This window comes from Nocardia halotolerans, assembly GCF_042650145.1.
Classification (GTDB): Bacteria; Actinomycetota; Actinomycetes; order Mycobacteriales; family Mycobacteriaceae; genus Nocardia; species Nocardia halotolerans.
The window spans coordinates 56,747-114,417 of sequence record NZ_JBHSDL010000028.1; the positions used below are offsets into that span (position 1 = coordinate 56,747).

Annotated in this window: 44 protein-coding genes and 1 tRNA gene (2 of these 45 running past the window's edge); 23 read left to right on the plus strand and 22 right to left on the minus strand. The window is 68.0% G+C overall.

What is annotated here, in order from left to right; genetic code table 11:
- The 3 genes from ACFO5K_RS22420 to ACFO5K_RS22430 form a co-directional block, all read left to right on the plus strand.
- Positions 1–413, plus strand: the 3' end of a protein-coding gene (locus ACFO5K_RS22420) for an ATP-binding protein (protein ID WP_378566447.1). It extends 5,047 nt beyond the left edge of the window; only the last 413 of its 5,460 coding nucleotides appear in the window; the start codon falls outside the window, past its left edge; it ends in the stop codon at positions 411–413.
- A gap of 345 nt (positions 414–758) precedes the next feature.
- Entirely contained in the window at positions 759–1,799 is a 1,041-nt protein-coding gene (locus ACFO5K_RS22425; protein ID WP_378566930.1) for an ATP-grasp domain-containing protein, read from the plus strand.
- Between the two features lie 39 nt (positions 1,800–1,838).
- Positions 1,839–3,839 (plus strand): hypothetical protein, encoded by a 2,001-nt coding sequence (locus tag ACFO5K_RS22430; protein ID WP_378566450.1) that lies wholly within the window; start codon positions 1,839–1,841, stop codon positions 3,837–3,839.
- Between the two features lie 7 nt (positions 3,840–3,846).
- On the opposite strand, the gene ACFO5K_RS22435 is transcribed toward ACFO5K_RS22430, so the two are convergent.
- The 7 genes from ACFO5K_RS22435 to ACFO5K_RS22465 all read right to left on the minus strand — a co-directional run bounded on the left by ACFO5K_RS22435 (position 3,847) and on the right by ACFO5K_RS22465 (position 15,480).
- Complete coding sequence (locus tag ACFO5K_RS22435) at positions 3,847–4,557, minus strand: response regulator transcription factor (RefSeq protein WP_378566453.1); 711 nt, start codon at positions 4,555–4,557, stop codon at positions 3,847–3,849.
- Complete coding sequence (locus tag ACFO5K_RS22440; RefSeq protein WP_378566457.1) at positions 4,554–5,816, minus strand: glycosyltransferase family 87 protein; 1,263 nt, start codon at positions 5,814–5,816, stop codon at positions 4,554–4,556. The genes ACFO5K_RS22435 and ACFO5K_RS22440 overlap by 4 nt, the downstream gene beginning before the upstream one ends.
- Positions 5,816–7,126 (minus strand): Na+/H+ antiporter NhaA, encoded by a 1,311-nt coding sequence (gene nhaA / locus ACFO5K_RS22445; RefSeq protein ID WP_378566460.1) that lies wholly within the window; start codon positions 7,124–7,126, stop codon positions 5,816–5,818. Before nhaA ends, ACFO5K_RS22440 begins: the two co-directional genes overlap by 1 nt.
- A 344-nt stretch (positions 7,127–7,470) precedes the next feature.
- Positions 7,471–7,977, minus strand: coding sequence for a hypothetical protein (locus ACFO5K_RS22450; protein ID WP_378566463.1), 507 nt, complete (start codon positions 7,975–7,977; stop codon positions 7,471–7,473).
- Entirely contained in the window at positions 7,974–12,992 is a 5,019-nt protein-coding gene (locus ACFO5K_RS22455) for a DNA repair ATPase (RefSeq protein ID WP_378566466.1), read from the minus strand. The genes ACFO5K_RS22450 and ACFO5K_RS22455 overlap by 4 nt, the downstream gene beginning before the upstream one ends.
- Positions 12,989–14,860, minus strand: a complete 1,872-nt coding sequence (locus ACFO5K_RS22460) for an SPFH domain-containing protein (protein WP_378566469.1) — start codon at positions 14,858–14,860, stop codon at positions 12,989–12,991. The genes ACFO5K_RS22455 and ACFO5K_RS22460 overlap by 4 nt, the downstream gene beginning before the upstream one ends.
- A complete protein-coding gene (locus ACFO5K_RS22465) occupies positions 14,860–15,480 on the minus strand; it encodes a hypothetical protein (RefSeq protein WP_378566472.1) in 621 nt (206 codons plus the stop codon). Before ACFO5K_RS22465 ends, ACFO5K_RS22460 begins: the two co-directional genes overlap by 1 nt.
- Before the next feature lie 285 nt (positions 15,481–15,765).
- On the opposite strand from ACFO5K_RS22465, the gene ACFO5K_RS22470 reads away from it, so the two are divergent.
- On the plus strand, positions 15,766–16,356 hold the full coding sequence (locus ACFO5K_RS22470) for a hypothetical protein (RefSeq protein ID WP_378566475.1): 591 nt from the start codon (positions 15,766–15,768) through the stop codon (positions 16,354–16,356).
- A 124-nt stretch (positions 16,357–16,480) separates the two neighbouring features.
- Here ACFO5K_RS22470 and ACFO5K_RS22475 read toward each other — a convergent pair whose 3' ends face one another.
- Positions 16,481–18,775, minus strand: a complete 2,295-nt coding sequence (locus ACFO5K_RS22475) for an esterase-like activity of phytase family protein (protein WP_378566478.1) — start codon at positions 18,773–18,775, stop codon at positions 16,481–16,483.
- 166 nt (positions 18,776–18,941) lie between these two features.
- Here ACFO5K_RS22475 and ACFO5K_RS22480 point away from each other — a divergent pair, with 166 nt between their 5' ends.
- Positions 18,942–19,121 carry a hypothetical protein gene (locus ACFO5K_RS22480; RefSeq protein WP_378566481.1) on the plus strand — a complete coding sequence of 60 codons (180 nt, stop codon included), beginning with the start codon at positions 18,942–18,944 and terminating at the stop codon, positions 19,119–19,121.
- 61 nt (positions 19,122–19,182) lie between these two features.
- On the opposite strand, the gene ACFO5K_RS22485 is transcribed toward ACFO5K_RS22480, so the two are convergent.
- Positions 19,183–19,659: a deaminase gene (locus ACFO5K_RS22485; RefSeq protein WP_378566484.1), complete on the minus strand. Its 477-nt coding sequence runs from the start codon at positions 19,657–19,659 to the stop codon at positions 19,183–19,185.
- A gap of 251 nt (positions 19,660–19,910) precedes the next feature.
- A complete protein-coding gene (locus ACFO5K_RS22490) occupies positions 19,911–21,488 on the minus strand; it encodes a serine/threonine-protein kinase (protein WP_378566487.1) in 1,578 nt (525 codons plus the stop codon).
- Positions 21,489–21,606: 118 nt separating this feature from the next.
- Here ACFO5K_RS22490 and ACFO5K_RS22495 point away from each other — a divergent pair, with 118 nt between their 5' ends.
- Positions 21,607–22,566 carry an SMP-30/gluconolactonase/LRE family protein gene (locus ACFO5K_RS22495; protein WP_378566490.1) on the plus strand — a complete coding sequence of 320 codons (960 nt, stop codon included), beginning with the start codon at positions 21,607–21,609 and terminating at the stop codon, positions 22,564–22,566.
- A 58-nt stretch (positions 22,567–22,624) separates the two neighbouring features.
- On the opposite strand, the gene ACFO5K_RS22500 is transcribed toward ACFO5K_RS22495, so the two are convergent.
- Complete coding sequence (locus tag ACFO5K_RS22500; RefSeq protein ID WP_378566493.1) at positions 22,625–24,373, minus strand: GMC family oxidoreductase N-terminal domain-containing protein; 1,749 nt, start codon at positions 24,371–24,373, stop codon at positions 22,625–22,627.
- A 114-nt stretch (positions 24,374–24,487) separates the two neighbouring features.
- On the opposite strand from ACFO5K_RS22500, the gene ACFO5K_RS22505 reads away from it, so the two are divergent.
- From ACFO5K_RS22505 to ACFO5K_RS22515, 3 genes are read left to right on the plus strand one after another with little or no spacing between them, the layout of a single operon-like run.
- On the plus strand, positions 24,488–25,387 hold the full coding sequence (locus ACFO5K_RS22505) for an AurF N-oxygenase family protein (RefSeq protein ID WP_378566496.1): 900 nt from the start codon (positions 24,488–24,490) through the stop codon (positions 25,385–25,387).
- A complete protein-coding gene (locus tag ACFO5K_RS22510; RefSeq protein WP_378566499.1) occupies positions 25,384–26,460 on the plus strand; it encodes a DUF4873 domain-containing protein in 1,077 nt (358 codons plus the stop codon). Before ACFO5K_RS22505 ends, ACFO5K_RS22510 begins: the two co-directional genes overlap by 4 nt.
- Position 26,461: 1 nt before the next feature.
- Positions 26,462–28,165, plus strand: a complete 1,704-nt coding sequence (locus ACFO5K_RS22515) for an FAD-dependent oxidoreductase (RefSeq protein ID WP_378566502.1) — start codon at positions 26,462–26,464, stop codon at positions 28,163–28,165.
- 30 nt (positions 28,166–28,195) lie between these two features.
- On the opposite strand, the gene ACFO5K_RS22520 is transcribed toward ACFO5K_RS22515, so the two are convergent.
- A complete protein-coding gene (locus ACFO5K_RS22520) occupies positions 28,196–29,209 on the minus strand; it encodes an AraC family transcriptional regulator (RefSeq protein WP_378566505.1) in 1,014 nt (337 codons plus the stop codon).
- Between the two features lie 141 nt (positions 29,210–29,350).
- On the opposite strand from ACFO5K_RS22520, the gene ACFO5K_RS22525 reads away from it, so the two are divergent.
- The 5 genes from ACFO5K_RS22525 (at position 29,351) to ACFO5K_RS22545 (ending at position 34,202) form a co-directional block, all read left to right on the plus strand.
- Entirely contained in the window at positions 29,351–30,574 is a 1,224-nt protein-coding gene (locus ACFO5K_RS22525) for a lipid-transfer protein (protein WP_378566508.1), read from the plus strand.
- 42 nt (positions 30,575–30,616) lie between these two features.
- Positions 30,617–31,051 carry a type II toxin-antitoxin system Rv0910 family toxin gene (locus ACFO5K_RS22530; RefSeq protein ID WP_378566511.1) on the plus strand — a complete coding sequence of 145 codons (435 nt, stop codon included), beginning with the start codon at positions 30,617–30,619 and terminating at the stop codon, positions 31,049–31,051.
- Between the two features lie 2 nt (positions 31,052–31,053).
- Positions 31,054–31,917, plus strand: a complete 864-nt coding sequence (locus ACFO5K_RS22535) for a MaoC/PaaZ C-terminal domain-containing protein (RefSeq protein WP_378566514.1) — start codon at positions 31,054–31,056, stop codon at positions 31,915–31,917.
- Between the two features lie 116 nt (positions 31,918–32,033).
- Positions 32,034–32,915, plus strand: a complete 882-nt coding sequence (locus tag ACFO5K_RS22540) for an SDR family oxidoreductase (protein WP_378566517.1) — start codon at positions 32,034–32,036, stop codon at positions 32,913–32,915.
- A gap of 24 nt (positions 32,916–32,939) precedes the next feature.
- On the plus strand, positions 32,940–34,202 hold the full coding sequence (locus tag ACFO5K_RS22545) for an acyl-CoA dehydrogenase family protein (protein WP_378566520.1): 1,263 nt from the start codon (positions 32,940–32,942) through the stop codon (positions 34,200–34,202).
- A gap of 39 nt (positions 34,203–34,241) precedes the next feature.
- Here the strand turns inward: ACFO5K_RS22545 and ACFO5K_RS22550 are convergent, their stop codons facing one another.
- A complete protein-coding gene (locus tag ACFO5K_RS22550; protein WP_378566523.1) occupies positions 34,242–34,865 on the minus strand; it encodes a TetR/AcrR family transcriptional regulator in 624 nt (207 codons plus the stop codon).
- A 257-nt stretch (positions 34,866–35,122) separates the two neighbouring features.
- Here ACFO5K_RS22550 and ACFO5K_RS22555 point away from each other — a divergent pair, with 257 nt between their 5' ends.
- On the plus strand, positions 35,123–35,935 hold the full coding sequence (locus ACFO5K_RS22555) for a DUF1963 domain-containing protein (RefSeq protein WP_378566526.1): 813 nt from the start codon (positions 35,123–35,125) through the stop codon (positions 35,933–35,935).
- Positions 35,936–36,004: 69 nt separating this feature from the next.
- Here ACFO5K_RS22555 and ACFO5K_RS22560 read toward each other — a convergent pair whose 3' ends face one another.
- Together ACFO5K_RS22560 and ACFO5K_RS22565 are read right to left on the minus strand one after the other, a co-directional pair.
- Positions 36,005–36,607 (minus strand): HD domain-containing protein, encoded by a 603-nt coding sequence (locus ACFO5K_RS22560; protein ID WP_378566529.1) that lies wholly within the window; start codon positions 36,605–36,607, stop codon positions 36,005–36,007.
- 170 nt (positions 36,608–36,777) lie between these two features.
- Entirely contained in the window at positions 36,778–37,548 is a 771-nt protein-coding gene (locus ACFO5K_RS22565; RefSeq protein WP_378566532.1) for an AraC family transcriptional regulator, read from the minus strand.
- Positions 37,549–37,631: 83 nt separating this feature from the next.
- Between ACFO5K_RS22565 and ACFO5K_RS22570 the strand changes: the two genes are divergently transcribed.
- Positions 37,632–39,086 carry an MFS transporter gene (locus ACFO5K_RS22570; RefSeq protein ID WP_378566535.1) on the plus strand — a complete coding sequence of 485 codons (1,455 nt, stop codon included), beginning with the start codon at positions 37,632–37,634 and terminating at the stop codon, positions 39,084–39,086.
- A 139-nt stretch (positions 39,087–39,225) separates the two neighbouring features.
- Here the strand turns inward: ACFO5K_RS22570 and ACFO5K_RS22575 are convergent.
- Positions 39,226–39,307, minus strand: a tRNA-Leu gene (locus ACFO5K_RS22575).
- Between the two features lie 373 nt (positions 39,308–39,680).
- Between ACFO5K_RS22575 and ACFO5K_RS22580 the strand changes: the two genes are divergently transcribed.
- Positions 39,681–49,007: a fatty acid synthase subunit beta domain-containing protein gene (locus ACFO5K_RS22580; RefSeq protein ID WP_378566538.1), complete on the plus strand. Its 9,327-nt coding sequence runs from the start codon at positions 39,681–39,683 to the stop codon at positions 49,005–49,007.
- Between the two features lie 11 nt (positions 49,008–49,018).
- Positions 49,019–49,456 (plus strand): holo-ACP synthase AcpS, encoded by a 438-nt coding sequence (acpS, locus tag ACFO5K_RS22585; RefSeq protein WP_378566541.1) that lies wholly within the window; start codon positions 49,019–49,021, stop codon positions 49,454–49,456.
- 6 nt (positions 49,457–49,462) lie between these two features.
- Here acpS and ACFO5K_RS22590 read toward each other — a convergent pair whose 3' ends face one another.
- A complete protein-coding gene (locus tag ACFO5K_RS22590) occupies positions 49,463–50,098 on the minus strand; it encodes a TetR family transcriptional regulator (protein ID WP_378566933.1) in 636 nt (211 codons plus the stop codon).
- A gap of 316 nt (positions 50,099–50,414) precedes the next feature.
- Between ACFO5K_RS22590 and ACFO5K_RS22595 the strand changes: the two genes are divergently transcribed.
- Entirely contained in the window at positions 50,415–51,653 is a 1,239-nt protein-coding gene (locus tag ACFO5K_RS22595) for a hypothetical protein (RefSeq protein WP_378566544.1), read from the plus strand.
- Between the two features lie 39 nt (positions 51,654–51,692).
- Here ACFO5K_RS22595 and ACFO5K_RS22600 read toward each other — a convergent pair whose 3' ends face one another.
- Positions 51,693–52,478, minus strand: a complete 786-nt coding sequence (locus ACFO5K_RS22600; RefSeq protein WP_378566547.1) for an ABC transporter permease — start codon at positions 52,476–52,478, stop codon at positions 51,693–51,695.
- Positions 52,475–53,449 carry an ATP-binding cassette domain-containing protein gene (locus ACFO5K_RS22605; RefSeq protein WP_378566550.1) on the minus strand — a complete coding sequence of 325 codons (975 nt, stop codon included), beginning with the start codon at positions 53,447–53,449 and terminating at the stop codon, positions 52,475–52,477. The genes ACFO5K_RS22600 and ACFO5K_RS22605 overlap by 4 nt, the downstream gene beginning before the upstream one ends.
- A 117-nt stretch (positions 53,450–53,566) precedes the next feature.
- Here ACFO5K_RS22605 and ACFO5K_RS22610 point away from each other — a divergent pair, with 117 nt between their 5' ends.
- On the plus strand, positions 53,567–54,292 hold the full coding sequence (locus ACFO5K_RS22610) for a TetR/AcrR family transcriptional regulator (protein ID WP_378566553.1): 726 nt from the start codon (positions 53,567–53,569) through the stop codon (positions 54,290–54,292).
- Here the strand turns inward: ACFO5K_RS22610 and bcp are convergent, their stop codons facing one another.
- Entirely contained in the window at positions 54,293–54,766 is a 474-nt protein-coding gene (gene bcp, locus ACFO5K_RS22615) for a thioredoxin-dependent thiol peroxidase (protein ID WP_378566556.1), read from the minus strand.
- A 74-nt stretch (positions 54,767–54,840) separates the two neighbouring features.
- On the opposite strand from bcp, the gene ACFO5K_RS22620 reads away from it, so the two are divergent.
- The gene (locus ACFO5K_RS22620) at positions 54,841–55,074 is read left to right on the plus strand and encodes a DUF3618 domain-containing protein (RefSeq protein ID WP_378566559.1); all 234 of its coding nucleotides are present in this window, start codon (positions 54,841–54,843) and stop codon (positions 55,072–55,074) included.
- Positions 55,075–55,144: 70 nt separating this feature from the next.
- Here ACFO5K_RS22620 and ACFO5K_RS22625 read toward each other — a convergent pair whose 3' ends face one another.
- Both ACFO5K_RS22625 and ACFO5K_RS22630 read right to left on the minus strand, forming a co-directional pair.
- Positions 55,145–55,441 carry an excalibur calcium-binding domain-containing protein gene (locus ACFO5K_RS22625; RefSeq protein WP_378566562.1) on the minus strand — a complete coding sequence of 99 codons (297 nt, stop codon included), beginning with the start codon at positions 55,439–55,441 and terminating at the stop codon, positions 55,145–55,147.
- Between the two features lie 109 nt (positions 55,442–55,550).
- The gene (locus ACFO5K_RS22630) at positions 55,551–56,528 is read right to left on the minus strand and encodes a pirin family protein (RefSeq protein WP_378566565.1); all 978 of its coding nucleotides are present in this window, start codon (positions 56,526–56,528) and stop codon (positions 55,551–55,553) included.
- A 69-nt stretch (positions 56,529–56,597) separates the two neighbouring features.
- Between ACFO5K_RS22630 and ACFO5K_RS22635 the strand changes: the two genes are divergently transcribed.
- Complete coding sequence (locus ACFO5K_RS22635; protein ID WP_378566568.1) at positions 56,598–57,062, plus strand: MarR family winged helix-turn-helix transcriptional regulator; 465 nt, start codon at positions 56,598–56,600, stop codon at positions 57,060–57,062.
- Between the two features lie 53 nt (positions 57,063–57,115).
- Positions 57,116–57,671 carry the 5' portion of an alpha/beta fold hydrolase gene (locus tag ACFO5K_RS22640; RefSeq protein WP_378566571.1) on the plus strand. Its footprint extends 248 nt past the window's final position, so the window shows 556 of its 804 coding nt (coding positions 1–556); its start codon is at positions 57,116–57,118; its stop codon lies off the right edge, out of view.

A 57,671-nucleotide genomic window follows, 5' to 3' on the forward strand; every position in this document is an offset into this window, starting at 1 on the left:
TGATCTCGCGCTACCACGGCGGTGCCTTCGTGGTGTTCTCGAAGGCGCTGAACCCGAACATGACCGTGCTGGCGCTCGAGGGTTCGTTCGCCTCGGTGCTCGGTGGTGCGCCCGCGGCCGCGGTGGTGTTCGCCGGTGAGGTGAACGCCAGGACAGCCGCCGATGCGCGCATCCGGGAGCTGGAGTCGCGGGTGGCCAATGCCGCCGGCACCGACCGGGCGACGCTGAGCGCCGAACTCGACGAGCTGCGTTCGTCGGTGCGGGCGGAGAAGCTCGGCGATGTGGCCGCCGAATTCGACCGCATCCACAACATCGGGCGTGCGGTGGAAGTGGGTTCGGTCGACGCCATCGTGAGTGTCGCCGAACTGCGGCCGCGGATCATCGAAGCCATCGACAACCGCCTGTCCCGCTAGGGATTTCGACCCCGGCCGCCCATCCCGCCACGCGCGGGGTGGGCGGCCGTCACGGCCCGGTCATGGTTGAAACCCTTCCGATCGGGTACTTCTCACTGATGACGGTCTCTGGGGCCGTCGGACGAGAAGGGATAAGGTTTGTCGATTTCCGCTGACGAATCGAAAAGTCGAAACCCGAACAAAGGTTATGTTGCCCTGTTGGGGTGGAGCCTGAACGCGGTCGAGGCCATCGACCGTTTCGATCGCCGCTATATCGTGGTAGCCCCCGAATGGGCCCGAGATTATTGTACTGAGCACAACATTCCCTATATCCCCTGGAACTTCGAACGGCTCAACGATCGTTCGATGGAGATCGCCGAGACCCTGCAGGACATGGGCGTCGACGTCGCCATCCCGATCTTCGAGGAGACCGTGGAGTGGGCCGGGGCGATCAATTCCGTCCTGCTCAACAATCCGCGCCTGCTCGGCCAGGCCATGTTGCTGCGTGACAAGTCGCTGATGAAGCGGCGCGCGCAACTCGGTGGTATCCGGGTCGGCATCTTCGAAGAGGCGCACGAACGCGACGACGTGATCCGCTTCCTCAAGCGCGTCAACCAGACGCTGCTGAAGCTCGACGGTGATCCCAACGATCCGATCCACCTCAAAGCCTTCGACAAGGCCGGTTGCCTCGGGCACCGCATCATCCGGACCCCCGACGAGGTCGACACGATCCCGCAGGACGAGTTCCCGATGCTCATGGAGTCGCACCTGGACGGGTGGGAGTTCGCGGTCGAGGCCTGGGTGCACAACGGTCAGATCCGCTTCCTGAACATCTCGGAGTACGTGACGCTGGGCTACTCGGTGTTCGTGCCCGCCACCCCGGAGCTCGAGCAGTACCGCCCCGAGATCACCCGGCAGGTGGAAAAGCTGATCAAGACCTTCGACATCGAATTCGGCTTCATCCATCCCGAATACTTCGTCACCAGCGACGGCGAGATGTATTTCGGCGAGGTCGCCTACCGCCCGCCGGGTTTCAAGGTGTTCGAACTGCTGGAACGCACCTACGGCTTCAACGCCTATCACGCCCTGGTGCTGGCGTTCGACCCGAAAACCACCGAGGACGAGATCACGGCGTTCTTCCCGAAGGAAGTGGTGGATGCCACCGGCCACGCGGGATGTTTCGGTGTGTATCCGCGCCGCCGGGTGGTCAGCCAGCTGTCGGTGCCGCCGGAGACCGAAGATCACGATTACTTCGACTCCCACGAGCTCACCGCGCCATTGGCGGAAAAGGTGACCAAGCGCACCGCGTTCGGCAACCACTGGGGTCTGCTGTATTTCTTCGGCGAGGATCCGTACGAGCTGCGGGACCTGCTGAAGCGACAAGAAGAGCTCGATTTCTATATTTGATCAGTTGCGACAGTATCGGTGTACGGGGAGAATCGGCTAGTGAGTCCACAGAGCAACGACGCGACCACGCTCGACAGGCGTCTGGCGACGTTGGATCAAGCCGCCCGGTCCCTCGCGGACACAGGCACTTTCGGCAAGCAGCTGAAGCTGCCCAGGGTGCTCGACGCCCTGCGGCGGGTGCTGCTGCTGCCGGGCGGGTGCGCGGCGGTGCGCGCCCGCGCCGAAAGCCTGGAGAGCGCGGGGCTGTTCCTGGGCACCGACTGGGCCCAACCGCAGATCCTCATCCCGTCGCTGAGCACCGGTTCGCTGCACAGCGCCAATGCCGACACCGTGGTGGTGGAGGCGGTGAGCGATCTGCGGCTGCTCGCGGTCGCCAAGGGCGATTACGCGCATCCGATGATCTCGGCCGAGCAGGCCGGCGAGCATCTGTCGCAGGTGCTCGCGGTCAATCTGACGCTGCTGTTCACCCCGCCCTCCGAGGCCGAGCGGGCCCAGCAGGGCCGGATGGCGCAGGTCTCGCGCGAGTTGCTGCACTATCTCGTGGCCGAGGTCGGCTACGAGAAGGTGCTGGAGAACCTGGTCGACGAGATCTGGCGGATCCTGCGCCAGCGGCCGATCCAGGTCGATTCGGTGAAACGGATGATCACCCAGATCGCGGTCGCGCGGGCGAACCCGGATGTGGATCTGGGCGCCAGCGGGCTCGGCGCCGACCGGTTGATCAGCAGTCTGTACGGCACCACCGAGGGCTGCCGGGAAGATCCCGGCGTCGAGATCTACCGCACCCGGCTGGAATCGATGGACGACAACGCTTTGCAGTACGAGGCAAAGGGTTTCGCGCGGTCGATGCACGACACCGGCCTGGTCTCGCCGTATCACGCGGTGCTGCTGCGTTTTCTGCTCGGCAAGGGTGAGTACCTGCTCGGTGAGGCCATGGGCCTGTCGAGCACCGGCCGCGACAGCCTGCTCTGCTATCACGAACTGGTGCACGCCCTGATCGGCCAAGGTGTGCACGTGGAAACCGCGCAGTGCATCTACGGGCTCACCCTGATGCTCGAGCGCGGCATCCTGTACCAGCCGCCGGTCGCCCCCGCGCTGTGGCGCCAGCTCGCCCTGCGTCTGTCGGAGCACTCCCAGCAGCGGCTGGCGCAGGTCTTCGGACCCGCGCCGGACGCGCGGGCCTGGTTGCTGTCGGGCGTGCTCTCGGTGCTGGGCCAGCCACTGGGGATCGGTCAGGGCGACAACCCCACCTGCCAATCGGCGCGGGCCCTGTCGATGTGGGCTTACAACGACCCCGACTACCTGCTCCAGACGGTGGTGTGGGCGGCGCGCGACGACGAGATCGTCATGCACTTCGAAGGGCAGCCGATTTCCTCCCGCGACAACGGCGACGCCCTCTCGGCCCCCTTGCACCTCGACCTGGACCCGGTGTCGCTGCTGGTGGTCCCGCACCTGGATCGCATCTACGCCGAAATGGGCCGTCACTGTGTGGGGCGCGAGGGCGACCCGCACCGCTGGATCAACCCCGAGTTCCACGGCTGGTGGGCGGGGCGCGGTTTCCGCATCAATGTCGACGTGGCCACCGGCCGGCTCACCGATCTCGACGAGTTCCAGCGCCACTTCTACGCCAGCTACCACCCCTTCTACAACGGCAATCAGCCGGTGATCCACCCGCAGCCGGCCGGGATCGCGGTCACCGACAGCGCGGCCCGCTTCGTCGGCTGGCACGCCATCACCGTGCTGCGGGTGAACCTCGACCCGCAGGCGCAGATGCGGGTGTACTTCTACAACCCCAACAACGACAGCGGCCAGGACTGGGGTGACGGTGTCGTGGTCGGCACCGCCGGGCACGGCGAACGATTCGGCGAGGCGTCGCTACCGTTCGAGCAGTTCGCCTCGCGCCTCTACATCTTCCACTTCGACCCGCTGGAACCGGGTGAGCTGGCGGCCGTGGACAGTGCCGAACTGCAGCGGGTGATCGGCTACGTCCACCGCAGCTGGGGCGCCGACCGCCTGCCGCCGGAAACGGCCGAGAACGGCTGACGCGCGATCAGCGCTGCGCGTCGAGGCGGTAGCCGAGCCCGCGCACGGTGACGATCAGGCGTGGGTCGGCGGGGTCGCGTTCGATCTTGGTGCGCAACCGGCGCACGTGCACGTCGACGATGCGGTCGTCGCCGAAGAATCCGCGGTCCCAGATCCGGTCGAGCAGCACCTGTCGGCTCAGTACCAGGCCGTCGTGCTGGGCGAGTTCGCACAGCAACCGGAATTCGGTGACGGTGAGGTTCACGTCGTCGCCGTCCAGGCGCAGCGCACCACGCTCGGGCGAGAGCACCAGCCGGTGGTGCGCCGCCGCGTCGAGGACGATGTCGGTGCTGCCCTCGCGCTCCACTGTGTGGCGCGACCGTCTGCGCAGCGCCCTGATCCGCGCGCTCAGTTCCTTCACCTCGAACGGCTTGGTGACGAAGTCGTCGGCGCCGGCCTCGAGCGCGGCGACCACGTCGTGGGTGTCGTCGCGCGCGCTCACCACAATGATCGGCACGTCGTGGTCGCGGCGCAGCTCCCGGATACAGCTGAATCCGTCCATCCCGCCGAGCATCAGGTCCACGAGCATCACCGCCGGTGCGCCACGGCTGTGCACCTGATCCAGCGCGCGTTCGCCGGATTCGGCCTCGGCGACGACGTAACCTTCGTCCTCCATCGCCAACCGCAGCGATTCGCGCACCCGGGTGTCGTCCTCGACGATCATCAGCGGTGTGTTCATCCGGTGACTCCAGTAACCCGCGCGGGCTCGGTGCCGAGGGCGTCGCGGTCGCGGGGCGGGAAGTCGGGTGCGAGGCTCGGTGGGTCGATGCCGTCGGCGAGGCGGCCCTGTCGCCGGGCCGCCAGGTACCGGTCGGCCAGCACACAGCACACCACGATCAGCAGCAGCCCCCAGCCGAACGGGGTGCGTGAATACTCCAGGTCACGCCCGATGTCCGGCCAGCGGAACAGCAGCCAGGTCTCGTAGCTGGCGAAGGCGAAGATCGCCAGCCAGGCCGGCCAGTTGCGCAGCACCGAATTCCTGAGCACCACGGTGAACAGGAACGGGAACAGGAACATCGAGTAGTACTGCTGGCCCAGCGAACTCAACGTGAACTCGGCGGTGAGCAGCACCCCGGTGGCGGTGGTGACGAAGAACAGTTCCTGATCGCGGTAGTACCGGTACAGCAACCACAGGCTGACCGCCACCAGCACCGCGAACAGCCCGCGCACCAGCAGCGTCGCGATGGGGGAGATGCCGTGATAGAGGCCCATCCCCGAGATCGAGGAATTGAAGTAGTCGCGCACCTGCAGGCTGTAGGGCAGGTTGTGGACGAAGTAGTGCGCCGGGTCGGCGGCCAGCGGCCACGCGATGGCGGTGGTGACCACCGGCATCGCCACCGCGATCGCCACCGTCGACCACTGTTTGCGCACCGCGGGCAGCAGCAACAGCGGCACCAGGATCGGTTTGATCGCGATCGTCAACCCCAGCACCACACCCGCCGCCACATCCCGCCGGGCCAGCAGCAACGACAGGAACACCACTTCGGCCAGGAAGAACAGCCCGTTGACATTGCCGAAGGTGAGGGTGTTCACCAGCGCCTCGGACAGGAACAGCGCGAAGTAGGCGGCCGGCGCGAGTGGCGACTTCAGGGTGTAGCCGAACATCCGCAGCAGCAGATACACCGCCAGCATCGCCGCGAGCAGGTTCAGGAACAGGAACACCGTGCGCCCGGTCGCCTCGTCGAACAGCCCCAGCGGCGCCAGTAGCAGCGTGCCGCCCGGCGGGTACAGGTAGTGCGGATCCACCGAGGTCAGATTCGCGGTGTACACCGGTTCGTGGCGTAAGAAGGCGTTGATCGCGTTGTAGACGGGCCGGAAGTCGTTGGTGTGGTGGCCCGGCATCGCCTTGTAGAACACCATGTCGAGGGCGGTCACCAGTGCCAACGGCCACAGCACCAGCTTGGCGATCGCACCGGGTGTGCGCGGGCGTTCCCGCATCAGCTGGGAGTCTGCGGGCGTTGATACACGTCGGGGATGCCGTCGCCGTCGTCGTCGCGTTCCTCGGCCTCGGCCAGCACTCGGTAGACCCTGTTGCGGGCGCGCAGCACGACGGTGGCCAGCACCGCCGCGGTGAGCGTGCCGAACAGCACACCGATGCGCACATGGTCGGCCTGGGCGTCGCCGGTGAAGGCCAGTTCACCGACCAGCAGCGACACCGTGAACCCGATGCCGCCGAGTAGGGCGACACCGCTGACATCGATCCAGGACAGTTCCGCGTCGAGTTCGGCGCGGGTGAGTTTCACGGTCAGCCAGGTGGTGGCGGTGATACCGACCAGCTTGCCCACCACCAGGCCCGCCATGATGCCGAGAGTGATGCGGTCACCGAGCGAATCGGTGAGCCCGCTGAGCCCGCCGATGGTGACGCCCGCGGCGAAGAACGCGAACACCGGCACCGCGAATCCGGTCGACAAGGGCCGGATCAGGTGCTCGAACCGTTCGGCGAGGCCGTGCTCGGCATCGGTCTCCCCACGCCCGAGCAGCACCGGGACCGTGAAGCCCAGCAGCACACCGGCGACGGTGGCGTGCACGCCGGAGGAGTGCACCAGCCACCAGGTGACCAGCGCCAGCGGCACCAGCAGCCACGGCGCACTGACCCGCCGCTGCACGGCCAGGGCGAACAGGGCCAGCGGGATGAGCGCGGCGGCCAGGTACGGCAGGTCCAGTTCGCTGGTGTAGAACACCGCGATCACGGTCACCGCGAGCAGATCGTCTACCACGGCGAGGGTGAGCAGGAAGGTGCGCAGCGCGGCGGGCAGGTGGGTGTTGATCACCGCCAGCACGGCCAGCGCGAACGCGATGTCGGTAGCGGTGGGGATGGCCCAGCCGTCCAGGGTGCCGGCCGGACCGCCGCGGTTGATCACCACATAGATCAGTGCGGGCACCACCATGCCGCCCACCGCGGCCACCACGGGCAGCGCGGCGCGGCGCGGGTCACGCAGGTCGCCGGCCACGAACTCGCGTTTGAGTTCCAGACCGACCACGAAGAAGAAGATCGCCAGCAGCCCGTCGGCGGCCCATTCGCTCAACGACAGGTTCAGGTGCAGCGCGGACGGCCCGATGTGCACCTCGCGCAGTGCCTCGTAGGCGTCGGCCCACGGGGTGTTCGCCCAGATCAGTGCGACAGCGGCCGCGATGATCAACAGCACCCCGCCCACGGTCTCGCGCCGCAGCACCGAGGCGATACGCCGCGATTCCGGCCAGCTACCGCGGGTGAGGGCTTGGCGGCGGGGCTGCTGCGATGGCGTCATCGAGTCCCCGCCCCGAATAGTCGGTTGGTCGAGCCTGAACTGTCGGCAGATAGCAAGTGTCGGTACCCGTCACCAATCGAACCCGACCCGACGGGATTCGAGCCGGATTGCCGACCAGACTTCCCGGCGCACCTACTGTAAAGATGCCGTACCACCCACACCCATCGCAAACCGACCGCGCCGACCGCTGCCGAATCGAGTCCGATCACACCGGATCATTTCCGAGGCACGACGTGCTCTACCGCATGGTTTCCGGTGATCGGGGAACTGCACGCCTGTCGGCGCGAATGCTGCGGGCCGGGCGCCCGGACTCGCGGACCCCGGCGCCGCGGCGACCGGGTTCATCACGAACCGGCTGTGCGCTGCGGACACTCGAGCTGGAGTTTCTGGGTTCGGGTGTTGTGGCGCCAGTTCTTCGACAGCTCGGCTTGCCACTCGCCGGTCTTGCTGTGCAACCGCCACGCTGACAAGACGCAGCGCGCGACCACGCCGTCCCGGGTGACCAGGACGGGCTCGTTCTGGAACGGATCGCCGGAGTCCAGCAGTGGGCGGCCGGCGAGGAACGTGTATCCGGACGCTTTCGTGATGGCTTCGGCCTGGAGTTGCTGTCGTGGACCGGATATCTCGGTAGCGGTCGCCGCGATCACGATGATGAGTACCGCGGCGGTGGTCGCGCCGAGGACGTAGGCAACGCCCTGTGCCCACCCCAAGGCGTCGCGCACGTTCGCCACACACAGCGCGGCGATGAGGAGCAGTACGATTCCGGCGGCGATGCGCCAGCGGTTGTCGCCGGCGAATGAGCGGCCACCGAGTTCGACGATCACCTCGTAGACCTCCGGTGACCGGGTCACTGCTGCCGGATCACTCGGTGGGCGGCGTGATGGCCGGTGGGTTGGCTTTCGGCGACGCCGCGGATGGCTGCTTCTACGGCGGTGAGGCGGTCGGCGAGCAGGCCGAGGCCACCGATCGCGCGGATCATGGGGTCGTCTTCGTTGCCGCCGAGGGCTCGGTCGCGGACGTAGGCGGTTTTGACGGCGGTCCAGCGGGTGGTTTGAGTGGGGGTGAGGCGGCCGCGGAGTTCGGCCAATTTGAGCAGGTTGGCTTCGGCGTTGGCGGCGAGGGTTTGGGCTTCGCCGCGGTAGTGGTCGTCGATCAGGGTTTCCAGTTCGGTGTCGTTCATCACCGCCACGATGCGGCCGGTGAGGCCGTTCATGTCGCGGTAGGAACCCTGGAGCTGGAAGGGGGGTTCGGTGCGGGCGGTGTCGGTCATGGCGGCCGAGGCGATGTAGGCCCGGTTGACCGCCAGCACGACGTCGCGCACGTGGAGCAGTTTGGTCAGCACCGAGGTGAGGTCGGACAGTTCGGCGGGGGAGTACGGGTGGGTGAGTTGATCGGTTTGCACGGTGTCGTCGCCGCCGGCCAGGCGCAGCAGCAGTTCCAGGTCGCCGCGTTCGCGGGCCGACAGCGGTGCGAGCACCGGGTTGGTGGTCAGCGCGTTCTCGATGTAGCTGAGCGCGAACAGGTCGTCGCGGCCGGACAGCACATCGCCGAGGTTCCACACATCGGCACGGTTGGCGAGCATGTCCGGGACACGGAAACGTTTGCCCTGTTCGGTGTAGGGGTTGCCGGCCATGCAGACCGCGAAGCGTTTCCCGCGCAGGTCATAGGTGCGGGGCTCGCCTTCCCAGACGCCTTCGATGCGCCGTTGCGCGTCGCACAGCGAGATGAACTTCTGCAGGAGTTCGGGGGAGGTGTGCTGGATGTCGTCGAGGTAGAGCAATGCGTTGTTGCCCAGTTCCAGGGCGAAGTTGATCTTCTCGACTTCGCGGCGGGCCGTCGCGTTCGGCGCGGCGGCCGGGTCCAGGGAGTGCACGGCATTGCCGAGCGCGGGCCCGTCGACCTTGACGAAGATCAGGCCCAGCCGCGCCGCCACGTATTCCATGAGCGTGGTCTTGCCGTAGCCCGGCGGTGAGATCAACAGCAGCAGACCGGACTGGACCGCCCCGCTCGCCTCGCCCGGGGTGCCGAGCTGGCGGGCCAGGTTGTCGCCGATCAACGGCAGATAGACCTCGTCGAGCAGCCGATTGCGGACGAATCCGCTCATGACGGCCGGCTTGTAGTCGTCGAGTCGCAATTGCTGCCGCTGGGCGGCGAGCAGCTCGTTGCGCCGGTGCAGGTGTGTGCGGAACGCCGGAACGGTGTGGGTGCGGAAGTGCTGCGCGCGTGCGGTGAGTTCGGCCAGGCGCACCGGCAGCACCTGCCCGTCGATGCGCGGATGCGCACCGAGCAGCCCAGCGACGCTGGTGGCGAGTTCGGCGTCGCAGTCGTAGCGGGCGGTCTGCTCACCGCCGAGTTCGATCACGACAGCCTCGACCAGGTACTCCGAATGCTCTGCCACACCGGCACGTTCGGTGAACGCCCGCAACCAGGTGGTGACCAGGTGATACCGGCGCGGCAAGTCCGTGTCGAGCGAGCCGATGTCGCGCTGGAAGTCGGCGTAGGCGCCCGGATGTGCCGCCTCGAGATGCCGGCGGAATCCGGCCGTGAGTTCGCGAGCGGCCGCGGCGGTGACGAATCCCGCGGTAGGGTCGGCGATTTCGTGGAAGAGGTAGGTCGCCGCCAAGTGGACGTCGACCTCGGCCAACCCGAGTCGGGCGATGAAGTCGCTTATCGCGCAGGCAATTTCCTGGATCATGTCGGCCCGCGCGGCGGGGTCGGCGAAGAGCTCGGCGGCACGGGCGGTGGAGCTGATGCGGGTGACCCAATGTGCGCGCGTGCCGGGGTCGTGCGGTTGCCAGTCGTCTCCGCCGAACAGCCACCACAGCTGCGCTGCCGCCCGGTCGACCGGACGATAGCGCAGCAGCCCAGCGGCGGCGTGCAATTCGAGCAGCGCCCGCAGGATCAGTGTGGCGTCGTGGTCGTGCACACCGAGCTGGTAGCCCTCGTCATAACGTTGCCGCGCCACTTCGCGCACCACGGCATCGAGTGTTCCCGCCGCCGCGGCCTCGTGCAGTTGCGCGATCTCGGCCGGCGCTCCCTCCACGTCGGCCAGGATCGAGGTCGCGAGGAATTCGGCCCGGTACATCGATGCGGTCTCCGAGACCAGCAACTGCGACCACAGCGCGGCCTCATCGGCACCGAATTCGGCCGCGGGCAGCGGTGCCCGGTAGTCGGTACCGTTGATCGCGAAGATCAGCGAGTCCTCGTGCGGCACCAGCGCGAGCTCGGGTTTCGCCGTGGTGACCGCGAACCGATGCTGCCCGAGCCGGATCGTCTCGCCGCCGTCGGCGTAGAGGTCGCGGCGGTCGCGCAGCACCCGCCCGGCCTCGGAGCGCACCGTTTTGACGCGGCCGTCGAGCTCCTCGGCCGAGACCACTTCGCCCGCGGTGCGCAGGTCGGTGATGGTGCTGCGCAGGCGCAGCACCATCGGGTCGGCGGCGAAGTAGGCGTTCACCTCGTCGAGCGAGGCCAGGGCACTGCTGCGACGTTCGATGCTCGACAGCATGCGTTGCGCGGAGTCGAGCAACCGGCGCGCCCGCTGGGACCGCTCGTCGAGCAGGTTCTGCTTGCGGGCGGCGAAGGCCTCGTAGATGTCGTCGCGGCTGCTCGCGATGCGTTCGGCGAAGTCGTCGAACGCGCCGAAACGGGTTTCGAGCCCCTCGATGCTCAGCAGCAGTTTCGCGACATGGTCGTCGCACGCCTCCGGGGTGTCGGCCATCGCGAGCGCGCTGGTGACCGCCTGCCCGAGCAGCGCGAATTCGGCGGCGAACTCCGCACGCCCCTCGGCCGCCGCCAGTTCGGCACACCGCGCCTGCACGGTCGCCCTGGCCCGGTTGGCCGCGGCCAGCACGGTGGCGACGCGTTCGAGGATCCCGGTGCGCAGCGTCGCGTCACCGATGTCGAGGCCGGTGACCACGTCGATGACGGTCTGCAAGCCATCGGTCTGCTCGGTCAGCCAGTCCTGGATCGGGGCGGCTTCGGCGACGGTGCCGAGCACCGACGCGCGTTCCAGGGTTTCCTCGATCGCACGGGAGTAGTCGTCGAAAGACCCCGGGTCACTGAGGAATTCCACACAGCTGTGGCTGGCGCCGTCGAGCGCGCCGGCGACTGTTTTCGCCAGTTCGTCGAGTCGGCCGGTGTCGACGTAGCGCAGTTCGCGCAGGGTCTCGACCTGTCCCGCCGCGCGGCGCAGGGCGGTGAGCTCATCGACCCAGCCCTGCGCACTCGCGTGCCCGCCGCCGGTGCGTACCAGCGTGGCGATCTGTTCGGCGGCGGCGTTCACCGAGCCGGCGGCCTGAGCCGTCCTGGCCTGGACCTTGGTGAACTCGTCCACGACCTGTTCGGAGGTGGCGCGCAACGCCGTCAGCGACTCGGACAGTTCTCCGAATTCGGGGTCGGTCAGCCAGTGGTGGTGATCGGCGGTGCGCACACACGCGGCGATGATGGCTTCGAACACATCGGTGGTGGCGGCCATGTCGGCGACCATGCGAGTCACCGACAGACAGTCCGACAGCCCGCGCACCAGTTCGGCATTGCCGATCCGGGCCAGCGGTCCGTTGTGCGCGGGCGCGCGCGCCGCGTGGGTGTCGGCGACGAACGGGGTCTGCCACACCTGCATCGTGTGCACCCGCGTCGGTTCCGCCGAGATCGCCCGGAACACCACCATGGTGCCGTCGTCGAACAGCGAATACCCGTGGCAGGTGATCGGCGCGGCGACCTGCTTGCGAATCATGTTGTAGGACAGCAGCAGAGTGCGGCCCTCGTTGCGGGCGTGGAAGACGTAGAGCACGTCCTCCCCGTTGGCGGCGCGCACCGTGCGCTCGTACTCGAGGTCGTCGATCGCGGTGTCGAAGGTCTTGTGGACGCCGGTCTCGAGGTAGTAGCCACCGGGGAAGACGATGCCCTGGTCCTCGGGCAACAACCGGCACGACAGCCCGATCCCGTCGAGCCGCACCACCGTTCGGGTCCTGGTGTTGAAAACCAGGTGCCGCCAGACGGTCTCGTTGTAGGGCCGGATGCGCAACAGGATGAGCGCACCGACCTCGGCGTAGTACACATCGGCGTCGGCCAGGCTCTGCAACGGCTCGTCCACCGGTTCGGCGTAGACGCCCGTGCCGGTCTCGGTGCTGTTCTCCACCTTCACCGTGAGCGTGCCGCCGAGGGTTTCTACGAACACCTTGCCCAGGATCGACAGATGCGGGTGGCGGCCCGACACCTGGTCGTCGCGGGTCGTCTCGGTCCATGCGAACTCGTGGGCGGGCGGGAACACGTGGTCGCGTTCGCCCCGGTTGTCGAGATACCGCACCGCGCCCGCCGGGTCGAGTTGCCAGCGCAGCACCTTGATGTCGTCGGTGCGCTGCCCGGTCTGGAACACCGCCAGCATCCGGCCGTCGAGCCTGCGCAACTGCAGCAGCTTGGTCTGGGTGTAGTACCGGTACAGTTCGGCGAAGTCCCGCTCGAAGCGCGGGTCGTCGAGCAGGCCTGTCGATTCGGCGGCGTGGAAACCGAATTCGTCACCGTCGCGGTGGAAGCGGTGCGCGGCGAACACGTCACCGACCTCGGTCTGCGGCTTCAGCCCGAAGAAGACGTTGTAGCCGAACAACATCCGGCCGTCGTCGATCGCCACGATGTCGCGCGGCACGCAGTTGTGCTCGGTACGGATGTGTTCGGTGCCGACCAGCGCCAGCTCGATGCCACCGAAGTCCGCGATCCGGCGCTCGTTGAGTTCCTCGCAGCGCCTGGCCAGTTCGTTCGCCTGTTCGTGCAGGCGAGTGCGCAGCACCTCGTAGGTGCCGCCGTCGAGGGCGGCACCCTGGGCCGACGAATCGGTCCCGGCCGAGATGTGCCGCGGCTGCGGCGCGCTCACTTGTCCAGCAGGAGGCCGAGCGCGGCAGCCTCATCGGTCTTGTCCGGTTCGGCACCGTTGCGCGCCAGCAGCGAACCGACGACAGCGGTGGCCGCGGTGCCGGTATCGGAGTGCAGCAGCCGGTCCAGACCCTTGCCGAGACCGATCGAACCGACGAGCTTGTCCAGGAACATCGACTCCCCGCCGACGATGTCGATCTTGGCGTTCTGCAGTCCGGCGGTGAGTACGTCGGCCTGGGACTGGGCCACGTCGCGGTGGGCCTGCACGGTGGCCAGCTCCACCTCCTTCTGCAGTTCCAGCCGCAACCGGAATTCCTCGTGCTCGCGGGTCGCGTCGTCGAGGACGGCCATGGCCGCGGCCTTCTCGTGCAGGCCCTCGGCCTCGCCCTTGAGCTTGTCGCGCAGGCCGTCGGCTTCGACCGTGTTGCGTTCGCGCAGCACCGCGGCTTCGGCGCGGCCGACCTTCTCGATCGCGTCGGCGTCGCGTTCGCGCACCTGCGCCTGCGCCAGCCCTTCGGCGGCCGCTTCGGCCTGGGTGGCCTCGGCGAGCCGGATCTTGGCCTTGGCGTGCAGTTCCGAAGCGGCGACCTCGGCTTCGGCCAGCGTCATCGACTCCTTGGCCCGGAACTTCGCCGCGGCCTCCGCGGCTTCGGCGGCCTTGATGTCCTTGACCAGGTGTTCCTGCGCCTCGGCTTCGGCGCGGATGATGATGGCCTGGCGCTCGCGCTCAGCGGCCTCCACCGACCGCAGCCCCTTGATCTTCTCTTCCTGCTCGGCAACGGTCCGGTCGACCGCGACGCGCTCGCGCACCACCTCGGCGACGGTGCGCCGCTCGGTTTCGAGCTCCCGCTCGTTGCCGATCTGGGCCAGCGACACCGCCCGATCGCGGTCGACCACCTCGAGCTGGCGGTCCTTCTCGATGCGCTCGGATTCGATGGCGATCACCCGCTCGCGGTTCTTCTCCGCGACGGCGATCTCCCGATCCTTGTTCTGGGACTGGATGCCCAGCGCTTCGTCGGTGCGCATCGCGGCGGCGTGTGCCTTGAGCCGTTCCTCGGCCTGCACCCGCAGGATCTCGGCTTCCTCACGCGCACGCAGGGTTTCGACCTCACGACGCTGCCGGTTCTCCGCGTCGGCCTGCTGGCGCTCCAGTTCCAGCACGGCGCCGCGGGCCTCCACGTTCTGGCGCGTGATCTCCTTTTCCTCGTGCCGACGGAACTCGTTGGTGCGCACGTGCTCGATGGCGGTGAGCTCGGTGATCTTGCGAATACCCTGCGCGTCGAGGATGTTCTGGGCATCGAGCTGGATCAGCGGCGTCTGCTCGAGGTAGTCGATGGCCGCGTCTTCGATGCTGTAACCGTTGAGGTCGGTGCCGATCACGGCCATGATCCGGTCACGGAACTCGTTGCGGTGGGTGTAGAGGTCGGTGAAGTCCAGGTGCTTGCCGACGGTCTTGAGCGCCTCGGAGAATTTGGCGCTGAACAGTTCCTGCAGCGTGGCCTGGTCGCTGGCGCGGGCGGTGCCGATGGCCTGGGCCACCTTGATCACGTCTTCCACGGTCTTGTTCACCCGCACGAAGAAGGTGATGCGGATATCGGCGCGAATATTGTCCCGGCAGATCAAACCGTCGCGGCCCACCCGGGCGATCTCGATGGTTTTCACCGAGATATCCATGAGTTCAGCCTTGTGCAGCACCGGCAGCACCACCGCGCCGGTGAAAGTCACATCGACTTTGCGCATCTTCGAAACGATCAGAGCATGACCCTGACTGACCTTTTTGAACAGCCGGCTCACGAGGAACACGACGGCGAGTCCGACGAGCAGCAGCAGTGCGATCAGCACGCCGGCTCCGATAGCGATGGTTGACATCAGTTCCCCTCCAGTGCGGCCACCCAGAACGTGTCTGTGGCCGGGTCGTATTCGAAGACGACAGCGGAATCCCCGTATCTCAGGGGAGCGGTCTCGGCGTGCGTGGTGCTGAGCCGGACCTGGATGAGTGCCGACGAACCGTCGGCGGAAGTGAGTTCGGCCTGACCGAACTCGGTGTCTACGCGACCGGTGCGCACCACGCACACCCGGCCGATGAAATCGTCTCGTGACGGTTGCCGGTCGGCACGGAAGAAGCGGCGCAACGGGATCACCACGAGCCGGGTACCGGCGACGGCGGCAACCACCGCCGCGACCAGCACCAACACTCCGGCGAACAGTGCGGCGATCCCGGACAGCCCGATCGCCGTGACCGCGACCGTGCCGACGAGACTGGCGAACCACGACAGGGCGACCAAGCCGGTGATCGCGACCGTCACCGGCACACCACCCAGCCCGAGCGCGTCCAAACCACCCACGGCGGTGCCGGACTCCTCGCCGTCGAGCAGCTCGGTCTCCGCACCGCCGACCAGCACGAGCAGCCAGAAACCGACGACAACGAGCAGCGCGAAGCTGAACAGCGCGGTGGGAAAGCTCAGGGTCGCGGCAAGAAATTCACCCACGCGGCGGCGAAGTGATCACGGGCAGGCATGCCACATGAGAATCGCCGCGATGATCGATATGAAACCCCACGAAGTGCACCGAAATCTCCCCACGTCGAACGAACCTCGAATTCGCATGAATTTCGAGATGCCGACCAGTCTTCCCGGCTCACCTTCGTTCAAGGATGCCGCAAAAGGCCCACGCGCGCAACTCGATTCACGTCGAGTTGCGGTGGTCTCCGGAAAAGTACGGAAACGCGATGGGGCGGTTAGGGTCTGGATGTAGCCGGCACGAAGGGACACCAGATGGACAACACCGAACCGCCGAACCCCGATCAACGCTCCATGATTCACCGCAATCGGTGGATCCTGATCGCGAGCGCGGTCGGCGCGGTGATCGGGCTGACCCTCGCCGGCGGTGGCCTCAACCACTTGAAACCGCTGTTCGGCATCGACAGTGACGCGGTGCGTCTGACCGAACCCGATGTCGTCCAAGGGCTTGCGCGACTCACCGACCCCGAGATCCAGCGCGCCCTCGCGGCCGCCAAGAACAGCTACAGCGCGGACGTCGAGTCGGTGGCCGCCGCCTACGGTGGCACGAGTCGGCACCCCGAGCTCATGGTCCATGTGGTGGCCTCGAAATTGAAGAATCCGGAGACCAACCTCGACCTGCTGTTGGCCGACGCGCTCGGCACCACACCACCGGACGCGACACGGGTCGACGCGGGGTCCTCGGGCGGCATCGCGCAGTGCGGAACGGGTGAACTCGACAGCGGTCCGGCCGCTGTGTGCACCTGGGTGGCCGACGACAGTTTCGGCAAGTTCATCTGGGTAGGCGCTTCGCTGGCGGAGGCGAAAGACCAGTTCACGGCCATTCGGAGTCAGTTCGAGAGCTGAGGACTGCATCCTGCTCAGACCCCGGGAACGCCTGTGTCGCGCACCGGTGGGCCCACGGGGCCGGGGCAGGCTGTGTGGATCGAGGACGGCGCCGACGCATTGTCGGCGCTGCCCTCGGGGTCGATCAGTCCAGTGCGCCCAAACGGAGCAGGACCGTTTCGCCGGTGGCATCGTCGAGGCCGTCGTTGTCGGTGACGGCGAAGAGCTCACCGTTGCCCGCGATGGTCAGGCCCTCGACTTTTTCCTGCACCCAGCCATTGGTGGCCCGCAGGTCGGGGAGCAGGTCGCGGGCCTCGGTCTTGGCGAGGACCGCGGGCGCTGTGGTGCCGGTGACGCCGGGCTCGGTCGGGATCTGCACCCGGGTCACCGATTTCAGTGCCGCGGCCGGGCCGTTGAGCTTGTCGCGTTCGAGCAGCAGCAACGAGTCGCCGTCGACCACGATCTCGGACAGGCCGATCCAATCGCCGTCGACGTCGGTGCGGTCGAGTTGGTAGCCGTACCACTGCCATTCGCCGGTCTTCGCGACGTACTTGCCGATCCGCGCGACACCCTCCGGATCGCCCTTCAGCTCACGCTGCACAGCGACCCACACGGTCTCCTCCTCACCGGAACCCTGGACCGCAACACCTTCGAGGCCCTGCTTGCCCAACCCGGCGGCGATCTCGGCGGGCAACGCGATCCGCTGCTCGATCGCACCGTCACCGGCCACGCGCACCAGCTCGTTGCCCGGCCCGTCCTTGCCTTCCACCGCCAGGTAGAAGCCGCCGTCCTGCCGTGCCGCGAGTCCTTCGATATCGAGGCTGATCGGCTTGCCCTGCTCGGTCACCGGTACTTCGGTGTCGATCACGGCCGGGGCCACCGACACATCCATTCCCAGGATGCGCGCCGGACCGTAGGCGATGTCGGTGGCGGTGAACAGCCGGTCGGCGGCGGCCGGATCGGCGCTCAGCGCACCGAGCGCACCCCAGCCGATCGGAACGCCCTCGGCATCGGCCGAGACCACCGACGGGAATTCCGGTGTCGCCGCGCCCGCATGGTCGGCACCGAAACCGAACATCGAAATCGTGCCGCGCACACCGGCTTCCGCGTCGTCTTCTTCCGAAGAGATCGCCAGCAGGTTGCGCGCGGGGATGGGCACGATGCCTTCGGGACCGACGCCGGTGGCGAGCACCTGCCGGAACACCGGATTCTTCACGTCCGAAACGTCGTACACCGCAACGAAGTTGCTGCGCTCGGAACCCACGAGCACCACCGGCTTGCCGTCCAGTTCGGTGACGGCCAGACCCTCGGGTTCGGTGCCCTTCTTGCCCGCCCGCGAGTCGTTGAACAGGCCGACGCGCACCGCGAGCTGTTCGAAGGAGTTGCCCGCGTCCCAGACCACCTCGCCGGTCTTCACGTCGAAGATGGTCCAGCCGCGGGTGCCGCCCTTCCAGTCGCCCTCGTTCGCGGTGGCCACATGATCGTCACCGATCCAGGCGATCGTGTCCGGTTCGCGGGGCTGTTCGTCGACCGAACCGGTCTGATCGATGCGCCCGTCCTTCTGCACGTCGACACCGTCGACTGCGGTGCTACCCGCGGAGAAGATCGTGCGCACCGCGCCCGTGGCGGCGTCGATGATCGCGATCCCATTGTTCTCCTGCAGCGACAGGGCCACCTCGCCGCGGGAATTGAAGCTCACGTACTCGGGCTCGAGGTCCTCCGGCGCGGCCAGACCGGCAGTTCGTGCGGCATTCTCGTCGAGGCGCACCTGCGCGGCCGACCACTTGTCCGGCGCACCCGAGAGATCGAGCAATTGCACGAACCCGGTGGGCGCCTGCGGCAGATCGCCCTCCTCGCCGTCGGGCGGGGTGTGTGACTCGTCGCGCTGGTTCTCCATGGCGATGGCGGCGTGCTCGCCGTCCTCGCTCACCGCGATCGAGTCCGGCTGACCACCGAGATCGATGCTGTGCACCTTGGTGCGGTCGCTGATACGCACCACATCCACGCGCCCGGACGGCGCGGCGAAGTCGCCGCCGCTGCTGTCCACGACGACCAGCACATACTCGCCCACCACGGCCACCGAGGTCGGCTGATCGTCGTCGTGCCCCAGCTGCGCCAGCGAGACCGTGCCCGCGCCCTTGGGCTGCCGCGGGTCGCTCAGGTCGAGGAAACCGATCCGCTTGCCACCGGCGTCGGTGTAGATCAGCGTCCGGCCGTCGTCGGTGACCGCCGAGATCTCCGCCGAGGTCTGCGCCTCGGCATCGCTGCCATCCGGCCGGTTCTCGAAAATCGGGTAGGTGGCCAGCCGGTGGTAACTGGTCGCGGCATCGCGCTCCCACCCCGGCGCGGCCGCCGGACCACCGGTCGAATCGTCGGCCCCGCAGGCCACGGCCAGCACCGCCACCGTCGCGACCGCCGCACCCAGACGCCATTTTCTCATTCCGGCCAACATCCAACTCCTAGCAAACGCACTCGTCCCCACAGGCGGGGGAACCCGGCGATCGTCGCGCAACCCGGTAGCGGTCAGGTAGCCGGCGGATGAACCGGTCGCGAAAAGGGGGAGGGCGGGCATGGCACCCGCTGCGCCGACGGCGGACACTGGAGGAATGGCTGACAGGGAACAACGCACACCGTTCTACGGAGTGGTGATGATTCTCGCGGCGCTGGGTGCGTCGATGGCGGTCACCTATTACGGCCCGACGTGGTTCCGCGTCATCGTGTACATCCTCACGGTGGTGGTCATCATGGTCGGCGGCGTGATGACCTTCCGCGACTACTCGCGCTGACGCTGCGAACGCGACGCCTCGCCCCGGTGCACCGGGGCGAAGCGCACCGGCGCCTGCGCGCTCAACGGGCCGCCGCGTACTCGGCGAAAACCTCCAGCGCACCAGCCACCGGAACCGGCCCTTCCACCACCACCGGCACACCCCCGGACTCCGCCACCTCAGCGCAGGTCAAGGTGAACATCGGCCCGCCCGGCGGCAGGTACGGCGCGAAGTCGGCCGTAGCGGCGGCGAAGACGATGCGGGTGATGCCGGCCAGCACCATGGCCGTCGCGCACATCGGACAGGGCTCGCCACTGGCATACACCGTCGCGCCGACGAGATGCGGCCCGTAACCGGCGCCGATGGTGTCGGCGATGGCCGCCAGCTCGGCATGGCGGGTCGGATTCCCGGAGGTGATCGCCGCATTCTCGCCCTCGGCCACCACGTCGCCGTCGTCGTCCACCACCACCGCGCCGAACGGCCGATTACCGGCAGCCGCCGCCCGCCGAGCGAGGTCGATGGCGCGGCCCAAATGGATGTTGTCGATGTCTGTGGTCATCGGTTCGGACGATAGTGGACGCGCGCCGCACAGTCACACAGTGTGCGTACGCCCCGGCCGCTGAGGCTCATGGCGATACCGCATCGCGCATCGGACTGCCCCGGCTGCTCTTTCTGGAAGAGGAGTACCTGCGCGCGATGACCGAAGCCGAACTGCGCTGGGTCGAGAATCTGTTGAAGGACCTGCGTTCGGGCAGCCTCGACTGGGACGGGAGTGGCTCGACGAGATCGCCGCGCGCCTCGATCCCGGCTTCAGTTGATCAGACCCGAAAGTGCCAGAAAGGTGCGCGCCGCCTCGACATCTTTGAAGCCGTCGGCCGAAATGGCCAGACCTGAGTCGGCATTCGACCAGTACACCCCCGTATTGGCGGCGTTCGACGGGATTCTCGCGACGGTGTCACCCTGGTCGATCAGTTCACCGACATACACGCTGATGCCTCGGCGGATATTGTCGACGTGTTGTGCGGGCGCCCGCTGGATGGTGCCGTGAAAGGTGAGCTCGCCGGTCCGTGTACCGCTGACGAGCATGGCATCCCCACCCGTGATCTTGCAGGTGAGCCCGCCGTATTTGGCTACGCTGCAGCTGGAAGCCTGCCGGAGTTCGGCCGGCAATGCCGCCTCGATGGCTGCGGGTCCGTACGCGAGCCGGTCCCAGATCTCGAGGCCGGCGAAGGTCGCGCCGATGCCGACGAGACCCAGCAGCAGAACACCGAGTACGACCGGCCAGCTCCGACGGGGTCTCCGCTGTGGAGTGGATGGGTGATACGCGGCTCGGCTCTGGTTCGGTGGCATGAACTGGTCTGCGGGTGCATGCTGCGGCCACACCGGCACCGGCGGCCTCGCCATGATCGGCGTGGGTGCGGCCACCACTGTCGGCGCCCCGCGCGTTCGTAGCGCTTCTGCCGCTGCTGTGGCGAAGTCCGCGCAGCTGGCGAAGCGAGCCTCCGGTCGTTTCGCCAGCGCGCGAGCGAGTACGGCGTCCAGATGGCCAGGCAGGTCCGGACGTCGGCTGCTCAGAGGGGGCGGTGGCTGCCGCATCTGGGCGTCGATCAACGCGACCGGGTTGCTTGCGGTGAAGGGCGGATCACCGGTCAGCAGGGTGAACAAAGTGCACGCCAGTGAGTATTGATCACAGCGGTGATCAAGCGGCAGCGAGGCCAACTGTTCCGGTGAAGCGTAGGCGAGGGTCGCGGTGAAGGTCCCGGTCCGGGTCAATCCACGCATGTCATGCGACCTTGCAATGCCGAAGTCGGTCAAAAGGACTCGTTCGGGCTCGCCTGATCCGGGCTGGTCCAACAGGATGTTGGCCGGCTTGATGTCGCGGTGCAGCACCCCGCGCCGGTGGGCATGGTCGAGTGCTGCGCCGATACCGGTGACGATGCGCATTGCCCGCTCGGGATCGACGATTCCGAGCGAGGCGGCGTCGGTACCAGCGACATACCGCATCGCGATCCACGGCACCGTGTCTTCGACACCACGGTCGTACACCGAGACGATGTTGGGGTGCTCGAGTTGCGCCGCGAGGTCGGCCTCCCGCTCGAATCGGGACCGGATCTCGGTGTCGGCGAACATTTCCGGGTTCAACAGCTTGAGGGCGGTCAGCCGCGGCAGTCGAGGATGCCGGGCCAGGTAAACGGTGCCCATACCGCCGTGGCCGAGAACTCTCTCGATCTGATATCCGGCGAATACCTCACCACTGCGAAGCCCCGACACCTGACCCCCTCCGATCGCGCTATAACCGAGCGTGCAAATGCTATCGGCAACAGGCGGTTCGGCAACGTTCCGGTTGTCCCGCAGGGGCTCGCATCCGAGTCCCCGACCGGTGCCCACCCGTCTCGTACCGGGCTGTCAGGGGCACGGCCTGCTGGTACGCACGGACGTCCACTTCGTCGACGGGGTTGCCATTGACCGTCCTGCGGCCGGCGGAACCCCGACGTACAGTTCGTTCATGAACGACAGAGTTCGCGGTTCGGTGGTGGCGCGTATCCTGTGTTGCGTCGCGCTTGCGGCAGCACCCTTGCTCGCGATCACATCGGCCTCGGCTCAACCCTCACCGTGCGGTGCGGTGTGGGAATCCTCGGAAGTGGTTTCGGGTCTCGGCAAGCTGGAGAATCTCGAGCCCGACGGCGCAGGCGGGTTCTACCTGGCGGGTGTCGAACGCGGCGTGATCTATCACCTCGACGCCGAGCACACCGTGACCACTGTCGCCACCGGGCTCCACGCACCCGCCGGCCTGCGGTTGCTCGGTTCCACGTTGTACTTCCTCACCGGCGACAGCGTCGAAGCCAACCTTTTGAATCTGCCGACCGGCGCGCTCAACCGGCTCGATCTCGGCACCGGCGCGGTCGAGGTGCTCGTCGAAGGACTCACCGCCCCCAACGGCCTGCTCCTGCTGCCCGACGGCGACCTACTGCTCAGCTGGGCCGTCGTGGTCGGCGCAGGCACCGGGGTGTCGCGCTACAGCCCCGCGACGGCGACGTTCACCCCGAACTGGGCGCCGGTACCCAGCTCCAACGGCCTGTCGCTGAGCCCCGACCACACCGCCGTCTATGTGTCGAATTCGGCGACCGGCGCCTTCTATCGCGTCCCGCTCGACACGCCCGCCGACTACACGACACTGCCCAGCGGCTTCGGACCGCTCGTCGACGCACCCGACGACTTCGCGACCACCGACCGCGACGAGCTCTACGTAGCGCTCAACTTCGCGGGCAAGATCGCGCACTACGACCCGGCCACGGGAACGACCTGCGACATCCGCACAGGTCTGCACGCACCCACTTACCCGCCGGGACCGACCTCGGTCCGCATCGCCCCCGACGGCGATGGTCACGCCCTGTACGTCACCGCGTCGACCGGCTCCCTCTACCGCCTGCGCCCACCGACCGGGATCGACCTGAATCCGGGTTGAGGGTCTGAGCTGTCGCGATTGCGACAGGGCCATCAGCCCACGTAGACATCGCTCGTGCCTATCCCGTACGTGATGGCGTACCGGATCTGTCTGCGTGGTTGCCGCGCACGGTCGGCACCGGCAGCACGACCAACGCCGCGGGCGCGTCCGCGGGCACGGTGGGGTACTGCGGTGCCACCGGTGTGACCGGGGTGTAGCCGAGGCTCTGGTCGGGTCGGGGGTCGGTGTCGCCCTTGTTAGGCCAGAAGGCGGCGGCGCGTTCGGCTTGGGCGGTGATGGTGAGCGACGGGTTCACCCCGAGGTTGGCCGAGATCGCCGCGCCGTCGACGACGCTCAGGGTGGGGTAGCCGTACACGCGGTGGTAGGCGTCGATGACGCCGGACTCGCGGTCGGCGCCGATCACGGCGCCGCCGAGGAAGTGCGCGGTCGCCGGGATGTTCACCAGGTCGCCCCAGCTGCCGCGCGGCTGTCCGCCGAGCTTGTCGGCGACGCGGCGGGTGAACTCGTTGCCGACCGGGATCCAGGTCGGGTTGGGTTGGCCGTGCCCCTGCTCGGAGGTCAATCGGCGGCCGAAGACGCCGCGTTTGGAATAGACGGTGATGGAGTTGTCCAACTGCTGCATCACCAGGGTGACGATGGAGCGTTCGCTGGCGCGGCGCAGATCGAATACGCGCAGCATCGCCATCGGGTGGGCCAGTACCAGGAAGAGGAACCGCAGCCAGCGGGGGATCTTGCCGCCGCCGTCGACCATCAGCGTCTGTAGCAGTCCGAGGAAGTTGGAGCCCTTGCCGTAGCGGACCGGTTCGAGGTGGGTGTCGGGTGTGGGGTGCACAGAGGAGGTGATCGCCACACCGCGGGTGAGGTCGCGGCCCGGCACGACCTTCATGCCGACCGCGGCGACAATGGACTCGGAGTTGGTGCGGGTGAGCCGGCCGAGTTTGCCGGAGAGTTCGGGCAGCACTCGCTGATCGCGCATCCGGTGCAGCAGTCGCTGGGTGCCGAGGGTGCCCGCGGCGAGGACCACGTGACCCGCGGTGACGGTCCGCGCCGACTTGCGGACCCAGGCGCCGGTGCGCTCGGTCGAGACATCCCAACCGCCCTCGGCGCGCGGGCGCAGCGCGGTGACGGTGGTCATCGGAATGATCTGCGCCCCGGCCTGTTCGGCGAGGTGGAGATAGTTCTTCACCAGGCTGTTCTTCGATCCGAACTTGCAGCCCACCATGCAGTCGCCACATTCGACGCAGCCGGTGCGTTCGGGCCCCGCACCGCCGAAGTACGGGTCCGGCACCGTTTTGCCGGGCTCGCCGAAGTACACGCCGACCGGCGTCGGGGTGAAGGTGTCGCCTATGCCCATCTCGTCGGCGACGGCCCGGAAGATCTCGTCGGCGGGGGTGAGGTGCGGATTGCGTACGACGCCGAGCATCTTCTCGGCTCGCGCGTAGTACGGGGTGAGTTCGGCTTGCCAGTCGGTGATGTCGCACCACTGCGGATCGCGGAAGAACGTCTCCGGCGGCACATACAGGGTGTTGGCGTAGTTCAGCGAGCCACCGCCGACGCCGGCGCCGCCCGCGATGAGGACATCGCGCAGCAGATGGATGCGCTGGATGCCGTAGCAGCCGAGCTTGGGTGCCCAGAGGTAGTCGCGGACATGCCAGCTCGTCTTGGGCAGTTCGTGGTCGGCGAAGCGGCGACCGGCCTCGATCACGGCGACCGTGTAGCCCTTCTCCACCAGCCGCAGTGCGGTGACACTGCCCCCGAATCCGGAACCGACGACCACGACATCGAAATCTGCGGCTGGCTCGGTCATATGTTGTGCTCCTGGTGTCGGCATTGACCCTGCGGACTGCAACAATAGACAGATAGTTGGAAAGTGTCTATCTTTCTAGGCAGGGCCCTTTCGTGGCTGTATGAGGAGGATGTCATGACAACGTCGTCAGTACCGACAACTCGCAACGAGGTCGCCGACCGCCTGATCGACGGATCGATCCGGCGATCGCACAACTCGTTGCTCGAGATCGACTGGGACGCCGCGCAAGACCCCGACCTGTTCTATATGCCGCCGGAGATGCTCACCCTCTACGGCACCGCGCTGTGGGAGCAGATGACTCACCGTGAGCGCGTGGAACTTTCGCGTCAAGAGGTCGCCAACACCTTCAGTCGCGCGGTGTGGTTCGAGAACACCCTCAACCAGGGCCTGCTGCGGGCCATGCTGTACCAGGACCCCACCTCCGCGCACGTGCACTACGCCCTGACCGAACTCGGCGACGAGACGCGCCACATGGTGATGTTCGGCAAGATGGTCAGCGCGATCGGCGCCGAGCCGTACCGGCTGTCGCTGCCGCAGGCGCTGTCGGTACAGGCCCTGCCGATGTTCTACAAGGGTCTGATGCTCTATGTCGCCGCGCTGTGTGGCGAGGAAGTGATCGACGACGTGCAGCGCCGGTTCATGCACCACCCGCAACTGCAGCCGATCGTCGCCCAGACCATGCGTATTCACATCGCCGAGGAAGCCCGCCACATCCGCTTTGCCCGTGAGGGCGTGCGCAGGCATGTGCGCACGGCGCCGTGGTGGTCGCGCACGTTCTGTGCCACGGCCAACGGTGCGGGCGCGTTCATCCTCGATCGGATGTTCCTGGACAAGCGGGCCTACGAGCGCTGTGGTCTGCCGGTCGCCGAGGCCGTCCGCCAGGCGCGCGCCAACGAGCACTCCCGGGCACGTCGTCGCGATTCCTTCGCCGACCTGCGTGGGTTCCTCGAGGACAACGGCCTGCTCAACCCGGTTTCCCGGTTCATGTGGCGTCGGTACGGCTTCCTCGCATGAGCGAGCAGCCGACCCCGTGCCATGACATCGTCGTCATCGGCGCGGGTTTCGGCGGCCGGTGCGCCGCCGGTGCGCTGCGCGCGGCGGGCATCGACAACGTGACCGTGCTGGACGGCGACGACGAGGTGGTCTCGCAGGTCTTCGACGACGACACCTGGACGTTGCGCACCAGCGCCGGTGAGGAATTCGTCACCCGCGCGGTGATCGCGGACACCGGCCCGCCACATACCGGTGCCCCTGGCCGCACGCTGCCCGGGCTGGGTGGAAGGCTCGGGCGGTCGATCTATCTGGCCGTGCCTGCCTCGTGCCTGTTCGAACACGCGCGCATCTCCTTCGATCACGAGACGGCCGCCGCGGCGTTCCGCCACCAGCAGGGCACGAACCAGGCCGAGGCAGCCGAGACCTACGTCGGCATCGCGGCCAACGGCGTGCCGAACTACTTCGCGCTGACCGCACTCGATACCGGCCTCGGCGATCGGATGGCGATGCTCGTCATCGAGGCGCAGGTCCGCTACATCGTGCGACTGCTCGTCGCGTTGAACGAACGCGAGTACACCCGCGTCGAGCCCAAGGCGCACGTGCAGGCGCAGTTCAACCGGGAGCTGCGGCGAGAGCCGGCGGGCGCCGGGTGGACAGTGGGTGGTCGCCGCGGCGAACGTTCGACCCGGTCTCAGCCGTATTGGCGTCGCCTCCGGCGCGCGAACCTCGGCGATTTCGAGTTCACCCGCCTCACCGACCGAGAAGAGGACGAGGACTACTCGGGACCGGCGGTGCTGATCGATGCCGACGGCGACCGCCACGAGGTGCACGTGCACCTACTCGCGGTGTACGAGCCGGTGGAGAACACCGTCCGCTGGTACGGCCGGGTCGCACCGTCGCCGCGACTGCGGGCGCTGCATGTGCGCAACAACCTGCCCATCCAGTTGCGGATCGGTGCCAACGACCCGGTCGACGGTGTGCTCGTCGACGCCGACCCGTGGGGCGGTTCCCGCATCCACGGCCGTGGCGCCTACCCGTACCCGCCGGTCCTCGATGCCGAGCTCGAGCAGCTGTTCGCCGCCCACAAGGATTGACATGGCCTACGTAATCACGCAGAACTGCTGCAACGACGCGTCCTGCCTCGCGGCGTGCCCGGTCGGCTGCATCCACCCCACCCCCGACGAGCCGAATTTCGCGACCGCCGAAATGCTCTACATCGACCCCGGCACCTGCATCGATTGCGGTGCGTGCGCGGACTGGTGCCCGGTCGACGCGATCAAGTCCGACCGCGTGCTCACCCCGGACCAGGCGCCCTACCCGGCGATGAACGCCGCCTACTACGCCGACAACCCGATTCAGCCGGGCTGGCGCCACCGGGACGCGCCGCCGCTGGTGACCATCGGTCGCGCGCCGCTGCGGGTCGCGATCGTCGGGGCCGGTCCGGCCGCCTGGTACTGCGCCGAGGAACTGCTGGGGCAGCCGGGTGTCGAGGTGTCGATGTTCGACAAGTTGCCGACGCCCTACGGCCTCGTCCGCCACGGCGTAGCTCCCGATCATCCAGCGACCAAGCGGGTGATCGACCAGTTCCGTTTCGATCGTGATCAGAGCGCGCGCTTCGGGCTCTTCCTCAATGTCGAGGTCGGCGAGCATGTCGGCCACGCCGAGCTGATGGACCACCATCACGCGGTGATCTACGCCTACGGCGCGGCCACCGATCGGCGCCTGGACATCACCGGCGAGGACCTGCCCGGTTCGGTCGCGGCGACCCGCTTCGTCGCCTGGTACAACGGTCATCCCGACTACGCCGACCTCGACCCGGACCTGACCGGTCGGCGCGTGGTGATCGTCGGTAACGGCAACGTGGCACTGGATATGGCCCGGCTCGTCGTCACCGATCCGGGCAAGCTGGCCGGGACCGATATGGCCGACCACGCGGTGGCCGCACTGCGCCGGAGCAATGTCGAGGAAGTGGTGATCCTCGGTCGCCGTGGTGCGGCCGACGCGGCGTTCACGACACCGGAACTGCTCGCCCTGACCCAGCTGGCCGACGTCGATGTCGTCGTCGACGCGCCGGATCTCACCGCGGAGCTCACGGCCGCGTCGAACGCGACCGTGCGCGGCAAGCTCGCCCTGCTGGCTAGTCTGCCGGACACCGCACCCGATCCCGGCCGTAAACGAATCATCTTGCGCTTCAGCACCGTTCCGCTCGAGATCGTCGGTGCCGACCGCGTCGAAGGAGTCGTCGTCGCCACGACCGAGGTGGCGGCCGGTGCCGACGGAGTACGGCGGGCGCGGGTCGGCGACCGCACCGAGATCATCGACACCGCACTGGTGATCCGCTCGATCGGCTTCCGTGGCACCGCGTTGCCGGGCGTCCCGTTCGACGAGGTCACCGGCACCGTCCCGAACGAGGCGGGCCGCGTCATCGACAGCGCGTCGCGTCACCCGCTGACGGGTGTCTACACCAGCGGCTGGATCAAGCGCGGCCCCTCGGGGGTGATCGGCACGAATCGATTGTGCGCCAAGGAAACTGTCGCGAACCTGCTCGCGGACTTCCTCGCGGATCGGCTGCCCACGCCACGCGCCGCGGGTAGTGCGCTGACCCGCCTGGTGCGTGACCGTCAGCCCGACACCGTCGACGCGCGCGGCTGGGCGGCGATCGACCGGGCCGAACGCTCCGGTGGTGCCGAGACCGGCCGACCGCGGCGCAAGTTCACCGATCGCGCGGCCATGGTCGAGGCGGCCCGGCCCCATCCGGTGCGCCGGCTCGCGCTCTCCGTACTGACCCGGTCACGCTGATCCCTGGTTCGGTGTTCTTTCGCGGAAGATTCAGCGCTCTGGATCGCCGGACCGGGTAGTTCGATAGTCGATCGGCGCACTACCGGTCCACCGGTGGAACGCCCGCCGAAACGCGCTGGCCTCGGAATAACCCAGGCGGGCAGCCAGATCCGCGATCGACTCGTCACCGTGCACCAAGGCTTCCACGGCGCGGTCACGCAGGATCTCCTCCTGGATCCGGCGCTGGGTGGTGCCCTCGGCGCGCAGCAGCCTGCGCATGTGCGGCGCGCTGATCGACAACCGGCGGGCCAGTTCCTCGGCGCCGAGCCACGGCCCGTTCGGATTGCGTTCCATGATCGTGCGCACCCGGGCCGCGGTGGTCGCGACCTGCTGGTGTGCGTAGAACAGCGCACCGGGGGAGTCGCGAAGGAACCGTTTGAGGTCGGCCTCGTCGCGCACCACCGGTTTGGTCAGCAGCGCCGCGTCGAAGGACATCGCGATCCGCGACGCGCGGAAGGTCGGCCGGACACCGAAAATGGTCCCGTAATCGTCGGCCAGATACTCGGCGTCGAAGGGAAACTCCAGGGAGCGCAACATGATCGGTGCTCCGATCAGCCATCCGGCGAACCGGTGCACCCCACCGGCCAGGGCGAAAGCTACGAACGGATCGATGCGGGCGTGTGGCTGTGTTTCACTGCTGATCGTCACCAGCCCCGTCTCGTCCGAGGACTGCGTCCAGCGGATGCCGGTGGCCACGGTGGCCATTTCGAGCATGCGTGCCAACGCCGTGCGCAGATCCCGGGTGTGGATCACGGTCAGACCGGCCAATCGCAGGGTTCCGCGCGCCACCGGCCGTGGGCCCAAGCCCAGCAGTTCGTCGTCGGTCTGCTTCCACAGGGCGCGGACCACCCCGGAGGTCTGCTCGGGCGTCATCCTGGCCCGGTCCTCGGCGTAGCGCCGCCAGTCCAGTCCCGCACCACGCAACGCCTGCTCCACATCGAGGCCGCGCTTCATCATCGATTCGACGGTCGCGCGGAAGAACCGCATCGGAATCGTGTGCGCCACTCGGCTCCTTCGGCATCGGTGAGCGATTCGTACGGTACCAGTGGTGATGCTCGTTTCGGTCCCCCAGGAGGCCCGTTGCAGTCCTCGTGGCAGGGTGGCCGAGCTCATAGCGTCATAGGGGACAGCTGAATAGCTGAAGCTATGGAGAGGAACTGTCCTGTGACGCAACGGGTATTCGTCGTCGGTGTCGGTATGACGAAATTCGAGAAGCCGGGTCGACGGTCCAACGATGACGGCAGCATGTGGGACTACCCGGACATGGCGCGCGAATCGGGCACCAAAGCGCTCGCCGACGCCGGGATTTCCTACGAAGAGGTGCAGCAGGCCTACGTCGGCTACGTCTACGGTGAATCCACGTCCGGGCAGCGCGCCGTCTACGAACTCGGGCTGACCGGCATTCCGGTCGTCAACGTGAACAACAACTGCTCCACCGGCTCGACCGCCCTGTACCTGGCGGCGCAGGCGATCCGCGGTGGCCTGGCCGACTGCACGCTGGCGCTGGGCTTCGAGAAGATGCAGCCGGGTTCGCTCGGCACCACCTTCGACGACCGCGAGCAGCCGATGGCCAACCACATGCAGGCCCTGGCCGAGATCTCCGAAGTGCTCTTCCCGCCGGCTCCGTGGATGTTCGGTGCCGCCGGTCGCGAGCACATGAAGGAATACGGCACCACCGCCGAGCATTTCGCGAAGATCGGCTTCAAGAACCACAAGCACTCGGTGAACAACCCGTATTCGCAGTTCCGTGACGAATACACCATGGACGAGATCCTGGACTCGCGGATGATCTACGACCCGCTGACCAAGCTGCAGTGCTCGCCCACCTCCGATGGTTCCGGCGCGGCGATCCTGGCCGGCGAGGACTTCGTCGCCAAGCACAACCTCGCCGATCAGGCGGTCGAAATCGTGGGTCAGGCCATGGCCACCGACTTCAAGTCGACCTTCGACGGCACTGCCAAGAACATCATCGGCTACGACATGAACGTCGCTGCCGCCGCGCAGGTGTACGAGCAGGCGAACCTCGGCGCCGAGGACTTCCAGGTCATCGAGCTGCACGACTGCTTCTCGGCCAACGAACTGCTGCTCTACGAAGCCCTGGGCCTGTGCGCTCCTGGCGAGGCAGGCCGGCTGCTCGACGACAACCAGACCACCTACGGCGGCAAGTGGGTCGTGAACCCCTCCGGCGGCCTGATCTCCAAGGGCCATCCCCTCGGCGCGACCGGGCTGGCGCAGTGCGCCGAGCTCACCTGGCAGCTGCGCGGCACCGCCGACGCCCGTCAGGTCGACAACGTGACCGCCGCCCTGCAGCACAACATCGGTCTCGGTGGCGCCGCCGTCGTCACCGCCTACCAGCGCGCCAACCGCTGACCGGACCACTTCCGCAACAACATCTTTCGTAGGAGAACACGCATGGGTCACATCGAGAAGACCGCCACCCTCAACGCCCCCGCCGAGAAGCTGATGGGCGTGATCACCGATCCGTCCACCTGGGGCGACTGGTTCACCATCCACGAGCGCTGGATGGTCGAGCCGCCGGCCACGCTCACCGAGGGCGCCGCGCTGACCGCGAAGATCTTCATGCTCGGCATGGCCAACAAGATGGAATGGGTCGTGGGGGAGGTCGCCCCGACCAAGCTGATCATGACGGGCACCGGGATGGCCGGGGTGAAGGCCACCTTCTCCTTCGACCTGACCCCGAACGGTGACCAGACCGAGGTTCAGGTCTCCGGTGACTTCGAGGGCTCGCTGATCAAGGGCGCGCTCGGCAAGGCAGTCGAGAAGGACGGCACCAAGCAGCTGCAGGCCTCGCTGGACAAGCTCGCCACCCTGGCCGCTGGAGCCTGAGCATGGCCGACGTAGCCGCATTCGACATCGACGGCCTGAATCTGTGGTCGGACCCCGAGCGTTTCGAGGTCACTCGCGAGCGGCTGGCCGAGTACGCCGCGGCCACCAACGACCCGATCGCCGCGCACCGCACCGGTGACGTGGCCTCGCCGGTGTTCGCGATCGTTCCGGCATTCGACGCGCTGATGATGCCTGCGGTCGATGTGGTGCCGATGGAAATTTTCGGCCGGATCACCCACGGCGAGCAGGACTTCCACTTCCATCGTCCGATCAAGCCGGGCGACCGACTGGTCTCGCAGGGGCGGGTGATCGGCTGGGAGACCAAGTCCTCCGGTTCACTGGTCTACATCCACCTGGTCTGCAAGGACGAGGTGAGCGGCGAACTGGTCAACGAGCAGTACTTGTCGGGCTTCTTCCGTGGTGTGGACGCGGGCCCCGAGGTCGGCGAAGCCATCCCCGATATCGCGCCGCACGCCGAACTCAAGACGGCCCCGCCGCTCGCCGCGGCCACCCACCACGTGGACGACGACCAGACGTTCCGGTACGCGCCCGCCTCGGGCGACCCGGTGCCGCTGCACCTGGACGAGGAAGTCGCCAAGGACGCCGGTCTGCCCGGCATCATCGCGCACGGCCTGTGCACGATGGCGATGGCCGGCTGGGGTGTCCTCGCCGAAGTCGCCGATTCCGACGTTTCGCGGGTGAAGCGCTTCGCGGTGCGTTTCTCCAAGTTCGTCTTCCCCGGCGACGACCTCGAGACGCGGATCTGGAAGGCAGGCACCGACAACGGTGTGACCACCTACGCGTTCGAGACCGTCCGCGGAACCGATGTGGTCCTGAGCAACGGTGTCGCCGAGATCGCGGACTGAACACAGTCCCCCACGCAGCGCGTGGGGGACCGTTCGCGCGGTCGCCCACACGGCGCCGCCCTCCTGCCGTCCGTGCCCGGCGCGGCAGGCCGAGACTTTTGAACGAAGGAGTAGATATGGGTGCCTTGGAAGGCCGCATCGCCGTCATCACCGGCGCCGGTCGCGGTATCGGCCGTGAGCACGCGCTGCTGTTCGCCCGTGAGGGCGCCGCGGTCGTGGTGAACGATCTCGGTGGCAGCAACAGCGGTGACGGCGTCGACGTCGGCCCCGCGCAGGAAGTGGCGAACGAGATCGTCGCCGCCGGTGGCCGCGCGGTCGCCAACACCGACAACATCGCCACCTGGGCGGGCGCCGAAGCACTGGTCGCGCAGGCGATCTCGGAGTTCGGTGGCCTCGATGTCGTCGTCAACAACGCGGGCATCCTGCGTGACGGCTTCATCCCCAGCCTGTCCGAATCCGATTGGGACGCCGTGGTCGCGGTGCACCTCAAGGGTCACTTCTCGGTTATCCATCACGCGTCGGCGTACTGGAAGGCCGAGTCGAAGGCGGGCCGTCAGCCCAACGCGGCGATCATCAACACCGCATCGGCGTCGGGTGTGACAGTGCCCAACGCCGGCCAGTCCAACTACGGTGCCGCCAAAGCCGCCATCGCCGCGCTCACTCAGGTCGCCGCCGACGAGTTGCAGCGTTACGGTGTGCGGGCCAACGCGATCGCCCCGATCGCACGCACCCGCCTGACCCTGGCCACCCCGGGCATGGGCGCGCTCATGGCGTCCGAGGCCGCCGACGCCGAGGCCGAGGGCAGCTTCGACGCGTTCAGCCCGGCCAACATCTCCCCACTGGTCGCCTACCTGGCCGGCGAGAAGTGCCCGATCACCGGCAAGGTGTTCGCGGTGCAGGGCGGCGCGATCAGCGAACTCGCCGGTTGGCACGACGTCAAAACCATCGAGACCGAACAGGCGTGGTCGATCGACGACATCGCCGCGCGGCTGCCCTGAACCACGAAGCTGGAGTGAACAACGATGTTCGAATGGTCTGAGACCGACGAGATGATCCGCGAGTCCGTGCGCGCGTTCATCGACAAGGAAGTTCGTCCCCACATCGACGAGCTCGAACACGGCGACCTGCCGCCCTACGACATCATGCGCAAACTGTTCAGCCAGTTCGGCCTCGATGTCATGGCCGGAGAGGCCGTGGACAAAATGCTGGCCAAGGAACAGGCCAAGGCCGACCGGATCGCCGCGGGTGAGCCGGCGCCGGAGAAGTCCGGGAAGAAGCAGGACAGCAACCCGCTCGCGGCCCAGGGCAGCATGGCGGCGGTGCTGATCAGCGAGCTGACCGGCGTCACGCTGGGCAGCGTCGCGGCGGTCGGCGTCAGCCTCGGCCTCGGTGCGGCGACCATCGCCTCGCGCGGCACGCTCGCGCAGAAACAGCGCTGGCTCAAGGACATCGTCACCCTGGAGAAGGTCGCCGCGTGGGCGATCACCGAGCCCGACTCCGGTTCCGACGCGTTCGGTGGCATGAAGACCTACGTGCGCCGCGACGGCGAGGACTACATCCTCAACGGTCAGAAGACCTTCATCACCAACGGCCCGTTCGCCGACACCGTCATCGTCTACGCCAAGCTCGACGAGGGCGACGGCGGTGACAAGCGCGAGCGCAAGGTGCTCACCTTCGTACTCGACAAGGGCATGGACGGCTTCGTCCAGGGCAAACCGTTCAAGAAGATGGGCATGCACTCCTCGCCGACGGGAGAACTGTTCTTCGACAACGTGCGCCTGGGCAAGGACCGCCTGCTGGGCGAGACCGAGGACCACAAGGGCGGCGACGGCCGCGAGAGCGCGCGCTCGAGCTTCGTCGTCGAGCGGGTCGGCTGCGCGATCCTGTCGATGGGCATCATCAACGAGTGCCACCGCCTGTGCATCGACTACGCCAAGTCGCGCAAGCTGTGGGGCCAGGAGATCGGGCGCTTCCAGCTGGTCCAGTTGAAGCTGGCCGAGATGGAGGTCGCGCGCCTCAACGTCGAGAACATGGTGTTCCGCGCGCTGGAGAGCTCCGCCGCGGGCAAGATGCCCACCCTGGCGCAGGCGTCGGCGATGAAGCTGTACTCCACCAGGGCCGCCACCGACGTCGCCATGGAAGCGGTGCAGTTGTTCGGCGGCAACGGCTACATGGCCGAGTACCGGGTCGAACAGCTGGCCCGCGACGCGAAGTCGCTGATGATCTACGCCGGCAGCAACGAGATCCAGGTGACCCACGTCGCCAAGGGCCTGCTCGCCGACTGAACGACGTAACCGTGCTCGCTGATCACCCGCACCGGGTGGTCAGCGAGCCGTCGCGTTCGTGGCCTGCGCGAGCAGATGATCGCGCACCGGCAGCAGGTACTGGCGCGCGAAGTCCTCGGCCGCGCCCGGCGCCGCCATATCGACGAGCTGGGTCGGGATCAGCACATAGGTGTGGAACATGCGGGCGACGTGCTCGGCGAACAACGAGCGCGACTCGGCGGGCAGGTCGTCGGTGCCCATCGCCGACTCGACGAGCACCCGCCCCATCAGCAACGCCTGGCTGTCCCCGATGATCGCCGGGTGCAAGATCTCCGGATTGATCGCGAGCACGGTACGCAGCGCCACGTTGCCGTACAGCAGCCGAAACGCGTGGGCGAACCCGTAGATCAACCGGTCCTCACCGTTGTCGTACTGGTCGAGAACGCCCTGCACTTCGGCGAAGAACCGCGCCAACTGATCTTCGAGCATGTCCGAGATCAGATTGTCGCGCCCGGAGAAATGCAGGTAGAGCGTCGCTCTCCCTACCCGCGCCCGTCGCGCGATCTCATCCATCGAGACTTTGCGCAGCCCGGTGGTCTCCGCCATCTCGACCGCGGCAGCGAGAATCCGCTGACGGGTGTCTGATACCGCGCCGCTACCCGGCGCGTTCGCTGGCGGTCTCATCGCGCCGATCCTATCGCTGCTCGCGAGGCCACGAGCCGCTGCACCTACCCGATCGAGCCGAGGTGAAGATCGGCGAGTCCGATGCCGGTGCGGTCTCTGCGATCCAGACGAAGAACTTTCGAGCCATCCTCGACCTGTAGCCCGAGCGCGGCATCGCGCTGCCGAGGCCAGCACGGCACAGAACCGACGCCGCGGTACAAAGCCGGTGTGGGGTGCGGCGGAGGGCCGACGGCTGTCTCAGCCGTGGACAGTTGTCGGTGGGAGCTGATTCGATTGCAGATATGAGTGAGCACGACCTGTACACGTTGATCCGCAAGTACATCCCCGAGCGGTACCAGGATGACTACCGGATCGCAGTGCGCGAGGCAATCCGTCTGCAGCATGCCGAGGACGGCGACGAGATCGTCGGGTGGCTCGGGGGCGCACCGCTGCTGCCTGAGGGATTCGAATGGCCCGGGCTCGCGGAGGGTCGCAGCTGCGAGCACATCGCCACTGTCGATCTGGGCAAGCTGCCGCCGATCGATCTGAATTTGCCCGGCGCCGGGACGATTTCGTTGTTTCACGATGGCGGTGGGGTCGTCTGCTGGTTTCCCGGCGGGGTGGCAACCGTCGAAGCGGATGTGCCGTCGCGTCTGGTCGACAACCGTGGGCTGTACCCCCGTCTACCGTTGACCTACCGGATCATCCCCACCTTGCCGACTCTCTACGAGATGCCGCTGCCGGAACTCGACGAAGGCGAAGATCGGTACGACGAGCTGCTGGCCGAGGCGGCCGAGGAATTCGACATGGCCCAATCCGAGGTCACCGAACCCTGGCATCAGATCGGCGGCTGGTCCTACCAGATCCAGGGCAAGAACGATCGCGGAGTTCTGCCCGGAAGCGCGGCCGAACATCGTTTCTACGCAGACCGGGGTGCGCCGCAGGGCCAGCTGCTGCTGGCACAGATCGACACCGATGGTGGCAACGGCATCGGGTTCGGCGACATGGGAATGCTCTACTGTTTCATCGCCCCCGAGGATCTGGTCGCAGGCAATCTCGCTGCAGCAGTAGCGTTTTCAGAAAGTCACTGACCAGCGGGTCGCCTGCTGGGCAATTGGCTACGCGGGCTCGCGATTCGGGAGAAAGATTCGGCGACTGCGCTATGAGGGTCGCACGCCTACCGGATAGCTTGCTTGGAACGCGAGTCTGCGGTCTGCGTCTACGGCAATCCGGTCGAGCTCATCATCGAGAGCCATGAACACCTGCCACGATGGCTGACCATCGGCCGTAGCAAGACGTTGCACTACCAATCGCTCGAGCTCTGGAACACGCTTCGCCTTCCAGACCTTGTCGGCTAGACTGACCAGTAGGTCTTCCATACCGACATCTGGCCCAGTCCACGATCCGTGGGTCCGTGCGAAACGGGCCGACTCCTCGTCGAACCCCTGTGCCAGGAGAAGCTCATACCCTGTACGTTCATGCGCTGAGCCTGGTCCTGAGAGCTCATCGGGATGGGCGATTTTGCCGATGTCATGCGTCGCCGCTCCGAACAGCATGGAGTGCCGGTCGAACCGTGTACCACGGTGATGTCGGTCGACCCAGTCGGCCAATTGCCAAGCCACCTCGTGAACCACCCGTAGGTGAGCGCCCAGCCGAGGCGGGGCTTCGAGGCTTCTCAGCAGGACTTCGACTTCCTCTGGGAGGGATCTGAGCTCCGCGTATCCGGGGTCGGTCATGGCGCGCTGCAGCAGAACAGAGGTCATCTCGCAGCATGTTAGTCCGGTGGGTGTCGCGCGTTGGGGCTGAAGCAGACGGATCTCCGATCAGAACTCCGGAAATCTGTGATCGAGTGTGGGCGGTCGTATCGGCGTCGGGTGATCGGCTGGGTGCGTCGGTGCGGCATGTGGTTTCGAGGCGGAGGACGGACGGTATGTCAGTGCAGGGCATCGCCGCCCAGGTACCGTTTCGGCGATGTGCCGACCGTTCGGCGGAAGGCCGCGAGAAACGCGCTGGCCGTGGCGTATCCGACGGTGTTCGCGACTCGGTGGACCGGCTGGCCGTCGGCGAGCAGCGGCAGTGCGGCCTGGATTCTCGCATGGGTGCGCCAGCGGTCGAAGCTCATCGCGGTGTCTTGTACGAACAATCGGGTGAGGGTGCGGCGGCTCACGCCGATGGTTCGGGCGTGGGCCTCCAGGCTGCGGGGGTCGGCCGGGTTGTCCAGCAGACTGTCGGCGACCGCTCGTACTCGTTCGTCGACAGGGCGCGGCACGTTGATCGGTGTGGCGGGCAGCGGTTGCAGCAGGTCGAGGACGACGGCCTCGGCGCGTAGACGCTGGTCATCGGCCAATTTCTGCTGCGCGAGGTGGGCGATCAGGTGGGCGAGCAGACCGTCGACTCGGACCGCGGTGGGTTCGGTCCACGCCACGTGGCAGCGGCCGGGTTCGAAATAGAGACTGCACAGCACGGCGTCGCGGCTCGCGCCGGTCTTGTGCGCGACGCCCGCGGGTAGCCACAGCGCGCGGGTCGGCGGCACGATCCAATGTGCTTCGCCCACAGCGACACCGAGCACGCCACTGCGGGTCCAGGCCAGCTGGTGCTGCGGGTGGTAGTGCTCGTGGGTCCATTGGCCGGCCGTGAGCGGGAAGCTGCCGACCACGATCGCGCCGACGCCGAGGGGAGCGGGTTCGAAGGTTGGTTCCGCCATGTCACCAGGCTATGTCCTCAACGCGCTATCATCTGGCCTTGTGACGTATCGCGGCCACCGCGCCGGCTGCATACCGTCGACGCATGACATCGATTTCCACGGCAGATTCAGCCTCGGGCTCGAGTGTGGCCCGCCGTCGCGCGGTGCTGGTCGTCCTCTGCCTCGTCCAGTTCATGCTGAATCTGGACGACAACGTGGTCAGCGTCGCGCTGCCCTCGGTACGCGACGACCTCGGATTCACCACTGCGGGTCTGGCGTGGGTGGTGAACGGCTACATCCTCGCCTTCGGCGGATTCCTGCTGATGTTCGGCAGAGTGGCCGATCTTCTCGGCCGGCGCCGGGTATTCCTCAGCGGGGTAGCCCTTTTCGGCGTGGCGAGTGTGATGTGCGGACTCGCGCAGGAACCATGGCAGTTGGTGGCGGGACGATTCATTCAAGGAACAGGTGCGGCGATGGCGAGCCCGGCCGCGCTCGCGCTGCTCACCCTGCTCTATCCGGGTGCACGTGAACGTGCCAAGGCAATCGGGGTCTGGGGTGCGACAGCCGCGGTGGGTGCTACCTCCGGGTTGGTCATCTCCGGCGCGCTGACCGGGTTCGCCTCGTGGCGATGGATTTTCCTGATCAATGTGCCGGTAGTCGTCGCGGCTGTGGTGCTGCTACCTCGTCTGGTGGCGGAGAGTCGCAGTGAACGTCGCACACGCATCGATGTTCCCGGGGCGGCTCTCATCACCGCCGCGCCCGTTCTGCTCGTCTACGGCCTGCTGCGTGCGACCGAAACGGGTTGGGGCGACGCCGGTTCGATGATGGCGATAGCCGGCGCCGCACTGCTGACGGTGGCGTTCGTGGCGGTGGAGAAGCGCACCGATGGACCGCTGGTGCCGTTGTCGTTTCTGGCTTTTCGGCCACGCGCGGTCGCCAATGGGGCGACCCTGCTGTTCTCCGCTGCCTTCTACGCGATGGCTTTCCTGCTGATGCTGCACATCCAGACCGTCCTCGGCTACGGACCTTTCACCGCGGGCTTGGCGTATCTGCCTTTCGGCGCGGGGATCCTCGTGGGGATGTGGTTGTCGGCGCGGGCGGTGAACCGGCTCGGTGAGCGTGTTGCGCTGGTGACCGGGCTCCTTGTCAGCGCGACGGGGTTGTTGCTGATGTCGGGCATCGACGGCCTCGACAGCTATGCCTCGGGGGTGTTGCCGGCATTGCTCGTCACCAGCCTCGGCTGCGGGATGAGCCTGCCCGCCCTGGCCGTTGTTGCCCTCACGGGAACCACCGAGGACAACGCCGGTCTCGGCTCGGCTGTCCTCACGTCAGCCCAGCAATTGGGCGGTGCAATAGGTTTGGCGTTCCTGGTGGCTCTGGCCGCACGACGCAGTGACTCGTTGGCCGATTCGATCGACGCACGGCAGGCCATGACCGAAGCCTTTTCCTACGCCCTCACCATCGCCGCCGCCCTTGTCGGGCTCACCGCGGTTCTGATAGCCACGATGCTGCGCTCTCGTCCTTCGGCTTGCGCTGCCGCACCGACGGCAGCTCGATAGGCGGCGTGGGCGTCACTTCGAACGACCGCACCGGGACGAAGGACAGCGACGACCCTGTGAACGAAGCGGACTGGCGCATCTGAGTGCGAGTGCGCCCGAACATGCGGAGCCCGGGTCTGGCCCGAAAGCCAGGGATGTGTGCGCGAGGGGGGACTTGAACCCCCACGTCCGTGGACACCAGAACCTAAATCTGGCGCGTCTGCCAATTTCGCCACTCGCGCTGGATGTGTACGACCGTCCAAACTCTACCGGGCAAATCCGGCTGGGCGAAGCGTTGGGGCGGCATGTCGTACTGGTGGGTAACACTACCTGGGGTTATAACGATTCGGTAACTCGCAATGTGAGGGCTGCTCATGTTTGCGAATCGGGGTAACGGGTTGGACCTGCGGGTTCGAACATGAGGCGGGGTCATGTTTCAGAATAATTTGGTACTACCGTACCGAAATACTCGGTGGTAGCTGCTGAGGGCGCGTGCAAACGTGAGGCTTTCCTCATGATTTTGTGCGATCGTGGCTGCCAACAGGCCCGAGGGGCTGCCGGATACGTGTGCGTGCCGTCGGTGGGCGGAGCGCCAGGAGAAGGAAGTCGAGCGTCTTGACGATCAACGAGAGCACCGAGATGGGCACGGGAACGAGCGCGCAAGCAGGGCTCGGCCAGGCGAACGGTGTCCGGACGTCGCTGCTGGAGCAGTTGCGCGCCGGGGCCGGTTACGCGATGGCCTTCGGTGGGCAGGGTGCGCTGTGGCTGCGCGAACTCGAGGAGATCGGGCGCGACAGCGCACTGGAACCGGAGCTGACGGCCCTGGTCCGCGAGGCCGCCACCCTGCTCGAACCGGTCGCGACCCAGTTGCTGGTGGTTCGCCCGGGCGGTTTCGACCCCATGGGCTGGGTGCTCGAGAGCGAGCTGGACGAACCGGACGAGCCGTCCTCGGCGCCGGCGGAGTCGGTGCTGCGCTCGGCCGCGGTCTCCATGCCGGGTGTGCTGCTGACCCAGCTCGCCGCTACCCGCGCGCTGCGACTGCAGGGCCTCGACGCGGCCGAGCACGCGCCGGTGGCGGTCATCGGACATTCGCAGGGACTCTTCGCCGCCGCGGCGATCGAGGCGGGTGGCGCGCGCGACGCGGAGCTGCTGGCCATCGCCCAGCTCGTCGGTGCCGCCGCCGGTCTGGTGGCGCGCAGGCGCGGGCTGATGCCGGTGGGGGAGCGTTCCCCGATGGTCGCGGTGTCCAATGTCGACCCCGACCAGCTGCGCGCGATCGTGGCCGAAGTGTCCGAAGGCGTCGATCCCGCGCTGGCCGCGGTGGTGTCGATCCGCAACGGTCGCAGGCGGGTGGTGCTCTCGGGCGCGCCCGCTCAGCTCGACCGGGTGCGCGCGCGATGCGCGCAACTGCACGACGAGCAGACCCGCGAGCGTGAGACCAAGGTACGCGGTGGCGCGGTGTTCGCGCCGGTGTTCGAGGACATCGCCGTCGACGTGGCCTTCCACCATCCGGCACTGGCCGAAACCGTGGACCTGGTCATGGGCTGGGCCCGGCAGTGCGAGCTCGACGCCGACCTCGCCGCCGCCCTGACCCAGCAGGTGCTGGTGGACCCGATCGACTGGGTCGCCACCGTCGACGCCGTGGTCGACGCGGGCGCGCAGTGGGTTCTCGACCTGGGCCCCGGCGACCTGCTCTCGCGGGTGACCGCGGGCACGCTCAGGGGCACCGGTGTCGGTGTCGTGGCCGCCGCTACCCGCGCGGGTCAGCGCAGCCTGCTCACCCCGGGTGCGGCGCCCGAACCGTCGACCCCGTGGTCGGCGTTCGCGCCGAAGCCGGTGCGCCTGCCCAACGGCCGCATCGTCGTGCAGACCGCGTTCACCGAGCTCACCGGCCGTTCGCCGATCCTGCTCGCGGGCATGACCCCGACCACCGTGGACGCGAAGATCGTCGCGGCCGCGGCGAACGCGGGGCACTGGGCCGAGCTGGCTGGTGGCGGTCAGGTCACCGAGCAGATCTTCACCGACCGGATGACCGAGCTGCGCCGGCTGCTCCAGCCCGGGCGGGCGGTGCAGTTCAACTCGCTGTTCCTCGACCCCTACCTGTGGAAACTGCAGCTGGGCGGCAAGCGCCTGGTGCAGAAGGCCCGCGCTGCCGGTGCGCCGCTCGACGGCGTGATCGTCACCGCCGGTATCCCCGAGCTCGACGAGGCCGTGGCGCTGATCGACGAGCTCACCGAAGCCGGTATCAGTCACGTCGCGTTCAAGCCGGGCACCGTCGCCCAGATCAAGGCCGTGCTGCGCATCGCCGACGAGGTCGCGGACTACCCGGTGATCATGCACATCGAGGGCGGCAAGGCCGGCGGGCACCACTCCTGGGAAGACCTCGACGACCTGCTGCTCACCACCTACGCCCAGCTGCGCAGCCGCGCCAATGTGGTGGTCTGCGTCGGCGGCGGCATCGGCACCCCCGAGCGCGCCACCGACTACCTCACCGGCACCTGGTCCACCGCGCACGGTTACCCGGCGATGCCGCTGGACGGCGTGCTCGTTGGCACCGCGGCCATGGCCACACTCGAGGCGACCACCGCTCCCGAGGTCAAGCAGCTGCTCGTCGACACCCCCGGCACCCCCGACTGGGTCGGTGCGGGCACCGCGACCGGTGGCATGGCCTCGGGCCGTAGCCAGCTCGGCGCCGACATCCACGAGATCGACAACGCCGCTTCGCGTACCGGCCGCCTGCTCGACGAGGTCGCCGGGGACGCCGAGGCCGTGGCCGCCCGGCGCGCGGAGATCATCGCCGCGCTCGACGCCACCGCCAAGCCCTACTTCGGCGACGTGGCCACCATGACCTACCAGCAGTGGCTGGAACGCTATGTGTCCCTCGCTGTTTCCAGCGAAGTGCCGATCTCCTTCGACTGCGGCAGCGACATCGGTGACGCGATCCGCGACGCCACCCGCTCGGACTGGCTCGACATCAGCTGGCGCGATCGCTTCGCGGAAATGATGCGGCGCACCGAGTCCCGGCTGCACCCGGCCGACAGTGGCGAAATCGAAACCCTGTTCGCCGACGACGAAGCCTTCGAGCATCCCGTGCAGGCGCTGTGCGCGCTGAAGAAGCAGTACCCGGCCGTGGCCGAGACCGTGCTGCACCCGGCCGACGTCCCGTTCTTCGTCTCGCTGTGCAAGACACCGGGCAAGCCGGTGAACTTCGTGCCCGTCGTCGACGCCGACGTGCGCCGCTGGTGGCGCTCGGATTCGCTGTGGCAGGCCCATGATCCGCGGTACTCGGCCGATCAGGTGTGCGTGATCCCCGGCACCGTCGCCGTCGCCGGTATCACCCGCGTGGACGAGCCGGTGGGCGAACTGCTCGACCGTTTCGAGCAGGACACCGCCTACAGCCTGGTCCGATCGGGTGTCGCCCCCGTGCCGGTGGAGGCGCGCCGCGTCGCCGGCGTAGCGGCGGGCCCGATCGACACCGTGCTCGCCGCCCCCGATGTGCAGTGGGCCGGGCGCACCACCGTCAACCCGGTGCGCCGCCTCGGTGCCGCCTCGGAGTGGACCGTCGAACAGGGCACCGCGGTACATCCGGGCACCGGTGCCACCCTCACCGAAACCACCGGGCCCGAAGCCGAATTCGGCTATGTGGAACTGGTGGTGCCGCTGCTCGGCGCCGATGCGGTGCGCATCCGCATCACCGTGCCGGCGAGCGTGTACTCCGGTGGGGCGCCGGTGATCACCGAAGGCGATGCCGAGACCGCGATGTCGGCGCTGCTCGGTGTGGCCGCGGGCAAGTCGCTGCCCGAGGTGAAAGCCGGGGTGGCGCACCTCAATCTGGCGTGGACGCCGGACCTGGTCGCCGACCACGCGGGCGTCACCGGTTCGGGTCTGCCCGCCGATCTGTCCACTCTCGGCCGCACCGCACCCGACGTGCTCGTCGGCGCCTGCTGGCCCGCGGTGTTCGCGGTGCTCGGCGCCGCCCGCACCCCGGCTGGTGGGTCGGTGATCGAGGGCATGCTCGACCTGGTCCACCTGGACCACCAGATCGAACTGCTGAACGAATTGCCGGCCGAGACCAGCATCCTGGTGGTGCGCGCCGAGGGCGGCACGGTGGTCGACACCGACATGGGCCGGGTCGTCGAGGTGGCCGTCACCATCGGCCACATCCTCGATCAGGGCCTGGACGCCACGCCGCTGGCCCGTCTGGTGGAGCGCTTCGCCATCCGCGGCCGCAACGGCGCGGGCACCCTCACCGATCCGCCGCGCGCGGCCGGTGCGGTGTCGGAGAACGCCACCGACACACCCCGACGCCGTCGCCGCGACGTGCGCATGGCCGCCCCTCGCGCCATGCACGCCTTCGCCGCGGTCTCCGGCGACCACAACCCGATCCACACCTGCGAGGCCGCCGCCGAACTGGCCGGCCTGGGCGGTCCGATCGTGCACGGGATGTGGCTCTCGGCCGCCGCCCAGCACGCCGTGGTCGCGGTGGATCCGGAAAGCTCCGTTCCCGCCCGCACGCTCACGGCATGGACCACCCGGTTCCTCGGCATGGTGCGCCCCGGCGCGACCGTGGACGTGCGTGTGGAGCGGATCGCGGTGGACGCGGGCAGCGAGATCGTCGAGATCTCCTGCCGTGTCGACGGTGACCTGGTCATGACCGCGACCGGGCGCACCGCCGCCCCGAAGACCGTGTACGCCTTCCCGGGCCAGGGCATCCAGCGCAAGGGGATGGGTCTGGACGCGCTGACCCGCTCGAAGGCGGCCAAGCAGGTGTGGGAGCGTGCCGACGCGCACACCCGCGAAGCCCTCGGTTTCTCGATCCTGGCGGTGGTGCGCGACAACCCCACCTACCTCAAGGCGCGCGGTGTCGAACACCGCCACCCCGACGGTGTGCTGCACCTGACCCAGTTCACCCAGGTGGCGATGGCCACCCTCGGTGTCGCTCAGGTCGCCGAACTGCGCGAAGCCGGCGCGTTCGTCGAAGGCGCGATGCTGGCCGGGCACTCGGTCGGCGAGTACAACGCGCTCGCCGCCGTCGCCGGGGTACTGCCGTTGGAGGCGGTGCTCGAGGTGGTGTTCCAGCGCGGGTCGGCCATGCACGAACTGGTGCCGCGCGACGCCCAGGGGCGCAGCGACTACCGGATGGCCGCCATCCGTCCGTCGCAGATCGGACTGCCCGACGTCGAGGTCATCGACTTCGTCACCGGAATCGGCGCGGCCACCGGCGAGTTCCTCGAGGTCGTGAACCTGAACCTGCGTGGCTCGCAGTACGCCATCGCCGGAACGGTCGCCGGGCTCGAGGCGCTGGAGACCGAAATCGATCGCCGCCGCGCCGAATTCGGTGGCAAGCGGGCGTTCATCCTGGTGCCCGGCATCGACGTACCGTTCCACTCGTCGGTGCTGCGCGACGGGGTGCCGGAGTTCCGGCACAAGCTCGAGCAGTTGCTGCCCGCCGAGGTGCATCCGGAAGTCTTGGTCGGACGCTACATTCCGAACCTGGTGCCGCGGCCGTTCTCGCTGGATCGCGAATTCCTCACCGAGATCGCCGAACTCGTGCCCTCGGAGCCGATGCAAACGGTGCTCGCCGACTTCGACAACTGGGCCGAGCGTGACGCCGAACTGTGCCGAGTGGTGCTGATCGAGCTGCTGGCCTGGCAGTTCGCCAGCCCGGTGCGCTGGATCGAAACCCAGGACCTGCTGTTCACCGACACCGCGCACGGCGGTCTGGGTGTGGAGCGCTTCGTCGAGGTGGGCCTCGGCGCCACCCCGACGGTGGCGAACCTGGCCACCCAGACGCTGAAACTGCCCGGGTTCGGCGGGGCGACCGTGGAGGTCGTCAATGTCGAGCGTGACGCGGCGGTCGTCTACTCCACCGACACCGATCCGGCCCCCGTGGACGACCTCGACGAGGCCCCCGCCGAGACCACGGCGGCGCCGGCCGCGGCCCCGGTCGCGGCAGCGGCACCCGCGGCGACCGGTGGACCGCGCCCCGACGACATCGCCTTCACCGCCGCCGACGCCACCCGCGTGCTCATCGCGCTGTGGACCAAGCTGCGGATGGACCAGATCGGCCCGGTCGACACCATCGAAGGACTCTGCGACGGCGTGTCCTCGCGCCGCAACCAGCTGCTCGTCGACCTCGGTGCCGAGCTGTCCCTCGGCGCGATCGACGGTGCCGCCGACGCCGACATGGGCGCCCTGTCGGCCACCGTCGAACGCCTGGCCCGCACCTACAAGCCCTTCGGCACCGTGCTCACCGACGCGATCGGCGACCACCTGCGCAAGGTGTTCGGCCCGTCGGGCAAGCGGCCCGCCGCCATCGCCGACCGGGTGAAGAAGGTCTGGGAACTCGGCGACGGGTGGGCCAGCCACATCACCGCCGAGGTTTCGCTCGGCACCCGCGAAGGCGCCAGCGTGCGCGGTGGAGAACTCGGCGGACTCGCCGGTGGCGCGCTCACCGACGCCGCCTCGGTCGACGCCGCCATCGACGCCGCTGTGCAGGCGGTGGCCGCACGGCGCGGCGTCTCGGTGTCGCTGCCCTCGGCCGGTGGCGCGTCCGGCGGCACCGTCGACGCGGCCGCGCTGGGCGAATTCACCGAACAGATCACCGGCCGCGACGGCGTGCTCGCCACCGCGGCGCGCGTGGTACTCGAACAGCTCGGTCTCAGCGAGCAGGTCAGCGCGCCCGAAGCCACCCCCGACGCCCTGGTCGACCTGGTTTCGGCCGAACTGGGTTCGGACTGGCCGCGTCTGGTCGCCCCCGCGTTCGACGCCCGCAAGGCCGTGCTGATCGACGACCGCTGGGCCACCGCCCGCGAGGACCTCGCCAAGCTGTGGCTCGGCGACGACGCCGCCACCGCCGAACTGTCGGTCGACGGCTACGTCGGCGCGGGCGAAGCGGTTGCCGCCCAGGCGAACTGGTGGCGTCGGCGGGCCATGCACGAGGCCCGCTCGGTGCTGGCCGGTGTGTACGCCCAGATCGCCACGGCCGCGCTCGACACCACCGACCCGGGACTGTGGTCCGATGACGTCGCGGTGATCACCGGAGCCAGCAAGGGTTCCATCGCCGCCGCCGTCACCGGGAAACTGCTGGCCGGGGGCGCCACCGTGGTGGTCACCACCTCCCGCCTCGACGACGATCGGCTGCGCTTCTACCGGTCGCTGTACCGCGACAACGCCCGCCACGGCGCGGCGCTGTGGGTGGTGCCGGCGAACATGGCCTCCTACCAGGATCTCGACGCGCTGATCGAGTGGGTCGGCACCGAACAGGTCGACACCGCGGGCGGCGCCAAGACCAAGACCAAGGACGCGATGACCCCGACGCTGCTGCTGCCGTTCGCGGCACCGCGCGTCGCCGGTGACCTCGCCGACGCGGGCGCACGCGCCGAAATGGAGATGCGCGTACTGCTGTGGTCGGTGGAACGGCTGATCGGCGGGCTCTCGGCCCTCGGCGCCGACCACGACGTCGACGCGAAACTGCATGTGGTGCTGCCGGGTTCGCCCAACCGTGGCCTCTTCGGTGGCGACGGCGCCTACGGCGAGTCCAAGGCCGCCCTCGACGCGGTCGTCGCCCGGTGGCGGGCCGAGAAGTCCTGGGCCGCCCGGGTGACGATGGTGCACGCGCTGATCGGCTGGGTGCGTGGCACCGGGCTGATGGGGCACAACGACCCGATGGTCGAGGCCGTGGAGCAGGCCGGGGTACACACCTGGTCGACCACCGCGATGGCCGAGGAACTCCTCAAGTGGTGCACCTCGCGCGCCCGTCAGGTGACGGTCGCCGGGCCACAGCAGATCGACCTCACCGGCGGACTGGCCCGGGTCAAGCTGGACCTGCCCGCGCTGGCGAAGCAGGCACAGGAAGCCGCGGCGGCGGCCGAAGAGGAAGCGGTCGCCGCCGCGACCATCGCCGCACTGCCCGCGCCGCCCACCCTGAGCTCGGCGCTGCCGGTGCCGGAATGGGGCGAGGTGAGCGCGGATCTCAGCGACATGGTGGTGATCGTCGGCGCGGGCGAACTCGGCCCGTACGGTTCGGCGCGCACCCGCTTCGAAATGGAGGTCGAAGATCAGCTCTCGGCCGCCGGCGTGCTCGAGCTGGCCTGGACCACCGGCCTGATCCGCTGGGAGAACGAGCCCAAGCCCGGCTGGTACGACACCGAATCCGGTGACTTCGTGCCCGAAGCCGAGGTGGCGCAGCGCTACCACGACACCGTCGTCGAACGCTGCGGTGTGCGCCGCTACGAAGACGACGGCGCCATGCTCGACAACGCCGCACCGCTGCTCACCTCGGTGTTCCTCGACCAGGACCTGTCGTTCACCGTGGCGGGCGAGGCCGAGGCGCGGGCCTTCCACACCGCCGATCCCGAGCACACGGTGATCACACCGGTCGCCGACTCGGGCGACTGGACCGTCACCCGCAAGGCGGGCACCGAGATCCGGGTGCCGCGCAAGGCGAAGCTGTCGCGGGTGGTCGGCGGCCAGATCCCCACCGGCTGGGACCCCACCATCTGGGGCATCTCCGCCGACATGGCCGCCTCGATCGACCGGGTGGCGCTGTGGAACATCGTCTGCACCGTCGACGCGTTCGTCGGCGCCGGTTTCAGCCCCGACGAGCTGATGAGCTGGGTGCATCCGAGCCTGGTTGCCAACACCCAGGGCACGGGTATGGGCGGTATGTCGTCGATGCGCTCGCTCTACGTCGACAACCTGCTCGGTGAATCGCGTCCGAACGACATCCTGCAGGAGGCGCTGCCCAACGTCGCGCTGGCGCACGTGGTGCAGTCCTACGTGGGCAGCTACGGCGCGATGGTGCATCCGGTGGCCGCGTGTGCCACGGCGGCGGTGTCGGTGGAGGAAGGTGTCGACAAGATCCGCCTCGGCAAGGCCGAGGTCGTGGTCGCCGGTGGCTTCGACGATCTGGGCATCGAAGGCATCGTCGGCTTCGGTGACATGTCGGCCACCGCCGACTCGGCGGCCATGCGCGCCAAGGGCATCAGCGACCGCTACTTCTCCCGCGCCAACGACCGTCGTCGCGGTGGGTTCGTGGAATCCCAGGGCGGTGGCACCGTGCTGCTGGCCCGCGGCGACGTGGCCGTGCAGATGGGATTGCCCGTGCTGGGCGTGGTCGCCTTCGCGCAGTCCTTCGCCGACGGCGTGCACACCTCCATCCCCGCGCCCGGACTCGGTGCGCTGGGCGCGGGTCGCGGCGGCAGCGGTTCACGGTTGGCCGCCGAACTGCGCAAACTCGGTGTCACCCCCGACGACATCGCGGTGATCTCCAAGCACGACACCTCCACCGCGGCCAACGACCCCAACGAGTCGGAGCTGCACGAACGGCTCGCCGGCGCGCTGGGTCGCACCGAGGGTGCCCCGATGTTCGTGGTCTCGCAGAAGAGCCTGACCGGTCACGCCAAGGGTGGCGCGGCGGCCTTCCAGCTCATCGGCCTGTGCCAGGTGCTGGAAAACGGTGTGGTGCCGCCGAACCGGAGTCTGGACTGTGTCGACGAGAAGATGGCCGCCTACCCGCATCTGGTGTGGGCGCGTGAACCGCTGCGCTTCGGCGAGAAGTTCGCGCTCAAGGCCGGTCTGGTGACCTCGCTGGGCTTCGGGCACGTGTCCGGTCTGCTCGCGGTGGTGCATCCGCAGGCGTTCCTGGCCGCGATCGAACCCGGCGCGCGGGCCGATTACCAGGAACGGGCGCAGACACGTCAGCTCGCGGGCAGGCAGCGTTTCGCCGAGGCCATGTGCGGTGGCGCGGCGCTGTACGAGCGGCCCGCCGATCGTCGCCTCGGCGCCGACGGCACTCCGGCCGCGCAGATGCGTCAGCGTGAAGCCGACATGCTGCTCTCGTCGACGGCGCGCCTGGACGACGGGGTGTACCGGTCCGACGGGTTCGGTTGCGGCACGGGGCTGCTCGGTTCCGCTTCGCCACGCAACGAAGCGCCGTAAGCTGCCGCTTCGTGACGATTCTGGGTATCGGTTTGGACTTGGTGACCATCTCCGAGTTCTCCGAACAGCTGCAACGGACCGGGTCGACCATGCTCAGGGAGAGCTTCACCGCTGGTGAACGCCGCTACTGCCAGAGCAAGCAGACCGACCCGGCCCGCAGCTTCGCCGCTCGCTGGGCCGCGAAGGAGGCGGTGCTCAAAGCCTGGGCATCGTCTCGCTTCGCGCGCAGCCCGCAGATCGGGGACAACCCGTACCCGCTGATCGAGGTGGTCAACGACGCGTGGGGCAGGCCGAGCATCAAACTGCACGGCCTGGCCGCGGAGTTCCTGCCGCGTGTGCGGGTGCATCTGTCGTTGACCCACGACGGTGACACCGCCGCGGCGATGGTGGTGCTGGAGGACCCGGGCGAGTTGGCCGACCTCATCGAGGGAAGAGCGGGGAACGGCTAGGCCGTGTCAGTGCTCTTCGTCGGAGTCGGCGCGCCCGTGTCGCGACTCCTTCTCGGCGACAAGCAGGTAGGCGACCATCAGCCGCTTCAACTCGGCGACGGCGTCGGCGTTGGACTGCTCGTCCTGCACCGAGAAGTTCAGCATCGAATAGACCACGTGCACCAGCACCTCGGCCATCATCGAGCGCCGGGCCCGCGGGGTGCGCGGGGTGAGCGGGCGCAGCATCTGCGAGACGACTTCGGCGAATTCCTTCTCGTGCAGCGCGCCGGTCGCCCGGGTGGAGGGGGTGGACTGCATGGCCAGCCACACCTCGCGCCGCGACGGGTCGGTGGTCCACAGGTTCGCCAGGTGATCGACGAACTGATTCATGTGCCGCAACCAGTCCAGTGACGGCACCTCGCCGTGGAAGTCGGCCAGTTCCCGCGAAACCGCGACGAGGTCTTGGCGATTGAGCTCGCAGACGATCACGTACTTGTTGGCGAAGAACTGGTAGAGGGTGCCGATGGGCACCTCGGCGCGCTGGGCGACCTCTTCGCAGGTGAACGACTCGAAGCCCACCTCGACCAGCAGTTCTCGTGACGACTGCAGCAGCGCGTCGAATTTGCGTTTGCTGCGTTCCTGGGTCGGCCGCTTGCGTGGCATCAACTCTTGCGGGTCGTCCTGCAATTCCAGCGCAGGGTCCGGACGGCTCTGCTTGGACCGGGCCTGCGCGTGTACTTCCACTCATCCAGGCTAGCGGTAGACCCGACCGCGCGGCAGCCGCATGCCGAGAGCGTGTCCGGAACCGGTGATATTCCACCCATCCGGGCCCCACCCGGTGACGAATCATCTGATGAGCGTGCGTGCATCCGCATGCTTATTCGCGGCTGAACCATTCGCCGCAACCGACCTACCGCGAAGTGACGGGACCCAGCTGTCCTGTTCAGCGCACCGTTTCGCACAGGGGAAGGCAAGGCTTGTGGCAACAGGATCTGTGGTAACCCTCGGCGTCAGCACCGAGCGAGGAGCCGTGCACGCGGTGGCCCTCGCGGAGGCGGGCGGCACCCTCAGCGACCGGATGTTGCTGCGGCGCACCGTGCGTGCCGGGGGCGACAGCAAGGCCGAGGTGGCCGTCGCGGTGCAGAACGCGCTCGAGGCGCTCACCGCCGAAGTGGCCGACGAACACGAGATCGCGGGGGCGGCAGTGAGTTACCGCGATGCCGCCGAGCGGCGTGCGATCGTCACCCGGCTGGCCGCCACCGCGTGGAACACCGCCTCGCTGGTCTCGGCCAAATCGGCGCATCTGCACGTCGCCGGCGCGATGACCTGGCTCGACGAGTTCGACAATCTGCTGGTTTACGAAGCGGTACCCGGCTACCAGGCGATGACGCTGCTCGACCCGGGCAGGCACCGCGTGCTCACCGCCTACGGTCAGACCGGCGCACCCACCCCCGACGCGCTGCGCACGGGGGTGTCGGCGGCCTGGGATCAGTTCGAGGCGGCCGCGGCGCGGCCGGGCGCGGTGGTGCTCATCGGATCCTCCGCCGACGCGCCCGCGGTGCGCGAAGCGGTGGCCGGATTCGGGGTGCCGGTGCTGCCGTGCCGGTTGGCGCCCTTCGCCCCCGCGGCCGGCGCCGCGCTGGTGGCGCTGGGCGATGCCAAGGTGGTGCCGGTGACCATTGCGCCGCGGTCCAAGCGCGGCACGGCAATGGTCGCCGCGGCCGCGAGCGTGCTGGCCGGTGGGCTGGTCGGCGGCGGTGCGTACGCGGCGTTGAACGGCGGCACCCAGCCGGTGGACAACACCGCGGTGTCCTCGGGCCCGGGCGCCGAACCCGCGCGGCCGGGCCCGGCCGCGGCGGCGGTGCCCGGACTGCGGGACGCGGCCGACACCGGTTCGGCGCAGACCGGATCCGCCGGCGGGATCGATTCCGGCAGCGACCTGCAGGTCACGCCCGCGCAGGAACCGGCGCCGGGCGCGCCCTACGACACGATGTCACCGAATCCGCAACTGGAGAACCCGGGCCGGTTCCCACTCTCCTACCCGACCGAGCTCTACGGCGACGCACCGCAGGACGAACCGCTGCCCTTGGAACCCGTCGTGCCACCGGTGCACGACATTCCGGCCGCGGCCCCCGCCGTGCCCGGCACCGGCATCCCGCTCAGCATGCGACCCGCCGAAGCGGTGACGCCCAACGGAATGTCGCAATCGGCGGACTGATCCACCGCGAAAGGGGCTCCCAGGAGCCCCTTTCGCCGCTCAGGTGCGCGTGCGCCGACGGAACAACACCCCGGCCGCGAGATACCCCGCGAGTGCGATCCCACCGCACCACAGCACGGCGAGCAACCCGCTGTTGCCGATCGGGGTGCCCATCAGCAGGCCGCGCATCGTCTCGATGATCGGCGTCACCGGCTGGTTCTCGGCGAAACGGTGCAGCCACACCGGCATCGACTCGGTCGGCACGAACGCGCTGCTCACATACGGCAGGAACATGAAGAAGAAGGTGAACCCGTTGGCCGCCTCCGGGTTTCGCGCGAGCAGACCGAGCGCGGCCGACAGCCACGACAGCGCGAACACGAACATGGTGAGCACCCCGACCACACCCAGCCACCGCAGTGGATCGGTGGTCGGCCGGAAGCCCAGCGCGACCGCGACCCCGATCACGATGCCCGACGTGATCAAGTTCCGGATCAAGCTCTCGGCGACGTGCCCGGTGAGCACCGCCGATCGGGCGATCGCCATGGCCCGGAACCTGTCGATGATGCCCTCGGCCAGATCCAGCGACAGCGCCACCGCGGTCGTCGACGCACCGAAGCTCGCGCACAGCAGGATGATGCCGGGTACCACGTAGTCGATGTAGGCGCCGTCTCCCACATCCATCGCGCCGCCGAAAACGAAGACGAACATCAGCAGGATCATCACGGGCAGGACGATGGTCATGATCACGGTGTCGGGACTGCGCAGGGTGCGGCGGACGTTGCGGTCCAGCATCGTCACCGAATCCTGGGCGGTCCGCAGCCCGGAGCGGGCGAGTTGGGTGCTCATGCTGCGGCCACCGTTCGGTTGGGTTGACCGGTCAACGCGAAGAACACGTCGTCGAGGTCGGGAGTGTGCACGGTCAGCTGTTCGATGGCGATGCCGAGTTCGGCGAAACTGTCCAGGAGCAGCTTGATCTCGGCGACGCTGCCATCAGAGGGGATCTGCAAGACCAGTTGTTCGGGGTCGAGCTGGACTCCCGCTCGCGACACGGCATGCGCGTCGACCGCCTGTGCCGCCGCGGCCAGCAGTGTGCTGTCGGCGAACCGGAAGCGGATGTGCCCACCGGTGATCAGCCCTTTGAGTTCGGCCGGTGTGCCGTCGGCGACGATGCGGCCGCCGTCGAGCACGGCGATTCGGTCGGCGAGGTGATCGGCCTCCTCGAGGTACTGGGTGGTGAGCAGGATGGTGGTCCCATCGGCGGCCAGCTCCCGGATGGCCGTCCACAGGTCGCGGCGGCTGCGCGGATCGAGCCCGGTGGTGGGCTCATCGAGAAAGACCATGCGTGGTCTGCCCATCAAGCTCATGGCGAGATCGAGTCGGCGGCGCATACCGCCGGAATAGGAAGCGACCGGTTTGTCGGCGGCGGCTACCAGGTCGAAGCGTTCCAGTAGGTCGGTGCTGCGCCGGGTGGTTTCCCGCTTGCCCAGGTGGAGCAGTCTGCCGGTGAGCCGCAGGTTCTCGGTGCCCGTCAGCACGCCGTCGACGGCGGCGTATTGGCCGGTGACTCCGATCAGTTCGCGGACACGGTCGGCCGCGGTGACCGTGTCGTGCCCGAAGATGTGCGCCGTACCGCCGTCGGGCTCGCTCAGGGTGGCGAGGATGCGGACCAGTGTCGTCTTGCCTGCGCCGTTCGGGCCGAGAAGTGCGAAGACAGTGCCCGGTTCGACATCGAGGTGGAGGTCGTCGAGGACCACGTGGGTGCCAAAGGCTCTGCGTAGGTGGCGCACCGACAGGGCCGGTGCTGGTTCGGGTGTCATGAATACTCTCCGATCGAGAAACTGTTTAGCCTATAAACCTTGTTTATAGGCTAAACAGTTTACGACCGCAAGAGTGCCCGGGTTAGAGTTGAGACGAGCAGAGGAGGCAGTGCGCAGATGACGACGTCCGGCGACACAGCGCTACCGAGAGCGGTCGAGCTGATGTGGGGCATGGAGCAAGCGGGCGGACGTGGACCCAAGCGGACGCTCACCCTGGACCAGATCCTCGACGCCGCCACCGCGGTGGCCGATGCCGAGGGGTTCGCCGCGCTGTCGATGAACCGGGTCGCCCAGCACCTCGGCTTCACCGCCATGTCGCTGTATCGCTATGTCGACAGCAAGAACACACTGGTCGACCTGCTGATGGACCGAATCGTCGGGCCGCCACCCGAGATCGCTGACGGGACACCGTGGCGGGCCGCGCTCGAACAGTGGGCCTCGGCCGAGTTCGAACGCCTCGGCCGTCATTCGTGGTGGCTCGACATCCCGCTGAGCCGGCCGCCGATGGGGCCGAACAATATCGCCTGGCTCGAGGCCGCGCTGTGCGCGCTCGCCGAGACGCCGGTGCCGGAACCGGCCAAACTGCAACTGGTGACGAATGTGTCGATGTTCGTCGTGGGCAAGCGGCGATTCCTGCGCGACTTGCGGGCCGAGGAAGACGGCGGCGCCTTCGTCGCGGTGATGGCCCGGGTGCTGGACCCGCAACGCTTCCCCGCGGTGTCGGCCGCGCTCTCCGCCGCCGCCTTCGACGATGACGATGTCGATTGGGAGCAGGCCGATTTCGAATTCGGCCTGGCCCGCTTGCTCGACGGTTACGAGGCTTTCATCGCCACCTTCGCCTGACTACACCGACAGGTCGCGGCGCAGCTTGGCGACGTGGCCGGTGGCGCGCACGTTGTACTGGGCAACTTCGATCTTGCCCTGCTCGTCGACCAGGAACGTCGAACGGATCACGCCGGTGACGGTCTTGCCGTACATCTTCTTCTCGCCGAACGCGCCCCACTGCTGCAACACGGTGCGCTCGGGATCCGACAGCAACGGGAAGGTCAGGCCCTCGTTGTCGCGGAACTTGGCCAACTTGGCCGGCTTGTCGGGGGAGATGCCGAGCACCTCGAGGCCCGCGCCGCCCAGTTCGGCCAGGTTGTCGCGGAAATCGCAGGCCTGCTTGGTGCAGCCGGGAGTGCTCGCGGCCGGGTAGAAGTAGACGATCACCTTGCGGCCGCGGTAATCCGACAGCGACACGTCGTTGCCGTCGGCGTCGGGCAGCGTGAACTCGGGTGCGGTGTCTCCGGGGGAGAGGCGATGGTTGTCGGTCACCACCGCACGGTATCCGACCGGGTGCGGTGGCGGCATGGATAGACTCGTCGACGAGCACAGACACATACCTGGAGGTGACGGTGGCCAAGGACGACACCGACCGGATCGAACGCGAGATCGAGATCGCGCGCACCCGGTTGGCGACCACGCTCGACGAACTGGCGGTGCGCGCGGATCCGCAGCGCATCGCCGACGACACCAAGGCGGTTGTGGTCGCCAAGTTGAACGACCCCAAGGTCAAATACGGCCTGATCGGCGCCGGTGCCCTCGTGGCAGGCCTGCTCTTGGTCAAGGTCTTCCGCCGCTGACCGTGCGGCGCGGAAACGCAGAACACCCGATGCGGCAGCTGCCACATCGGGTGTTTCTGTGTTCGGTGCGCTAGACCGTCGGGCAGGCCAGGCCGTCGCCGTCGGGATCGAGATGCGGCGAGTAGCCCGGCTCACCGCGGAACAGCGGGGCGCGACCCGCGGCCATGGCCTCTTCGCAGCTGCTGAAGGTGCCCCCGGCCGAGCCGCTCTGGACCAGGCTGGACGAGCCGGTGCCGTTGAGGATCGAGTCGAAGCTGGAGGAGCCGGTGCCCGTGGAACCCGTGACCGGGTTGGCGTGCGCGGTGGGGGCCACGAGCAGGCCGAGGCCTACTGCGGCGAGGCTGATGGTGAGCCGGCGAACGTTCATGAATTCCTCTATGTCTGCTGCGGTTCGGATGTTGGCCCGGACACACGTCCTGAGCGGCCCCGTCCACTTTTGTGACGGTGCGTCCGGTTGTCAACCGCACCGTACCCGCCTATTCGCCCAGTCGGCGACCGGTGCGGTGTTCTGCGGGAACGGTTCCCATGCGACCGGCCTGGAAATCCTGCATCGCCTCGATGATTTCCTCCCGAGTGTTCATCACGAAAGGCCCGTACTGGATCACGGGTTCACGCAACGGTGTGCCACCGAGCAGTAGCACCTCGAGATCACCGGTGGTGGTGTGCTGACGGGCGTCGGCGGCCAAGGTGATGGCCTCGCCCTTGCCGAACACCACCAGTTGCCCCGCGCTGATCGGTCGACGGTCGGTGCCCGCGGTCCCGCTGCCCGCGAGTACGTAGGCCATGGCCGTGAAGTGCTGGGGCCACGGGGTTTCGAGCTGGGCGCCCGGGCTGACCGAAGCGTGCGCGTACGCGATCGGGGTGTAGGTGGAACCGGGGCCGGTGAATCCGGCGAGCTCGCCCGCGATCAGGCGAACCAGTGCGCCGCCGTCGTGGGTGCTCACCAGGGTGAGTTCGCTGCCGCGCAGGTCCTGGTAGCGCGGAGTGGCGAACTTCTGGGCGCGCGGCAGGTTCACCCACAGCTGGATGCCGTGGAAGGTCCCACCGGAGATCACCAGCTTCTCTTCGGGGAGTTCGTCGTGCAGCATGCCCGAGCCCGCGGTCATCCACTGGGTGTCGCCCTCGCCGATCACGCCGCCGCCACCCTGGGAATCGTGGTGGACCATCGTGCCGTCGAGCATGTAGGTGACCGTTTCGAAGCCGCGGTGCGGGTGCCAGGGCGCGCCCTTGGCCTCGTAGGGCTCGTAGGCGACCGGGCCCATCTGGTCGAGCAGGATGAAGGGGTCGGCCGCGCGCAGGTCGACGCTCGGGAAGGGGCGGGTCACCTCGAAGCCCGCGCCTTCCTGCTGGCGCGCGGCGGTGACGATCTGCCGGACGGATCGCTGGGTTTCGGTGACGTCGGGGCGGGGCAGCCGGGGCAGCACCATGATGTCGTCGACGGTGATAGCGGGCATGGGGAGCGCCTCCTGGAGTCGAACTGCTTTGGTTTCCATGTCAACCAATTGGGTTCTAGGATCATTCCCGTGACCCGATGGTTGACCGAGGAAGAGCAGCAGACCTGGCAGGCCTTCATCCGCATGCGCCAGCGCCTGGACGCGGCGATCAGCGCCGGCCTGGGCGAACACGGACTGTCGATGTCGGACTACGAGCTGATGGTGCCGCTCTCGGCCGCGCCGAACGGGTGCCTGCGGGCCAAGGAACTCGCGGGGGAGGTGTGCTGGGACAAGTCGCGGCTGTCCAAACAGCTGGCCAGGATGGCCGCGCGCGGGCTCGTCGACCGCACCCCGGCCGCCGACGACGCCCGCGGCATCGTGGTCGCGCTCACCGACCGGGGCCGCGAGGTGCTGCGTGCGGCCGCGCCCGAACACGTCGAACTGGTGCGGGAAGTGTTCGTGGACCGGCTGGACCACCAGGAAGGCCACGCGTTGCGCTCGCTGTCGAACAAGGTGATCGCGGCCGTCGAGGAACGCGACGCACCACCGGGCTGACGGGCCGCCGCCGTCGTGGCGAAGGTCCACCGGGATGACGGTAAGGTCGGCGGATGCCTCTCGTCTCGCTCAACGGCATTCAGCTCAACTACGACGTCACCGGATCGGGACCGCTGGTCCTGCTGGTGATGGGCAGTGCGAGCCCGGGCCGTGTCTGGCGCACCTATCAGGTACCCGCCCTGGTGCGGGCGGGCTTTCGTGTCGCCACCGTCGACAACCGGGGAATCGCGCCGTCGTCGGAATCGGCGGCCGGGATCACGATGGCCGATCTGGTCGGCGACACGGCGGCACTGATCGAACACCTCGGCGCGCCCGCGCATGTGGTCGGCACCTCGATGGGTGCGCGGGTGGTCGCCGAACTGGCGCTCGCGCGTCCGGAACTGCTGGGCAAAGCCGTGCTGATGGCCGCTACCGCCCGCCCGTACCCGGTGACCAGCACCCTGAGCAAGGGCGAACAAGCGCTCTACGACAAGGGAATTCAGCTGCCCCCGGAGTACTCCGCGGCGATCAAGGCCGTGCTGAACCTGTCTCCGCACACGCTGGCCGACCCGGCCAAGGCCCAGGAGTGGCTCGACATCTTCGAATTCACCGCGGGCAAGGGCACACCCG

Bases quoted from the DNA above. Each gene is read 5' to 3' on its own strand.
- ACFO5K_RS22460 (WP_378566469.1), bottom strand. From the start codon at position 14,860: ATGTCAACCATCGCTATCGGAGCCGGCGTGCTGATCGCACTGCTGCTG.
- ACFO5K_RS22425 (WP_378566930.1), top strand. From the start codon at position 759: ATGGAGATCGCCGAGACCCTGCAGGACATGGGCGTCGACGTCGCCATC.
- ACFO5K_RS22500 (WP_378566493.1), bottom strand. From the start codon at position 24,373: ATGACCGAGCCAGCCGCAGATTTCGATGTCGTGGTCGTCGGTTCCGGA.
- ACFO5K_RS22495 (WP_378566490.1), top strand. From the start codon at position 21,607: ATGAACGACAGAGTTCGCGGTTCGGTGGTGGCGCGTATCCTGTGTTGC.
- ACFO5K_RS22605 (WP_378566550.1), bottom strand. From the start codon at position 53,449: ATGACACCCGAACCAGCACCGGCCCTGTCGGTGCGCCACCTACGCAGA.
- ACFO5K_RS22630 (WP_378566565.1), bottom strand. From the start codon at position 56,528: ATGCCCGCTATCACCGTCGACGACATCATGGTGCTGCCCCGGCTGCCC.
- ACFO5K_RS22470 (WP_378566475.1), top strand. From the start codon at position 15,766: ATGGACAACACCGAACCGCCGAACCCCGATCAACGCTCCATGATTCAC.
- nhaA (WP_378566460.1), bottom strand. From the start codon at position 7,126: ATGACGCCATCGCAGCAGCCCCGCCGCCAAGCCCTCACCCGCGGTAGC.
- ACFO5K_RS22610 (WP_378566553.1), top strand. From the start codon at position 53,567: ATGACGACGTCCGGCGACACAGCGCTACCGAGAGCGGTCGAGCTGATG.
- ACFO5K_RS22505 (WP_378566496.1), top strand. From the start codon at position 24,488: ATGACAACGTCGTCAGTACCGACAACTCGCAACGAGGTCGCCGACCGC.
- ACFO5K_RS22480 (WP_378566481.1), top strand. From the start codon at position 18,942: ATGGCTGACAGGGAACAACGCACACCGTTCTACGGAGTGGTGATGATT.
- ACFO5K_RS22590 (WP_378566933.1), bottom strand. From the start codon at position 50,098: ATGCCACGCAAGCGGCCGACCCAGGAACGCAGCAAACGCAAATTCGAC.
- ACFO5K_RS22515 (WP_378566502.1), top strand. From the start codon at position 26,462: ATGGCCTACGTAATCACGCAGAACTGCTGCAACGACGCGTCCTGCCTC.
- ACFO5K_RS22570 (WP_378566535.1), top strand. From the start codon at position 37,632: ATGACATCGATTTCCACGGCAGATTCAGCCTCGGGCTCGAGTGTGGCC.
- ACFO5K_RS22535 (WP_378566514.1), top strand. From the start codon at position 31,054: ATGGCCGACGTAGCCGCATTCGACATCGACGGCCTGAATCTGTGGTCG.
- ACFO5K_RS22625 (WP_378566562.1), bottom strand. From the start codon at position 55,441: ATGAACGTTCGCCGGCTCACCATCAGCCTCGCCGCAGTAGGCCTCGGC.
- ACFO5K_RS22510 (WP_378566499.1), top strand. From the start codon at position 25,384: ATGAGCGAGCAGCCGACCCCGTGCCATGACATCGTCGTCATCGGCGCG.
- ACFO5K_RS22560 (WP_378566529.1), bottom strand. From the start codon at position 36,607: ATGACCTCTGTTCTGCTGCAGCGCGCCATGACCGACCCCGGATACGCG.
- ACFO5K_RS22525 (WP_378566508.1), top strand. From the start codon at position 29,351: ATGGAGAGGAACTGTCCTGTGACGCAACGGGTATTCGTCGTCGGTGTC.
- ACFO5K_RS22475 (WP_378566478.1), bottom strand. From the start codon at position 18,775: ATGAGAAAATGGCGTCTGGGTGCGGCGGTCGCGACGGTGGCGGTGCTG.
- ACFO5K_RS22545 (WP_378566520.1), top strand. From the start codon at position 32,940: ATGTTCGAATGGTCTGAGACCGACGAGATGATCCGCGAGTCCGTGCGC.
- ACFO5K_RS22485 (WP_378566484.1), bottom strand. From the start codon at position 19,659: ATGACCACAGACATCGACAACATCCATTTGGGCCGCGCCATCGACCTC.
- ACFO5K_RS22440 (WP_378566457.1), bottom strand. From the start codon at position 5,816: ATGCGGGAACGCCCGCGCACACCCGGTGCGATCGCCAAGCTGGTGCTG.
- ACFO5K_RS22565 (WP_378566532.1), bottom strand. From the start codon at position 37,548: ATGGCGGAACCAACCTTCGAACCCGCTCCCCTCGGCGTCGGCGCGATC.
- ACFO5K_RS22540 (WP_378566517.1), top strand. From the start codon at position 32,034: ATGGGTGCCTTGGAAGGCCGCATCGCCGTCATCACCGGCGCCGGTCGC.
- ACFO5K_RS22530 (WP_378566511.1), top strand. From the start codon at position 30,617: ATGGGTCACATCGAGAAGACCGCCACCCTCAACGCCCCCGCCGAGAAG.
- ACFO5K_RS22600 (WP_378566547.1), bottom strand. From the start codon at position 52,478: ATGAGCACCCAACTCGCCCGCTCCGGGCTGCGGACCGCCCAGGATTCG.
- ACFO5K_RS22435 (WP_378566453.1), bottom strand. From the start codon at position 4,557: ATGAACACACCGCTGATGATCGTCGAGGACGACACCCGGGTGCGCGAA.
- ACFO5K_RS22550 (WP_378566523.1), bottom strand. From the start codon at position 34,865: ATGAGACCGCCAGCGAACGCGCCGGGTAGCGGCGCGGTATCAGACACC.